Below are 57671 nucleotides of genomic sequence, written 5' to 3'. Positions count from 1 at the left end.
AGGGCTGGGTGCCGGGCGCAAATTTGCGGTAACTGGCGCTGGAGCCGCAGGGCCCGCCCGAGGACTGAAACTCCTCCAGCGGCACGGATGGTGCAGGCTGCTGGGGCATAGCCTGCTGCGGCGGCAGTGGTGGCATTTGCGATCCCTGTGCCGGCGCAACGTAAGAGGGAGCACCGTAAGCGGGCTGGCCATAGGCAGGCAGGCCGTAAGCCGGAGCGCTGTATCCCGGAGCACTGTATCTCTGTGTCAGGCAGGTCCGGTAGGCGCTGTCGTAAAGCGCCTGCCAGACGCGCGGGTCCTGCGCCATGGTGCCGAGCACGCCAAGGGCTGCACCCGCATGGGCGCCGCGCTCTGCGCCGGAAGGACCAGCCCAGGCGCCACCCGCCACCGTGCCATTCATAGCGCCTTCCAGAATGCTGATGCCCATGTCCCGCCCGCCACCGGCATGGGCATTGGCAAAGTCCCGCGCCGAGGCATGGCACGCCATGTCCATCCCCTGAGCGGCTTCAGGCAGCAGGGCTCCCGCCGCCGTAAGGCCGGCGGCGAGACAGAAGACAGGAAACAAGGCACGGGCAGCCGGCATCGGGGAACTCCTTGGCCTCATCCTAGCACGATCCAGACCCTGGCGCCCACCATGGCCGGATTTTCACCCGGCCACCTGATGCGTCATTGCCCCCGTCACGTCCTTCAGGGCGGCCACCGTGCGGGTGAAGGAGGCCTTGCGGGCAGCGGGGTCGTGGATGTTGCCGTTGAACATGATTTCATCCGGCTGGTAGCGCTCGATCAGGCTGGCAAGCTGGCTGCGGATGGTCTGCGGCCCGCCGGTGACGCTGCATGAAAGAGCCATCTCCACCATGGCCAGCATTTGCGGATCGAGCACGGCGCGGATGTCCTCAACGGGGCGGGGCAGGGGGCCGGGCCGCCCGCTGCGCAGGTTGGCGAAGGCCTGCTGCATGGAAGAGCGCAGATAGGCGCCTTCCGAGTCATCCTCCCCGGCAAAGGCATTCACCGCCAGCATGAAATGCGGGCGCTCAAGATGACGGGACGGCTGGAAGCGGCTGCGGTAGATGGTGACCGCCTGATCCAGCGCCTGCGGCGCGAAATGCGAGGCAAAGGCATAGGGCAGCCCGAAATGGGCTGCCAGCTGCGCACCATAGAGGCTTGAGCCGAGGATCCAGACCGGAACTTCAGTGCCCTCTCCGGGGATGGCCCGCACCTGCGCACCGGGCTGGGCCGGGGAGAGGTAGCCGATCAGCTCTTCAACATCGGCCGGAAAGTCGTCCGAAGCCTGCAGCGTGCGGCGCAGGGCGCGGGCGGTGCCCATGTCGGTGCCGGGTGCACGGCCAAGACCCAGGTCGATGCGGCCGGGAAAGAAGGTCGCCAGCGTGCCGAACTGCTCGGCCACCACCAGTGGGGCATGGTTCGGCAGCATGATGCCGCCCGCACCGACGCGGATGCGCTTCGTCGCATTGGCCACCTGTCCGATGACGATCGCCGTGGCCGCGCTGGCGATGCCGGGCATGTTGTGGTGCTCGGCCAGCCAGTAGCGGGTGAAGCCGAGGTCTTCCGCATGGCGGGCAAGATCCAGCGTGCTGGCCAGCGCATCACGCGCGTCCGAGCCTTCGGGAATGGGGGAAAGATCCAGCATGCTGTAGGGCAGCATATGCGCCTCCGTGCTGTTTGCGGTGCAAAGGGTGGACAGGCGGAGATGGCCTGTTCTGTTCCCCCTTGAATTACGGACTGAGTAGTCCATATTCAAGGCCATGACGAAAAAGACTGCCGAACCACGCCTCTCTGCTGCCGGTGCAACTGCCGGTCCGGGCCGCCCGCGTTCCTATGACGAGGGTGAGGTTCTGCGCGCGGCGCTGGAGCTGTTCCGCCGTCAGGGCTTCGAGGCGACTTCGCTGGATGACCTGACACAGGCGATGGGCATCAGCCGTTCGTCACTTTATGCCGCCTTTGGCTCCAAGCAGGATGTGCTGCTCGCTGCGCTGCGCCGCTATTCGGCAACGGCGCTTGAGGCGCTGAAATCCATCGGCGATGCGCCGCATGCACACAGGGCAGAGGCGGTGGCCGCCATGCTGCGGGCGCTGGCGGACCCATCCGGCGGCAAGCATGGCTGCCTCCTGGTCAACTGCATCACCGAACTTGCGCCCCAGAACGAGGAGGTGGCCGCGCTTGGCCGCCATCATCTGGAGCGGATCGAGGCGATCATTGCCGAGGCACTGGATGAAAACGGGCCGGAGCCCCTGCGGGCCCGGGCAAGGGCGCTGGCAGCACTCGCCATCGGCACGCTGACCCTGCGCAAGTCCGGCCTGGACGAGGCCTATATTACCTCGGCGCTGGACGAAGGGCTCGCCCGGCTTCTGGCGCCCCCGCAAGCCGTCCCCGCCTAGCCCCCCCTCACGCATAACCGGATCTCAAATTCCGCCAAATTATGGACTGATTGATCCAGAAAGGGCGGAAAGCAACTCTGAAGAAGGAAGACATCATGACGGAAGCAAAGCTTTTCTCTCCCGTTCAGGCCGGCCGCATGAAGCTGTCGAACCGCATTGCCATGGCGCCGCTGACCCGCAACCGCGCACGCGCCGAAGATGACACGCCCTATGACATCCACGTGGAGTATTACGCCCAGCGTGCCAGCGCCGGCCTGATCATCACCGAAGCCTCGCAGATCAGCCCGCAGGGCAAGGGCTATGCCTGGACACCGGGCATCTATTCCGAGGCGCAGGTGGAAGGCTGGAAGAAGGTGACGGATGCTGTTCACGCCAAGGGTGGCAAGATCGTGATCCAGCTCTGGCACGTCGGCCGTATTTCGCACAATGTGCTGCAGCCGGGCGGCGCGGCGCCGGTCGCCCCCTCCGCCATCGCTGCCCAGTCCAAGGTCTATGACGGTACCGGTTTTGTCGATACGCCGCAGCCGCGCGCGCTGGAGACGTCCGAGATCGCCGGCATCGTCGCCGACTATGTGAAGGCTTCCCGCAATGCGATTGCCGCCGGGTTCGACGGGGTCGAGATCCACGCAGCCAACGGCTATCTCATCGACCAGTTCCTGCGCACCGGCTCCAACACCCGCACGGATGCCTATGGCGGCAGCCTGGAAAACCGCACCCGTTTCCTTAAGGAAGTCATGGACGCGGTGGTGGATGCCATCGGCGCGGACCGGGTGGGTGTGCGCCTCAGCCCCTTCTCCAATGCCAATGGCATTCATGATGACAACCCGGTCGAGACCTTCTCCCGCGCCGTGGACATTCTCAACGGCTACGGCCTTGCCTATCTGCACATGGTGGAAGGCCAGACCGGCGGCACGCGCGAGCTGAAGCCCGGCGAGGACATCGGCGCCCTGCGCGCCCGCTTCAACGGCATCTATATCGCCAACAACGGCTATGACCGGGCCAGCGCCATCGAGGCGGTGGAAAGCGGCCGCGCGGACATGGTTGCCTTTGGCCGGCCCTTCATTGCCAACCCGGATCTGGTTGAACGGCTGCGCCGGGACGCTCCACTCAACGAGCTGGACCGCGACACTCTCTATGGCGGTGGCACCAAGGGCTACACTGACTACCCGTTCCTTGCAGATAGTGCGGCTGCCTGAGGGCTGACGGCCTTCACTCGCCGGAGAACGGCATGAAGCTGCGCTCCGGTACGGTTCTTTGATAAGGAACCGTACCGGAGCGTACTCTTTTTGGGTTTTCCGCCCTTTCGCTCTCCCGAAAAACCTGCCAAACCCTACATCTGAAGCACGCAGCAAGCGTGAGGCGGACAAAGAGGCCGCCAATAGGACAATCCCAGGGAGTTCCAGATGCCCGCCTATCGTTCCAGAACCTCCACCCATGGCCGCAACATGGCCGGTGCGCGCGGCCTGTGGCGCGCCACGGGCATGAAGGACGGCGATTTCGGCAAGCCGATCATCGCCATTGCCAACTCCTTCACCCAGTTCGTTCCGGGCCATGTGCACCTGAAGGACCTTGGCCAGCTTGTCGCCCGTGAAGTCGAGAAGGCTGGCGGTGTAGCCAAGGAATTCAATACCATCGCGGTGGATGACGGCATCGCCATGGGCCATGACGGCATGCTCTATTCGCTCCCCTCGCGCGAGATCATCGCCGATGCGGTCGAGTACATGGTCAATGCCCATTGCGCCGATGCGCTGGTCTGCATTTCCAACTGCGACAAGATCACGCCGGGCATGCTGATGGCGGCCATGCGCCTGAATATCCCGGTGGTCTTCGTCTCTGGCGGCCCGATGGAAGCGGGCAAGGCGGTGCTGGCTGACGGCACCACCAAGGCGCTGGATCTGGTGGATGCCATGGTGGCAGCAGCCGATGACCGCGTGTCCGAAGAGGACGTGAAGGTGATCGAGCGCTCCGCATGCCCCACCTGTGGCTCCTGCTCGGGCATGTTCACCGCTAATTCGATGAACTGCCTCACCGAAGCGCTGGGCCTTGCCCTGCCGGGCAATGGCTCGACGCTGGCCACCCACGCCGACCGCAAGCGCCTGTTCGTGGAAGCCGGCCACCTGATCGTCGATCTCGCCCGCCGCTACTACGAGCAGGACGACGAAAGCGTGCTGCCGCGTAGCATCGCCTCGTTCAAGGCCTTCGAGAACGCCATGACGCTGGACATCGCCATGGGCGGGTCCACCAACACGGTTCTGCATCTTCTCGCCGCCGCCTATGAGGGCGAGGTGAATTTCACCATGGCCGATATCGACCGGCTGTCGCGCCGCGTGCCGGTGCTCTGCAAGGTCGCGCCTTCCGTGCCGGATGTGCACATGGAAGACGTGCACCGCGCTGGCGGCATCATGGGCATTCTGGGCGAGCTGGACCGCGCCGGTCTCATCGACACCTCGCTGCCGGTCGTTCATGCTCCCAGCCTGAAGGACGCGCTGGACCGCTGGGACGTTGTGCGCACCAAGAGCGAAGCCGTTCACACCTTCTACTCGGCAGCCCCTGGCGGCGTGCCGACGCAGGAAGCCTTCTCCCAGTCGCGCCGCTATAGCGAAGGCGTCGATACCGACCGCAAGAACGGCGTCATCCGCTCGGCGGAGCATGCTTTCTCCAAGGACGGCGGCCTCGCCGTGCTCTTCGGCAACATCGCGCTGGATGGCTGCATCGTAAAAACGGCGGGCGTGGACGAGAGCATCCTGAAGTTCTCTGGCCCGGCCTATATCTGCGAAAGCCAGGATCAGGCGGTGAGCGACATTCTCACCGGTAAGGTCAAGGCAGGCGATGTGGTGGTCATCCGCTATGAAGGCCCGAAGGGCGGCCCCGGCATGCAGGAAATGCTCTATCCGACAAGCTACCTGAAGTCCAAGGGCCTCGGCAAGGCCTGTGCGCTTGTCACCGATGGCCGCTTCTCCGGCGGCACCTCGGGCCTGTCCATCGGCCACGCTTCCCCGGAAGCGGCTGAAGGTGGCGCCATCGGTCTGGTGGAGCATGGCGACCCCATCGTCATCGACATCCCGAACCGCATCATCCGTGTGGATGTGAGCGACGAGGTGCTGGCCGAACGCCGCGCGAAGATGGAAGCCAAAGGCGCTGACGCCTGGAAGCCGGAAAAGCCGCGTACCCGCAAGGTTTCGGCAGCTCTCAAGGCCTATGCCGCCCTCACGACCTCCGCCGCCCGCGGCGCCGTGCGTGACGTGGACCAGCTGACACGCAAGTAACCTTTTCGGAAGGTGCAAAATCAAAGAGCCGCCGGTTCTGCCGGCGGCTTTTTCTTTTGGCCAGTTCAAGGCGCCGGCCTTCAGTTCCGGCGGCTGTGCGCCTCGCGCCCCCGCGCCTTGCGGCCGTAAAGCCAATCGCCAAAAACGCCGAGGCTCACCGTCACAAGCATGCCGAACAGAAGGCTCCAGCCGAAAATGTAAGAAATAACGATGCCGCCGAAGAAGCCGGCGATCATGCTCATCAATTCAATAATCACGTTGCGTTGCATGCGGGCTTCCGCCGGCTCCTGCAGGACTGGTAAACACCTATGTCTCTGATACGCAACTTTGGTATGTCATAGGCTGCACTCTTGTCACGTAAAAATCTTTGAGAGAGAAGGAAATATCGTTTTTTGAATTGTATTACTAAGGGTGATCAATGTTTGAATTGCCTAATGCGAAATGATGTTCACCTCATGAGAAGTTTGTTTCTTGAATTTGAAATTTTATCTGAAAAATATCGCGCCCAGGTTGATCGCAAGGTGTAGCAACGGGCGTGATACGGATGCCGATCCGATTCAGTGCTGACCGGATCTGACTCCCTTGTCCCGTTGCATGATAGTTCCCGCGCTGGATCCGTCAGCCAGAGGAACTGGCGCGCAGGACCATGCCGAACAGATCCCGCGGATCATCCGGGTCCGCCAGAAGATCGAGCATTTCGCAATAAGGCAGATCCTTCAAAAGCCCGCGCAGATAACGCAGGGCAGAGAAATCCTCCACCGCAAAGCCGACGGAATCGAACAGCGTCGTTTCCAGCGCCGACCGGCGGCCCGGCGCGTCTCCGGCAATCACCTGCCACAGTTCCGTGACCGGATGATCTGCCGCAAGCTGCTGGATCTCGCCCTCGATGCGGGTCTGGGGCGTGTATTCGACAAAGATGGACGAGCGCAGCAGGATATCCCGGTGGAGTTCCGTCTTGCCGGGGCAGTCGCCGCCCACCGCGTTGATGTGCTGGCCGCTGGCCACCATGTTGTCAGTGAGGATGGTCGCCCGCTGCTTGTCCGCCGTCACCGTGGTGATGATGGCAACACCTTCAACTGCTTCTTCGGCGCTGGAGCAGACGGTGATGTCGAAGCCGAAACCTTCAAGATTGCGGGCGCAGCGGCGGCTGGCCGCCGGGTCGATATCATAGAGCCGCAAGCGGTCCAAACCCAGAAGCTTGCGGAAGGCGAGAGCCTGAAACTCCGACTGTGCGCCATTGCCGATGATCGCCATGGACCGGGCATCCGCCGGGGCCAGATATTTTGCCGCCAGTGCCGACATGGCGGCGGTGCGCAGGGCGGTGAGGATCGTCATCTCCGACAGAAGCACCGGATAGCCTGTCTCCACCTCTGCCAGCACGCCAAAGGCCGTCACCGTCTGGCGGCCGGTGCGGGTGTTCTTCGGATGTCCGTTCACATATTTGAAGCCATAGGCAACGCCGTCCGACGCAGGCATCAGCTCGATGACGCCTTCCCTCGAATGGGAGGCGACGCGCGGCGTCTTGTCGAACAGCGTCCAGCGGCGGAAATCCTCCTCGATCACAGCCGCAAGCCCCTCGATGAAGGCCTCGACGCCAACTGCATTCAGAATGCGCATCATGTTACCGACGCTGACGAAGGGTACCAGTGCGAGAGGCGAGGGGGCATCCTGTGCCGGATGGCTGGCGGTGGTGGTCATTTTCTGGCTCCCGTTCAGTAGCTGCGGGTCGGGCGGTCCATGACGCGCCGTCCAAAGAGGCTCGCGGTCAGGTCCACCATCAGCCGGGCGGTGCGGCCCCGGTCATCGAGAAAGGGGTTCAGTTCCACCAGGTCCAGCGAGGTGACGAGGCCGCTGTCATGCAGCATCTCCATCACCAGATGCGCTTCGCGGAAGGTGACTCCCCCCGGCACGGTGGTGCCGACCGCCGGAGCGATGTCCGGGTCGATGAAATCCACATCAAGGCTCACATGCAGGAAGCCGTTGGCGCGGGCGCAGCGCTCCAGAAACGGCTCCAGCAGGCGGGCGATGCCGTTCTCGTCAATGGCGCGCATGTCATGGGCGGTGATGCCGAGTTCCCGGATCAGCGCCCGCTCCGGCGGATCGACCGAGCGCAGACCCAGCAGGCAGAGGTTGCCCGGCGATATAGGCGTGTCCAGCTTCTCACCCAGCAGCACGTCAAAGCCCGGCAGGCCGCAGGCAAAGGCAACAGGCGTGCCGTGCAGATTGCCGCTGACCGTGCTTTCGAAGGTGTTGATGTCGGAATGGGCGTCGAGCCACAGCACGAATTGCGGCCGCCCGGCACCGGCCGCATGGGCTGCGTGCCCGGCGAGGGTGCCAAGAGCCAGCGCATGGTCGCCGCCCATGTAGATGGGCATCTGCGGCCCCGCCGCCAGAGACCGGGCCTTGCGGTAAAGCGCCCGCGTCCAGCCGGCAACGGCGCGCAGGTTCTTCAGCTTCGGGTCCGTGTCCGGAACGTCGAGCGCCTGATCCGGCGCAACGTCGCCGTGGTCCTCTACAACAAGGCCAAGCGCTTCCAGTTCCTGCTGAAGACCGGCGGTGCGATAGGCGGCCGGTCCCATCAGACAGCCCCTGCGCCCTGCGCCTGCTTCCACCGGTGCTCCCACAAGCGCAATCTGCGTCATCCCTCGGCCTCCTTCACTGCGGATCTGCATCTCTTCCAGAGTGCAGCCATCAGATGGCAGCCTGAAGACAAAAAATTGCGCACTCTGGGCAGCAGACTATCCAGAGTGATAAGCTGAACTTCCCAAACTGGAAGGATGCCGCATGCTGGACGATACGGATCTTGCGCTGATTGCTGCGCTCAGGGCTGATGGACGCCGCTCGATCTCGGATCTGGCGCTGGACCTGAAGCTTTCCCGCGCCACCGTGCGGGCACGCCTGTCGCGGCTGGTGGAAAGCGGCGAGATCCAGGGCTTCACCGCCGTTCTGCGCAATGAGGGGCAGGACCTGCCGATCCGCGCCATGATGATGCTGGCCATCGAGGGCAAGCGGGCCGATACGGTGATCCGCCGCCTCAGCGGCATGCCGGAAGCCCGCTCGATCCACACCACCAATGGCCGCTGGGATCTGGTGATCGAGCTCGCCACCCCGGATCTCGCCTCCTTCGACGCCGCCCTCCACCGCATCCGCCTCATAGAAGGCGTCTCCGCCACCGAAACCAGCCTGATGCTGTCAGCGGTGAAGACCTGGCGGCGGTGAGGACCGCCGGAATGCAAGAGGGCCCGGCAGGGTGGTGCCTGCCGGGCTTGTTTCCTGTTGCTGTAGCGCCTTACGCCCGGCGCGTCTTCACCAGGCGGGTCACCACGTTCTCGATGATGCGGTGGCCGGCGTCCTGATCGAGGGACATGATGCTTTCCGGGTGGAACTGGACGGCGGCGATCGGCTCGCTGGTGTGCTCGATGGCCATGATCACCCCGTCTTCCGTCTCCGCCGTGATGCGGAAATCAGCGGGCAGCTTGTCCTTCTTCGCAAACAGCGAGTGGTAGCGGCCGACCGTGACCGGCGAACTCAAGCCCTCGAACAGAACCGAATTGCCGGTGAGGCTGATGGGCGAGGGCTTGCCGTGCATCGGCACGTCCAGCTGGCCAAGTTCTCCGCCCAGCCCTTCGGCCAGAGCCTGAAGGCCGAGGCAGACGCCGAATAGCGGCAGTCCGCGCGCGCGCGCGCGGCCGATGGTGGCGGCGCAGTCGAAGTCCTTCGGGCTGCCGGGACCGGGGGAGAGCACCACCAGATCCGGGTTCACGTCATGGAACACGTGGTCTGCAACAGGCGTGCGGTAGGTGACCACATCGGCCCCTGTCTGGCGGAAGTAGTTGGCCAGCGTATGGACGAAACTGTCCTCATGGTCTACCAGCAGGATCTTGAGGCCCGCACCTGGCTTCTTCTCGCGCACGGTTTCCGTGGCCTTCACGGCCAGCCCCGCCTCGCGCACGGCGGCGCGCATGGCTTCGGCCTTCAGCTCGGTCTCGGCCTCTTCCTCTTCCGGAATGCTGTCATAGAGCAGCGTGGCACCGGCGCGGATCTGCGCGACACCATCCTTGATGCGCACGGTGCGCAGGGTGAGGCCGGTGTTCATGTCGCCGTTGAACAGCACGGCGCCGATGGCCCCGCCATACCAGGCGCGGGAGCTTTTTTCGTTGTTCTCGATGAATTCCATCGCCCAGCGCTTCGGCGCACCGGTGACGGTGACGGCCCAGGCATGGGAAAGGAAGGCGTCGAGCGCGTCCATGTCCTCGCGCAGGATGCCTTCGATATGGTCCACCGTGTGGATCAGGCGGGAATACATCTCGATCTGGCGCCGGCCGATGACCTTGACCGAGCCGGGCACGCAGACGCGGCTCTTGTCGTTGCGGTCCACGTCCGAGCACATGGTCAGCTCCGCCTCATCCTTGGCGGAATTCAGCAGCTTGCGGATCTGCGCCTCATCCTCGATGGCATTCTTGCCGCGCCGGATGGTGCCGGAGATGGGGCAGGTTTCCACCCGCCGCCCGCCGGTGACGCGCACATACATCTCCGGCGAGGCGCCGACGAGATATTCCGCATTGCCGAGGTTGATGAAGAAGGAATAGGGCGAGGGGTTGATCTGCTGCAGGCGGCGGGAGACGGCCGAGGGCGGGTTGGCGCAGGGCTCGAAGAAGGTCTGACCCGGCACGGTCTCGAACAGGTCGCCCCGGCGGAAGTATTCCTTGGCCCGGTCCACGATCTTCGCATACTCCCCCGGCTCATGGTCGCCCCGGCCCGGATCTTCATTGGCCGGCTGATAGGGCCGCTTCTCTCCATCACGCGGCAGGCCATGGGTGCGCTTGCCATCGACCTCGAAGTCATATTCCAGCACATAGGCGCGGCGGCCATGGTGGTCGACGATGAGGATTTCGTCGGGCAGGAACAGCACCAGATCGCGCTGGTCCGCCGGGCGCTTCAGCTTCAGCTCGATCGGCTCGAACTGGAAGGCAAGGTCGTAGCCGAAGGCACCGTAAAGGCCGAGCTGATCGTCATCACAGGCAAACAGTTCCTTGATGGCACGCACGATGGAGAAGGTGGAGGCCTGACGTGAGCGGTCTTCCTCGCGGAAGGGGGCGGCGGGCTTGCGCACCGTCAGGGTCATGCGGCCTTCGGTGGCGGTAAAGTCTTCCACGTCCGGATGGGCGGCGAGCACCCCGGAAATGGCGGGCAGCAGGATAAGGCCACGGGCATTGAGGGCGCGGATTTCCACGTTGCGCCCTGCCGATTCCAGCACCAGCGGCGGATTGACCAGCGCCATGTCCCAGCGGGTGTAGCGGCCCGGATATTCATAGGAGGAGGAGAGGACCGCGCCGCGCTCTGCATCCAGCCTGTCGATCCAGCGGGAGGTTCCTTCCGCATAGTCTGCCGGGCGTGCGCCGCGCGTGACGGCAATGCCGCCCTTGGTCTTGAAAGTCTGCTCAGCCGGTACCGGCATTCGTCCATCCTCCAGTTCAGGTCCAGGCCTTCCTCCGGCCAGACCCCAGACAGACCAAAGGCCGCCTGCGGGTCTTGCCGCGGCGGCCTTTGGGTCAACTTCGATCACGTCAGAACATGAGAAATCGCAAGGCCGCCAATCAAGCGTCCTGCCACCACCAGCCCATGCGGATCATCTGCGTGTTCATGCCTGTTTGCCTAGCGCAGCCACAGGCGGCAGGCAACCGGGGAAATGGCGTAAAGACCACCCCAGCGCCACTTGCCTGACCCCTGTTGCAAAATAGACCAGTCGCTTCAAGCTTGAATTATTTGTGTCCTTACGGGACGGCTCTTTTCATCTTTCACAGCCCGAAAATCGCTCCCGTCCGGCAGTTGCGCACCTTGTCGGCGGTGGTGCCGTTCCAGTGGAAGTCGAAGTGATCGGCTTGCAGGGGAACGGGGATGAGGTCCGGCCAGAAGATGGCGGCACATTCTCCGCCTTCGCAGCGGACGCTGCGGTAGATGACGCCGTTGGAACCTGAGGCTCTGAGTTCCCGGCCCAGCGCCTGCGAGGGGGCATAGTCATCCGGGTGGTGATAGCGGATGTCCGGTCTTGCATCATGCAGCTCAAGATCGAGGCGGCAGGTGAGCATGCGGAACTGGGAGGTCCAGCCCGGCGCTTCCTGCGTGGCCCGCATGGTGCGGCCGTGATGATGGGCGACTTCCCGGATTGCCACTTCCTCGGCATTGCCCGCGCTGTAGACGCCATAGGTGCCATCGGTGAAGCGGCCCGGCCGGTCTGTGCTGACATGGACGAAAGGCGCCATCACATAGCTGGCGCCGGGGCCGCTCACCCGCCGGTGCGGCGGCACCAGATCCAGTTGCCCGAGATGCTCCCAGATACGCGGATTGGTTTTCGATTCGGCCGAGGCAAGCGCTTCCCAGTCCTGCGGGTCGGCAATGTCCTCGAACAGATCAACCGGCGGATGGATGGAACGGATGAGGCGGAAGGCGCTCTGCCACTCCACCCGTGTCAGGGGCAGGGCGCTCATCAGAAGCCGCCGCGCTCTGCATCGAGATAGGCGCGCACGCGGGCCAGCGAGAATATGTCGCCCTGCACCATCACCTCGGCCGGCGAACGCCCGCCGAACACCGGATTGGGTTTGCGCACCCAGGCATAACCGCGCTCCGCCTCGGTGAAGAGATAACGCAGGCCCTTGTGGATGCCCATCAGCAGGGAGAGGCGGGTGGCAAGGTCACGGTCGATACGCCCCGGCTCACCCGCCTTCCAGCGCGCATGGGTGCGGGCCGGGAGGCCGCCGAGGATCTCCCGCGCCTGCGCATCGGACAACTGCCAGCGTTCGAACAGCCGGATCACCGCCCGCGCCATCGCTGCCGCTTCTTCGGCGGTGATCTGCGGCACGTCCGGCACAGCCCGGGTGCGGGGGATTTCCTGCAGCATGATCAGCTCCTTTTGGCAAAAAATAAGATATTTAATGCCAAATGGCAAGGTGCCATGCTGAAACGGCTCCCGGATCCGCATATCGGCCTGCTCACTCCGCCCCTGAAGTTTCCTTTTGCACGCCAATATTTTAAGCTTGAAATAATTTTCAGCTGGTGGCAGGCTCATGCTCAACAAGACAAACGGAAGGGACTGCGGCAATGAAGATCCTGTGCCTGGGGGGCGGGCCTGCGGGGCTCTATTTTGCGATCTCGATGAAGCTGCGTGATGCGGCCCATGACATCACGGTGCTGGAGCGCAACAAGGCGAACGACACGTTCGGCTGGGGTGTGGTGTTGTCGGATGATGCACTGGGCAACATGGCCCGCAATGACCCCAAGAGCACGGAAGAGATCCGCGCCAACTTCTCCTACTGGGATGACATCGCCGTCGTGCACAACGGTGTGCGCACCGTCTCTGGCGGCCACGGCTTTGCCGGCATCGGCCGCAAGAAGCTGCTGATTATCCTGCAGGAGCGGGCGCGGGAGCTGGGTATCAAGCTCGAATTCCAGCAGGAGTTCAAGACCGCTGAAGATTACCGCAAGGATTATGACCTCGTGGTCGCCAGCGACGGCATCAACTCGCTGGTGCGGCGCGAATATGCCGATGTGTTCAAGCCCGATGTGGATCTGCGCCTGTGCAAGTTCATCTGGCTCGGCACGCACCAGAAGTTCGATGACGCCTTCACCTTCATCTTCGAGAAGACCGAGCACGGCTGGATGTGGGTGCATGCCTATCAGTTCGATGCCGACACGGCGACGGTGATCGTGGAATGCACGCAGGAGACCTGGGACCGCTTCGGGTTCGAGCACATGTCCAAGGAAGAGACCATCGAGACCTGCGAAAAGGTGTTCGCCGCACATCTCGGTGGCCACAAGCTCATGTCCAATGCGGCGCATCTGCGCGGCTCTGCCGTCTGGATGAACTTCCCGCGGGTGATCTGCGAGAAGTGGTATAACGGCAATGTGGTGCTGATGGGCGATGCAGCGGCGACTGGGCATTTCTCCATCGGCTCCGGCACGCGTCTGGCCTTTGACAGTGCCATTGCGCTGGCCACCTATCTCCACAGCGAAGACAATATGGAAGCGGCCTTCGAGCGCTATCAGGAAGAGCGCCGCATCGAGGTGCTGCGCCTGCAGTCTGCCGCCCGCAACTCGCTGGAATGGTTCGAGCAGGTGGAGCGCTATCTGGACCTTGATCCGGTGCAGTTCAACTATTCGCTGCTCACCCGCTCCCAGCGCATTTCCCACGAGAACCTGCGCCTGCGTGATCCGGAGTGGCTGCGCTCCGCTGAAGACTGGTTCCAGAAGCAGGCCGGCGGCCAGCCTGGCCGCACGCCGATGTTCGCTCCCTTCACGCTGCGCGGCATGCGGCTGGAGAACCGCATCGTCGTTTCGCCCATGGCCCAGTACAAGGCGGTGGACGGGGTGCCGGGCGACTGGCATCTGATCCATTATGCCGAGCGGGCCAAGGGCGGGGCAGGGCTTGTCTTCACCGAAATGACCTGCGTGTCGGCGGAAGGGCGCATCACTCCCGGCTGCCCCGGCCTCTATGCGCCGGAGCATGAGGCTGGCTGGAAGCGGCTGACGGATTTCGTCCATACGGAAACGGCAGCCAAGATCTGCTGCCAGATCGGCCATTCGGGCCGCAAGGGCTCGACGCAGGTTGGCTGGGAAGGGATGGACGCGCCGCTGCCGGACGGCAACTGGCCGCTGCTGTCCGCTTCCGCCATTGCCTGGTCCAAGGGCAATGCGGTGCCGAAGGCGATGGACCGGGCCGACATGGATCTGGTGCTCGGCCAGTTCGTCGAGGCGGCGAAGATGGCAGAGCGCGCCGGGTTCGACATGATCGAGCTGCATGCCGCCCACGGCTATCTCCTGTCCTCCTTCATCTCGCCGGTGTCGAACGTTCGGACCGATGAATATGGCGGCAGCCTTGAAAACCGCCTGCGCTATCCGCTGGAAGTCTTCCGCGCCATGCGTGGCGTCTGGCCGGAGCATAAGCCCATGTCCGTGCGCATCTCGGCCAATGACTGGGTGGGTGAGGCTGGTGTGACGCCGGACGAGGCGGTGGAAATCGCCCGGGCCTTCTCTGAAGCCGGTGCCGACATCATCGACGTCTCCGCCGGTCAGACGACGACGGACGCGCGCCCCATCTATGGCCGCATGTTCCAGACCCCGTTCTCCGACCGCATCCGCAACGAGGCAGGGCTGGCGACCATGGCGGTGGGCAATATCACAGAGGCCGATCAGGTGAACTCGATTCTGATGGCAGGCCGTGCCGATCTTGTCTGCCTTGCCCGTCCGCATCTGTCCGATCCCTACTGGACGCTGCATGCGGCGGTGGAGCAGGGCGACCGCAAGGCCAGCTGGCCGCTGCCGTATCTCGCCGGGCGTGACCAGGCCCTTCGCCTTGCCGAGCAGGCAAAAGCGAAGAAGGACGGCGCCAAGGCAGCAGGAGAGGTGATCCGGGCATGACGGTAGCAGGACGGCGTGTTCTCATCACGGGCGGTGGTACGGGCGCAGGGGCAGATCTGGCCCGCGGCTTCCATGCTGCCGGAGCGCAGGTCATCATCACCGGCCGGCGGGCAGAGCCGCTGCGGGCGGTGGCGGCTTCGCTGCCGGGCGTGCGGGCGCTGACGGCGGACGTGACAGATGAAGCTTCCGTGAAGGTGCTGTTCGAGGCTGCAGGCCCGGTGGATGTGGTGATTGCCAATGCGGGCGCTGCCGAAAGCGCCCCGTTTGGGCGCACGTCGCTGGATCAGTGGAATGCCATGCTGGCGGTGAACCTGACCGGCGTGTTCCTCACCTTCCGCGAGGGGCTCGCCCGGATGGACGGCTGGGGGCGGCTCATCGCCATTGCGTCCACCGCCGGGCTGAAAGGCTATCCCTATGTCGCGCCCTATGTGGCGGCCAAGCACGGGGTTGTCGGCCTTGTAAAGGCGCTGGCGCTGGAGGTGGCCCGCCGTCCGGTGACGGTCAACGCCATTTGCCCCGGCTTCCTCGACACGGAGATGACGGAACGCTCCGTGCAGAACATCATGGCCAAGACCGGCAAGAGCCGGGACGATGCCATGGCCGCCCTTGCGGACACCAATCCGCAGAAGCGCCTCATCACCCCGCAGGAGGTGACGGCCATGGCCCTTTATCTGTGCGCTGCCGGATCTGACGGGGTGAACGGGCAGGCAATGGCCATTTCGGGAGGCGAGGTATGAGCGCAGAGAAGGGAACCGCCTTGCAGGAAACGGAAGCAGCCTCCGTGCCGCTCTCCAAGCGCCGGCTGAAGACCTGGATCCGTATTCTCGGTGTCACCCGCATGGCGGAAGCGCATCTGCGTGAATTTCTGCGGGTGGAGCATGACACGACACTGCCGCGCTTCGATGTGATGGCCGCGCTCTACCGCCGCCGCGTGCCGCTGAGCATGAGCGAACTGTCGCGCCTGCTGCTCGTCTCCAACGGCAATGCCACCACGGTGGTGGACCGGCTGGAAAAGGACGGCCTCGTCCGCCGTGTGCCCTTCGAGGCGGACCGGCGCACGGTGCATGTGTCGCTGACGGACGAGGGGCTGGCGCAGTTCGAAAAGCTGGCCGCCGATCACGAGCGGGAGGTGGATCAGCTCTTCGCCAGGCTGACGGACGCGGACCTGGACGCGCTCAAGGACATATTGAAGAAACTCGGGAAGGACGCGCAATGACCGCTCTGGCTGATCTGAAGCCCCGGCACTTTCTCTGGCAGGTGAAGGACCGCATCGCCCGCGTCAGCCTCAACCGTCCCGACCGCAAGAACCCGCTGACCTTCGACAGCTATGCCGAGCTGCGCGACACCTTCCGCGCCCTCGTCTATGCCGAGGACGTGGATGTGGTGGTCTTCACCTCCAATGGGGGCAACTTCTGCTCCGGCGGGGATGTGCATGATATCATCGGCCCGCTGGTCGGGCTCGACATGAAGGGCCTGCTCGCCTTCACCCGCATGACCGGTGATCTGGTGAAGGCCATGATAGGCTGCGGCAAGCCCATCATCGCGGCGGTGGATGGTGTGTGCGTTGGGGCCGGGGCGATCATTGCCATGGCCAGCGACCTGCGGCTGGCAACGCTGGAGGCCAAGACAGCTTTCCTCTTCACCCGCGTTGGCCTTGCGGGCTGCGACATGGGCGCCTGCGCCATGCTGCCGCGCATCATCGGACAGGGCCGGGCGGCGGAACTGCTCTACACCGGCCGCACCATGAGCGCAGCCGAGGGCGAGCGCTGGGGCTTCTTCAATGCCTTGCACGAGGCGGACAAGCTGGAAGAGGAAGCCATGGCGCTGGCAGCAAGGCTTGCCTCCGGGCCTGTGTTTGCCCATGGCATCACCAAGACCCAGCTGAACCAGGAATGGAACATGGGGCTGGAACAGGCCATCGAGGCGGAAGCGCAGGCACAGGCGATCTGCATGCAGACGCAGGATTTCGCCCGCGCCTACCATGCCTTCGTCGCCAAGCAGAAGCCGGTTTTCGAGGGCAACTGAGATGGCCGACCGCTCTTTCCTCTCCTGGCCCTTTTTTGAGACCCGCCACCGCGAGCTGGCCGAGGCGCTGGATGCCTGGTGCGCCGCCCATCTGCATGTGGACCATGCCGACACGGACGAGGCCTGCCGCACGCTGGTGCGCGATCTGGGGCAGGCCGGCTGGCTGCGCCACTCAGGGGCAGGCGAGGGCGAGACGCTGGATGTGCGCAGCCTCTGCCTCATCCGCGAAACGCTGGCCCGGCATGATGGCCTGGCCGATTTTGCCTTTGCGATGCAGGGGCTGGGCATGGGGGCAGTGTCCCTGTTCGGCACGGCGGAGCAGCGCAAGTGGCTGGAGCGTACCCGTGCCGGCACTGTGATCAGCGCCTTTGCCCTGACGGAGCCGGGCTCCGGTTCGGATGTGGCCAACAGCACCGCAGCGGCAGAGGCCGTTCCGGGCGGCTTCATCCTGACCGGCGAGAAGACCTACATCTCCAACGGCGGCATTGCCGATCTCTACGTCGTGTTTGCCCGCACCGGCGAAGCGCCGGGGGCCAAGGGGCTTTCCGCCTTCCTGCTGCCTGCGGACACGCCGGGGCTGGAGATCGTCGAGCGCATCGCGGTGATGGCCCCCCATCCGCTGGCGCATCTGCGTTTCAACAGCATCCGCCTGCCGGAGACGGCACTGATCGGCAAGCGCGGGGACGGCTTCAAGATCGCCATGTCGGTGCTGGACGTGTTCCGCTCCACTGTCGGTGCAGCGGCGCTGGGCTTTGCCCGCCGTGCACTGGAAGAGGCTTTGGCGCGCGTGCGCCAGCGCCAGCTTTTCGGCGCGCCTCTGTCCGAACTGCAGATGGTGCAAGGGCATATCGCCGATATGGCTCTGGATGTGGATGCCTCGGCGCTGCTGGTCTACCGCGCTGCCTGGACCAAGGACATGGGCGCAGCCCGCGTCAGCCGCGAGGCGGCGATGGCCAAGCTGCATGCGACGGAAGCGGCCCAGCGCGTCATCGACACGGCCCTGCAGCTGCATGGCGGCGACGGCGTGCGCAAGGGCTTTGCCGTGGAAAGCCTTTACCGCGAGATCCGCGCCCTGCGCATCTATGAGGGCGCCAGCGACGTGCAGAAGATCGTCATCGCCCGCGCCGCGCTGGGCGAGGCGCGCTGAGCGAACCGGAATTGGAATGCAATCGGCGGGGCGGATGGCCCCGCAGGAAGACGGGAAGGCCACATGACACAGACAACGGCAGATGCCTCCACCGGCGAAAGTCCGCACGCGTTCTTGAACCCGCGCAACTGGAAGCCCGCCAAGGGCTATTCCAACGGCGTCGCCGCGAGCGGCCGCATTCTTTTCCTTGGCGGGCTCATCGGCTGGAACGGCCAGCAGGAATTCGAGGCGAAGGACTTCACCGGACAGGTGGAACAGACGCTGAAGAACATCGTCGAGGTGCTGCGCGAGGGCGGGGCCGGGCCGGAGCATCTGGTGCGGATGACCTGGTACGTCACCGACAAGCAGCTTTATCTCGCCAGCCTGCGCGATGTGGGCGCCGTCTACCGCAAGGTGCTCGGCAAGCACTTTCCGGCCATGGCGCTGGTGCAGGTGGCCGGCCTCGTGGAAGACGAGGCGCTGGTGGAGATCGAGGCAACCGCCGTGGTGCCGGAGTGATCCGCATGCGCGGATCGTGAAATTCGGGAAGACGACGCTCAGGAACAAGACAAGGCGGCTCAAGGGAAAACCCGCTTCCGCAAAAAGGAAGAGCCGCAGGTCCGCGACAGCGGGCAACCATCCAGGGGATTGATGATGACAGCTGTGCTGAAACTGGGCCCGAGTGCCCATGTGGATACATTCACCCGGGACAACCTGCCGCCCGTGGAACTGTGGCCGGAGCTGAAGCTTGAGGGCTTCGACTACCCGGACTACCTCAACGCGGGCGTCGAGCTGACCGACCGCATGGTGGAAAAGGGCTTCGGCGACCATGTGGCGCTGATCGGCAATGGCCGCCAGCGCACCTACAAGGAACTGGCCGACTGGACGAGCCGCATCGCCCATGCGCTGGTCGAGGATTATGGCGTGAAGCCGGGCAACCGGGTGCTGATCCGCTCGGCCAACAATCCGGCCATGGTGGCCTGCTGGCTGGCGGCGACCAAGGCCGGTGCCGTGGTGGTCAACACCATGCCGATGCTGCGGGCGGGGGAACTGGCCAAGATTGTCGACAAGGCTGAGATCACGGTGGCCCTGTGCGACACGCGGCTGATGGACGAGATGGCCGCCTGCGCCAAGGATTCTGCCTACCTCAAGACCGTGATCGGCTTTGACGGCACCGCCAATCATGATGCGGAGCTGGACCGGGCCGCGCTGGGCAAGCCGGTGCGCTTTGAAGCCGTGAAGACGGGCCGCGATGACGTGGCGCTGCTGGGTTTCACCTCGGGAACCACGGGTGATCCCAAGGCGACCATGCACTTCCACCGGGACATCCTGATCATCGCGGACGGCTATGCCCGCGAGGTTCTGGGCGTGACGCCGGACGACGTGTTCGTCGGCTCCCCGCCGCTCGCCTTCACCTTCGGCCTTGGCGGCCTTGCCGTGTTCCCGCTGCGCTTTGGGGCGGCTGCTGCGCTGCTGGAGACCGCCTCGCCGCCGAACCTCATCGAGATCATCCAGAAATACCGCGCCACGGTCTGCTTCACGGCACCCACCGCCTACCGGGTGATGCTGAAGGCGATGGACGAGGGCGCGGACCTCTCCAGCCTGCGTGCCGCCGTCTCGGCGGGCGAAACGCTGCCGGCACCAGTCTATGAGGAGTGGATGGCCAAGACCGGCAAGCCGATGCTGGACGGCATCGGCGCCACGGAAATGCTGCATATCTTCATTTCCAACCGCTTCGGCGACAGCCACCCGGCCTGCACCGGCCGCCCCGTCACCGGCTACGAGGCGCGGATCGTTGATGATCTGGGCTGTGAGATGCCGCGTGGCGAGGTGGGGCGTCTGGCTGTGCGCGGTCCGACCGGGTGCCGCTATCTCTCCGACAGCCGCCAGGCCGGCTACGTGCACGAGGGCTGGAATATCACCGGGGATGCCTTCTGGCAGGACGAGCAGGGCTACTTCCACTTTGCCGCCCGCAACGACGACATGATCATTTCCGCCGGTTACAACATCGCAGGTCCCGATGTGGAAGCGGCGCTTCTGTCCCATCCCGACGTGCTGGAATGCGCCGTCATCGGCGCACCGGACGAGGAGCGCGGGCAGATCGTTGAAGCCCATGTGGTGCTGAGCGCCGGCGTCGAGCCGGATGCAGCCACCGTCAAGCGCCTGCAGGACCACGTGAAGGCAACCATCGCGCCCTACAAATACCCCCGCCGGATCCTCTTCACCGATGCCCTGCCCAAGACGCAGACCGGCAAGATCCAGCGGTTCCGGCTGAAGGAGGCGAGCTGAAGGGAAGGGGCTGAGGCCAGCCCCTTATCCCGCCGCCAGACGTCTGAGGGCGCGGGTCAGGTGCTCGATGAAGGCCTGTGCGGCAGGGGTGGGCATGCGGTCGCGGGATTTCAGCAGCATGATCTCGCGGGTGATGACCGGCTCTTCCAGGGGCAGGGCGCGAATGCCGGGCCCGCGCACGGCGGCGCGCGCATAGGCGGGCAGGACGGCAACGCCAAGCCCTGCCTCCACCAGCGCCAGAGCGGTGGTGATCTGCGTTACCTCGAAGCTGATCCGGGGCTCGATCCGCACACTTTCATAGCCCACTTCCACCAGCAGGCGGATGCCGGAGTCCCGCGTCAGCGTCACCAGCGGCGCCTCGGCAAGGCCGGACCAGACCGCACTGTCCCTTGCGGCAAAAGCACTGTCCTCCCGGCAGAACAGCATCAGGCTGTCCCGCACCAGCGGCTGGCGCTCGATGTCATCGCCTGCCGGGGGAAACGTTCCGACGGCGCAGTCGGCCCTGCCGCTGCGCACGGCCTCCAGGATCTGCTCGGTGCCCACATCGGACAATTGCACGGCAATGCCGGGAGAGGATGCCTGAAAGCTGGCGATCACCTGCGGCAGCACGAAGCTGGCGAGAAGCGGTGGGGCCGCCACGCGCAGCTTGCCGCGCCGCCGGTCTGCCAGCATGTGCAGGCCCTCAACCGCATGTTCCAGATCTTCCAGCACCTTGGCGGACGAATGGCGGAACTCTTCGCCTGCGGCCGTCAGCTCCACCCGCCGGGTCGTGCGGTCGAACAGGCGCACGCCAAGATCGGCCTCCAGATCCTTGACGGACTGAGACAATGCCGGCTGGGCGGTGTTGAGGCGCTTGGCGGCGAGAGAGAAGCTGCCAGCCTCCGCCACGGCGAGAAAGCTCTGGATCTGCTTCAGGGTGATTTTCATGGAGGCACTCCGCCACCGGTCTGATTGATATGAAATCCAGTATAAATTTATCAGATAAATCTGTCTTGATGATAATTCAGCTTTCGCCGATCCTGCCTTCAACACGCTTTGCCCTTTGGCCTCACGGTCTGTGGGCGAGGGCGAAAGAGCCAAGGAACAGAAGGCCCCATCATGCAAGACTATCCGGACCTCCAGCTCTATATCGGCGGCGCATGGCGCAAGACCGGCGAGACCTTGCGCGTGATCAACCCGGCAACCGGACAAGAGACCGGCAGGCTGCCCGTTGCGGCCACGGCAGATCTGGATGACGCGCTGGAGGCGGCAGCAAAAGGCTTTGCCGTGTGGCGGCGCACCGCGCCGATGGAGCGGGCGCGGATCATCCGCACGGCGGCCGCTCTGCTGCGCGAGCGGATCGGGACAATCGCTGCCGATATCACCCGCGAACATGGCAAGCCGTTGCAGCAGGCGAAGCTGGAAGTGATCCGCGGCGCGGAGTTCTTCGAGTGGGATGCCGGCGAGGCCGAACGGCTCTATGGCCGGGTTATCCCAAGTGAGCCGGGCATCCGCTATATCGTCCACCACCAGCCCATCGGCACGGTGGCGGCCTTCTCGCCCTGGAATTTTCCGCTCAGCCAGCCTGCACGCAAAGTGGCAGGTGCGCTCGCTTCCGGCTGCTCCATCATCCTGAAGGCGGCAGAGGAAACGCCCGCCGGTGCCTGGCACATCGCCCGCGCCTTCCACGATGCGGGCCTGCCTGCGGGTGTGCTGAATCTTGTATTCGGCGTTCCGGCGCAGATTTCCGAGTATCTCATTCCCAAGCCGCAGGTGCGCCTTGTCGCCTTCACCGGCTCCACGGTGGTGGGCAAGCATCTGACGGGCATCGCCGCCCGCCACGCCAAGCCGGTGCTGATGGAACTGGGCGGCCATGCGCCGGTGATCGTCTGCGAGGATGCGGATGCGCAGAAGGCGGGCACCGTTTCCGCCATCCGCAAGGCCCGCAATGCCGGTCAGGTCTGCACCTCGCCCACCCGTTTCTTTGCGCATGAAAGTGTATTTGGCGCCTATCGCGACGCCTTCGTTGCCCGCGCCAGGGCGGTGAAGATGGGCAATGGCCTTGCTCCGGAGACGGAAATGGGCCCAACCGCCAATCACCGCCGGGTAGAGGCGATGGAAATGCTGGTGGCCGATGCGCTGGCCAAGGGGGCGAAGCTTCTGTGCGGCGGAGAGCGGCCCAAGGGGCCAGGTTACTTCTATCCGGTCACGGTCCTTTCGGAAGTGCCCGATGATGCCCGTGTCATGCAGGAAGAGCCTTTCGGCCCGCTGGCGGTGATCAATCCCGTCCGCTCGCTGGATGAGGCGATTGCCCGGGCAAACAGCGTGCCCTACGGCCTTGCCGCCTATGCCTTCACCCACTCCGCCGCCAACGTGGACCGCATCACCGATGAGGTGGAGGCGGGCAATGTGTCCATCAACACGCTGGAAGCCTCGGTGGCTGCGACGCCCTTCGGCGGGGTCAAGGAAAGCGGCTTTGGCCGTGAGGGCGGGGCGGAAGGCATCCTGCATTACACGGTGGTGAAGACCGTTTCCCACCGCATGGAGATCTGACGGCCAAAGCAGCCGTCCTTCGCAACTTTGCCCCTCGGCGGGCATCTGCCCGAAAGGCAATGAGGATGAAATACACACGCAAGGACGCCAAGGCGCATGCTTTTGCCACCATGCGCGGCATCTGGGCAGCGGCCCTGATGCCGTTCCGGGAAGATCTGTCCATCGATGAGGACGGCTTCCGCGCCAACATGAACCACTGGATCGATGACCTTGGCATCGATGGCTTCTTCATCGCCGGAAAGCAGGGCGAGTTCTTCTCCATGTCCGTGGACGAGCGCAAGCGCTGCTTTGATCTGGCGGTCGAGGCGGCAGGCGGGCGGGCGCAGACGATCATGTCCTGCTCGGACCAGAACATGGACGTGGTGATTGATCTTGCCCGCCATGCGCAGGCCTGCGGCGCGGACTATATCGTCGTCCACGCGCCCATCCTGCATTTCTTCAAGGCGCAGGACGAGACGCTGCTGCGCTATTACGAAACCATCGCCTCGAAGGTGGATATCGGCATCGCGCTCTGGTCCCACCCGGACAGCGGCTATCTGATGAGCCCGGAACTGTGCAACCGGCTGGCGGATATCGAGACGGTGGTGGCGATCAAATATTCCGTGCCGCGCGAGATGTACAAAAAACTGAACGCGCTCGCCGGAGACCGCATTCTCGTCTCCACCGCCTCGGAGGAGGAGTGGCTCGACAACATTCTGGAGCTGAACTGGCAGCTCTATCTGTGCTCGTCGCCGCCCTACCTGCTGCAGACAGCCGCCGACAGGCGGATGCGCGCCTACACGGATCTTGCCTTTGCAGGCAAGGCGGAAGAGGCGCGGGCGCTGCGCGATTCCCTTGAGCCGGTCCGCCGGGCGCTCAAGGACACGCGTCCTGCCGAAAAGCCCCATGCCCACCAGAAATACTGGCAGGACCTGCTGGGCCAGACCGGCGGACGGGTGCGCCCGCCCATGCTGGAACTGACCGAAGACGAGAAGGCCCGCACACGGGCAGCATTTGACGCCTGCGGGCTCAGGCTGGATGATGGCGCCGCAAGTCCTCCTGATCCCGCGTCCCGCTACCCCAAAATGACAAGAGCGGTCTGAAGACCCTGAGGAGAAAGGCAATGGCCAGATTGAAAGCCTTCAATTTCCAGAAGTGGATCGACGAGCACAAGCACCTGCTGAAGCCGCCGGTCGGCAACCAGATGGTGTTCAAGGACGCGGACCTGATGGTCACTGTCGTCGGCGGGCCGAACAAGCGCACCGACTATCACGATGATCCGGTTGAGGAATTCTTCTATCAGCTGAAGGGCGACATGCTGCTGAAGCTCTATGACGGGGAAGAGTTCTACGACGTGCCGATCCGGGAAGGGGATGTGTTCCTGCTGCCGCCGCATGTGCGCCACTCGCCCCAGCGCCCGCAGGAAGGCTCCATCGGCCTCGTCATCGAACCGGCCCGCCCGGAAGGGGCGCTGGATGCGGTGGAGTGGTACTGTTTCGAGTGCAAGGCGCTGGTGCACCGGGCCGAGGTGGATCTGGAGTCGATCGTTGACGACCTGCCGCCGATCTACAAGGCCTTCTATGCGGATGAGGCCAAGCGCACCTGCCCGAAATGCGGCACCATCCACCCCGGCAAGGAGCCGCCTGCAGGTTGGGTCAATCTGTAAATGTTTTAGGCTTGAAATATTTCTGGACCCTGTGCAAGCTGGGTCCCGGAAAAAAGATCAAGACTGGAGCTGACCAAAGATGGCAGCATCCGGCTGGCTGCCGCAAGGCGACAACAGAGGGTGAAGACATGAAGAAGAGACTGTTTCTGGCCGCAGCGGGCATCGCTGCGCTGATGAGCGGCACTGCCCTGGCGCAGGATCCGTTGAAGATCGGCATGATCACGACCCTGTCCGGCCCCGGCGGCTATCTCGGTCAGGACATCCGCGACGGCATGCTACTGGCCATCGAAATGGAAGGCGGCAAGCTGGGAGGCGTTCCGGTCGAGCTGGTTGTCGAGGATGATGGCCTGAAGCCGGGTAACGGCCGCCAGATCGCCGAAAAGTTCATGAACGACGACGGCATGAAGCTGCTCACCGGCATTGTCTTCTCCAACGTCGCCGGCGCCACCGTGCCCGATATCGTCAACAATGACGCGATTTATATTTCCCCGAACGCCGGCCCGTCCAACCTTGCCGGTGCTGAGTGCCACGAGAACTATTTCGTCGTGTCCTGGCAGAATGATGCCCTGCACGAGGCAGCCGGTGCCGCAGCCAAGAAGCTCGGTTTCAACAAGGCTTTCGTGCTGGCGCCGAACTATCAGGCGGGCAAGGACGCCATCAACGGCTTCAAGCGCACCTTCGGCGGTGAGATCGTTGGCGAGGTCTACACCCAGCTCGACCAGACCGATTTCGCCTCGGAAATGGCCCAGATCCGCGCGGCCGATCCGGAAGTGGTGTTCCAGTTCCATCCGGGCGGCCTCGGCATCGCCTTCCTGAAGCAGTATGCGCAGGCTGGCCTGAACGGCCAGATCCCGATGGTTCTGTCCGAGCCTTCCACCGACGCGGTGGTGCTGAACGCGGTGGGCGACGCTGCCATTGGCATCTTTGCGACGGCCCACTGGAACCGTGACTTCACCAACGACGCAAACCTTGAGTTCGTTGAGGCCTGGGATAAGAAATATAACCGTCCCATCACCTATTACGCCTCTCAGGGGTATGACACGGCCAAGCTGATTTCCTCCGCTTTGGCCAAGACCGGCGGCCTGGACGATATCGGCAAGTTCCGCGAAGCTGTCCGCGCTGCGGACTTCAAGAGCGTGCGCGGCGAGTTCAAGTTCGGCCCGAACCAGCATCCGGTGCATGACTGGTATCTGCTGGACATCGTTGCCGGTCCGGATGGCAAGCCAGTGGCCGTCACCAAGGACAAGCTCCTTGAAGACTATGGCGACGCCTACGCTGATCAGTGCAAGATGTAAGCTGACAGGTTGGGCGCGGCGGGGGGCTCCGCCGCGCCGGATCTGTTTCACGGCGCAAGCGCGCATCCGGTTCCTGGCCTGACCCTCAGGCCTGCCGGGTGCAGCCAGCCGGACGTCCGCCATGGGCGCCGGAGTGCACCTCTGTGCCTTGCCAGTCATAGTTCTGACAATCACCGGACGGGCGGATGATCCTAGTACTCGAGCAATTGTTGAACGGCCTTCAGTACGGCGTCATGCTGTTTCTGCTGGCGGCCGGGCTGACGCTGATTTTTGGCATCATGGGGGTGATCAACCTCGCCCATGGGTCGCTCTACATGGTGGGCGCCTATGCGGGCACCTGGGTCGCGGGGGAGACGGGCAGCTTCTGGCTCGGCATTCCCGCAGCCCTTGGCGCCGCTGCCCTCACCGGCCTTGCCATCGAGGCGCTGGTGATCCGCAAGCTCTACAGCCGCGATCATCTGGACCAGGTGCTGGCGACCTTCGCGCTCATTCTGATGTTCAACCAGATCATCGTCATGCTGTTCGGCCGCTCGCCGGTCTTCACGCTGCTTCCCTCCGGCTTCGATGGATCGGTGGAACTGCTGCCGGGGCTTTACTATCCACCGTACCGGCTGCTGATCATCGGCACGGGGCTTCTGGTGGCGGTGGGGCTCTATTTCCTCATCAACCGCACCCGCATCGGCATGCTGGTCCGGGCTGGCTCGACAAACCGCGAGATGGTGCGGGCGCTCGGCGTTGATATCCGCCTGCTCTACACGGTGGTCTTCGGCCTCGGTGCGCTGCTGGCGGGGCTCGCCGGCTATATGGCCGGGCCGATCCTGGCCGTTCAGGTGGGCATGGGCGAGCAGATCCTGCTGGCGACCTTTGTTGTGGTCGTCATCGGCGGGGTCGGATCGATCCGGGGCGCATTCGTGGCGGGCATCAGTCTTGGTGTTATCGACACCTGCCTGCGCGCCTTCCTGCCGGGCCTTCTGCGCAATTTCATGGCCGGGCCGGAAGCCGATGCGCTCGGCACCGGCATCTCGTCGATGGGGATCTACCTGCTGATGGCCCTTGTCCTTCTTGTCCGGCCCAAGGGCCTGTTTGCAGCGGGGTCGTGATGCGCAAGCCTATCCTTGCCCTTCTGCTCATCGTCTTTCTTGCTGCCATTCCCACGCTCACGGCCGAATTCGGCCAGGCCTCGCTGCTGGCGCTGGCAACACGCATTCTCATCTATGGCATGGCCGCTGCCAGCCTCAACTTCGTGCTCGGCTATGGTGGCATGGTCAGTTTCGGACACGCCGCCTTCTTCGGCATCGGCGCCTATGTGGTGGGCATTCTCGCCACCCACCATTCCAGCGGCGAGCCGCTGTTCGGCTTCATTCCCGGCACAGACCAGATGCTGATCACCCTGCCTCTGGCGGTTCTGGTGGCCGGGCTCTTCGCGGCGGTCATCGGCTCGCTGTCGCTGCGTACCGGCGGCGTGCAGTTCATCATGATCACGCTCGCCTTTGCGCAGATGCTGTTCTTCCTGTTCGTTTCGCTGAAGGCCTATGGCGGCGAGGACGGCATCATCATCCGCCGCAGCAACGAGCTGCCGGGGCTCAACATGCGCGACAGGGCCACCTTCTATTACGTGGTGCTGGCCATAACCGTCCTGTTCTTCTTCGGCCTGCGCCGCCTGACGCAGTCGAGCTTCGGTGCGGTGATCTCCGGCATCCGCCAGAACGAGCGGCGCATGGCTGCCCTCGGTATTCCGGCCTACCGTTACAAGCTCTACGCCTTCGTGCTGTCGGGCATGGGTGCGGGGCTTGCCGGGGCGCTGATGGCCAATTTCCTGCGCTTTGCCTCGCCGGACATGATGCACTGGACCAAATCGGGCGAGCTGATGATCATGGTCATCCTCGGCGGCACCGGCACCCTGTTCGGCCCCTTCCTCGGTGCAGGCGCCTTCCTGGTGCTGGAAACATTCCTCGCGCAATGGTCCGAGCATTGGCCTCTGGCGCTCGGCCTGATCCTTCTGCTGCTGGTGCTGGGCACGCGCGGCGGCCTGCAGGCCCTCATCGCCCGCGTGTCACGTCTTGTCCGGGGAGGCGGCCAATGAGCGTCATCCTGTCCATCGATGGGCTGGTGAAAACCTTCGGCGGCCTGATTGCCACCGATCACGTCAGCCTTGATGTGCGCGAGGGCGAGATCCACGCCCTCATCGGCCCGAACGGGGCGGGCAAGTCCACCCTGATCAACCAGCTCTGCGGCGAACTTGTCTCCGATGAGGGCTCCATCAGGCTGGCGGGGCAGGAAATTTCTGGTCTCAAGGTGCCGGAGCGCGTGGCTCTCGGCCTTGGCCGCACCTTCCAGATCACCAGCCTGCTCGACGAGATGACCGTGCTCGAGAACATCGGCATGGCGGTCCAGGTGCGCGAGGGCCACAATTTCCGCATCTTCGATCTCGTCCGCGGCCGCCGTTCCGTCTGGGCCGAAGCGGAGGAGCGGGTGGCATCCAGCGGCCTTGCCGGGCGGGGCAGGGTGCGCGTGTCGGACCTCTCCCATGGCGAGAAGAAGCAGCTGGAACTGCTGGTGGCCCTTGCCATGAAGCCGCGCCTCTTGCTCTTGGACGAACCTATGGCTGGTCTCGGCCATGTGGAAAGTCAGGCCATGATCGGCATGCTGAACGAGACCCGCAAGAGCGCTGCGATGCTGCTGGTTGAGCATGACATGGAGGCGGTCTTTGCGCTTGCCGACCGTATCTCTGTGCTCGTCTATGGCCGCATCATCGCCAGCGGCACGGTGGACGGGATCCGCAACAATCCGGCCGTGCGTGAGGCCTATCTCGGAGCGGAGGACGAACTGTGCTGAGCGTCTCCAACCTTCAGGCCGCCTATGGCAAGAGCCAGGTTCTGTTCGACATCAACCTTGAGATCCGCGAGGGCGAGGTGGTGACGCTCATGGGCCGCAACGGCATGGGCAAGACCACCACCGTCCGCTGCATCATGGGGCTTCTGGCCCCGCGCGGCGGCGCCATCCAGTTCGAGGGCGTGGCCACCGCAGGCCTTGCACCGGAGCGCATTGCCCGGCTGGGGGCAGGCCTGGTGCCGGAAGGGCGCCAGATCTTCCCCACGCTGAATGTGCGCGAGAACCTTGTCGCCACCGCCTCCAACCGGCTGAAGCGCAAGGACCCGTGGACGCTGGAGCGGGTCTATGACCTGTTTCCCCGCCTCAGGGAACGGGCGCATCAGATGGCAGCCACCCTGTCCGGTGGCGAGCAGCAGATGCTGGCCGTGGGCCGCGCGCTGATGACCAATCCGCGCCTTCTGATCCTTGACGAGGCGACCGAAGGGCTTGCTCCGGTCATCCGCACGGAAATCTGGCACTGCATCGAGCACCTGAAGCGCGAGGGGCAGTCGATCCTGCTGATCGACAAGAACCTGTCGGTTCTCAAGCGCCTTGCCGACCGGCACTATGTGGTCGAGAAAGGCCGTACGGTCTGGAGCGGGACGGGAGAGGACATGGACCGGGACGCAGAACAGGTGCAGGCCTATGCAGGGCTCTGAGCTCGCCGTTGCCCTCATCGGCTGGGGCGCCATCGCCCGCCGGGTGGCGGCGGTTCTGGCTGAGCGCAAGGCGCCAGTCCGCATTGTTGCGGTTGCGACCCGTGATGCCGCTGCAGATCTTGCGGGGCTGCCGGACGGATGCCGCCACATCAGTTCCCCGGAAGAACTGGCGGACAGGGCAGGGCAGAGGCCGGGCCTCGTGCTGGAAGCCGCAGGGCGGGAGAGTGTCGCCCCGTTTGGCCGCGCTGCCCTTGCTGCCGGAATGGACTTTGCCGTGTCCTCGACATCGGCCTTCGTGGAGGGGGCTCTGCTGGACGAACTGCTGGCGCTGGCCGCAGGCACCGGTGCCCAGGTCCTCGTGCCCCCCGGCGCACTCGGCGGCATTGATGCGCTGGCCGCAGCTTCCCGGCTGGGACTGGATCATGTGCGCCACGAGATCATCAAGCCCCCGGCCGCCTGGCAGGGCACGTCCGCCGTGGCGGTCTGTGATCTCAATAACCTCACCTCGGCCCACACCTTCTTCACCGGCACCGCCCGGCAAGCGGCTGCCGCCTACCCGCAAAATGCCAATGTTGCCGTCATCTCCGCCATGGCCGGGCTCGGCCTCGACCGGACGGAAGTGGCGCTGGTGGCAGACCCGGCGGCTGCCGGCAATGCTCACCGCCTCACGGCCAGCGGTGCCTTCGGCAGCATGGAGCTGATGCTGACCAACAAGCCGCTCGCCTCCAATCCGAAATCCTCCGAAATGACCGCCCTGTCGCTGGTGCGCCTGATCGAGAACCGCGCGGGCGCGCTGGTGCTCTGACGCGAGCGGTGCCGCAGCTTCTGCTTGAAGGAGTTGAGCCATGTCCGACGTTCCTGCTACTGCCACGACTTTGATTGCCGAAGGCGCCTGGCCGCGCGACCGGCTGGACGCGGATTACACCGCGAAAAACTGCGTCACACCCGAGCGGTTTGCGCAGATCATCGCGGAGTACGGCAACCGCTCCCGCCCGGCCAAGGCCATGGCTGGGGCAAGGCTCGATCTGGTCTATGACGGGCAGAGCGGGGAAAAGCTCGATCTTTACGGCACCCGTGCGGGTGAACTGCGGCCTCTGCTGATCTTCATCCATGGCGGCTACTGGCGGGCACTGTCGAAGGACCAGTCGGCCTTCATGGCACCGTTGCTGGCCGGCCTTGGCATTGCCACCGCCGTGCCGGATTACACACTCGCTCCCGCCGTTTCGCTCACCGAAATCACCCGCCAGATGCGCGCGGCCCTTGCCTGGCTCTGGCATCAGGCGGAAAGCCTCGGCATCGACCGCAACCGCATTGTGGTCACCGGCAGCTCCGCCGGCGGGCATCTGGCCGGAACCCTGATGATGAACGGCTGGCAGCAGGATTTTGATCTGCCGGGGCAGGTGCTGAAAGGCGCGCTGCCGCTCAGCGGCCTGTTCGAGCTGGCGCCCATTGCCGGAAGCCATGTGCAGGACTGGATGAGCCTGACGCCGCAGGAGGTTGAAGCCCTCAGCCCCTTGCGCGCACCGGCAGGCGCGCCTGCCTCGGTGATTGCGGTGGCAGAGCACGAGGTTTCCGGTTTCCACCGCCAGACCCGCGCCTATGCCACGGCGCTCGGTGCTCCGGAACTGGTGGTGCAGGGCCGCAATCATTTCGACATCGTCTTTGATCTGTGCGATCCGGCGAGCGGCCTTTCCGCCGCAATGATGCGCCTGTTGCGGTAGCCTCTACTTCTTTTGGCCAATTTGCACCGCAGCATCTCACGAAGCCGCCACAAATCCGCTACAGTTTGCAATTGCAGGTGATGCGGGCAGGTGATTTGCGGCACGGCGCAGGGTGGGGGCATCCGGCGTCAGGCGAGGAGAATGACGGTGCGGCTGAGTCAGGTTCTGGCGGGTGGGTTTCTGAAAAGCGGATTTCTGGCAGGGACGGGGCGTGCGGCCTGCGGCGCCGTTGCGGCTGCGATGCTCGGCGGCTTTGCCGGCATGGGCGAAGCCCGCGCGCTCGGCAGCTGTCTGGAGCGGCTGAAGAGTGATGCAGTGGCAGCCGGTGTGCGCCCCGAGATCGCCTCCCGCATGCTCGACGGAGCCAAGACGGACGAGCGCGTCCTGCGCTTCTCCACCAGCCAGCCGGAATATGAAACGCCGATCTGGGACTATATGGCGACCCTGGTGGATGAAGAGCGCATCCGTGACGGCAAGGCCCTGCTGCAGCAGCATAAGACAGTGCTGGCTGCCGTTGAAAAGGCCTATGGCGTCGAGGCGCATGTGGTCGTCGCCGTCTGGGGCATCGAGAGCGACTTCGGCAAGTCCATGGGCGATTTCTACACGCCTCACGCCTTGGCGAACCTTGCCTGTGCCGGCAGCCGCCGCTCCAAATATTTCCGCGACGAGCTGATCAAGACGCTGCAGATTGCCAGCCGGGGCGATGTGCCGCCGGAGAAGTTCATCGGCTCCTGGGCCGGGGCCTTCGGCCAGACCCAGTTCATGCCCACCACCTATATCCGCCTTGCCGTGGATTTTGACGGCGATGGCCGCAAGGATCTGGTTGGCACGACCGCCGATGCGCTGGCGTCCACTGCCAATTTCCTCAAGGATGCGGGCTGGCAGCAGGGACGGCCCTGGGGCTATGAGGTGCGCCTGCCGAAGGACTACAAGGGACCCGTTGGCCGCCAGGAAAAGGCGAGCCTCGACAACTGGGCCCGGCGCGGCATCCGCCGCCTCGATGGCAAGCCCCTGTCCGGCAGCACAGAGGCGGGGCTGATCCGGCCCGCAGGTGCCAATGGCCCGGCCTTCCTCGTCACCCGTAATTTCGATGCGCTGTTCTCCTACAACGCCTCGCAATCCTATGGCCTTGCGATTGCGCTTTTGTCGCAGCTGATCTCGGGCGGAGAGCCCTTCATGGCAGCCTGGCCAACGGATGATCCGGGTCTCTCACGGGCCAAGCGATTGGAATTGCAGAAGCTTCTTGCGCGCGGCGGGTTCTATGACGGCGAAGTTGACGGCCGCGTTGGCCCGGCAACCCGTGAGAGTATCAAGAAGGCGGAACAAAACTTTGGCTTGCCTGTGACGGGCAGACCGGGTTACCGCATCTATCAGGCGCTTGGCGGCCAGTAGGTTGCCGTAGATTGCTTGTGCGGGGGCAGGAATGACCGGACATATTCTGACAGTCGCCCAGCAGAAGGGTGGATCGGGCAAGACCACCCTGACCGCGCATGTGGCATCCGGGTTCCTGAACGGCATCGTCACGGGACTGCCCAAGGGGCTGAGGGTCGCCATTCTGGATGTGGACCCGCAGGGCTCGCTCGGCACCTGGTATGAAGCGCGTGAGCGCAAGCTGGGTGAGGAGACGACCGGCATCACCCTGCGCACCGCCAGCGGCTGGGGCGCGCGGCGTGAGGCCAAGGCGCTCGCCCGCGACCATGATTTCGTCATCATCGACACGCCGCCGAAGACGGATGTGGACGCAAGGCCGGCCATTGATGCGGCCGAACTGGTGCTTGTGCCGGTGCAGCCGACCCCGGTGGACCTTTGGGCCACGGGCCAGACCTTTCAGATGGCAAAGCGCGAGGATACACCGGCCTTCCTGATCCTCAACCGGGTGCCGCCGCGTGCGGCCCTGACGGTGGATGTGGAAGAGGCGATCCGGGCGCAGGGGCTGGAGCGGCTGGCGCCGATGCTCGGCAACCGCACCGGTTTTGCTGCTTCCATGGGCGAGGGGCTGACCGTGTTCGAGACCGATCCGCGCGGCAAGGCGGCCGCGGAAGCTGCCAGCCTGATGCAGGCCATCGCTGCGCTGCTTGGTCCGAAGGCCGACTAACGGACGGACCCGTTCAGCCGCGCTCTTCGAGTGTCTCACATCAGCCATGCCATCGCCCAAAATGTGATCTGCATCGCTTGACGTGGAGGGCGTCCTGCCGCGATGCTCCCGATGGATTTTTTGAGGTCATTTTGCCCCGCCTGGGGCGTCTGAGGTTTTGCTGTGCCGGCAGGTTTTGGCCGGCAGGCAATGTTGCGGCGGTTCGAACGGCCTGAAACCGTCAGAAACCGCCCGGGAGGCACTATCATGCGGATTTTGAAGCGGATGTTCACGCCGGAGGGATGGACCGCGGCTCCGGTTCCGGCCTTCGTTCGGCACGGCTTCGCAGCCCTTCTGGCGGCATCGGTGATTCTGCCGCTGGCCGGAGTGGCCCCGTCGGCAGCCCAGCAGAAGCGTATCGTGCAGGTGCCCAATGCCGATTACTTCGGCGGCGACTACCGCACGGTCAAGGATGTGGACATCGCCACCTGCGAAAGTGCCTGCCTTGATGACCGCCAGTGCAAGGTCTTCACCTACAACACCTCAGCCCGCTGGTGCTTCCTGAAGAATGTGCAGGGCGAGCTTCAGGCCTTCAACGGTGCCATTGCCGGCCGTGTGGTCGAGGTCCGGGCCTCTTCCAAGGCCACCATTGCCGAGCGGCGGGCCGAGCTGAGCTTCGTTTCCAACTACTACATGGAAGAAGCCCAGCGTTATGCCTCGCAGGTGACGCGGACCAGCACACCGGCCAGCACCCCTGCCGAGACCCAGTTGCAGCAGGCCGAACAGGACCTGTTGATGAGTTCCTATACCCAGGCGCAGGCGGCCTTCAGCTCGCTTCTGGCCGTGGATACGGCCAACAGTGCCGCATGGACCGGTCTGTCTCTGGCGCAGGTCAACCAGCAGCCGGACGACTGGGAGCAGCGCATGGCCCTGCGCCGCAACAGCATTTCGGCGGCGGTAAATGGTTACCTCAACGCCGCTGACAGCGCCCAGCAGGGTGCTGCGCTTGACGCGCTGTCAAAAGCCTTTGCCCTGTCGCAGGAGTGGAAGCCGGCGATCCGCAGCCTGCGCAAGGCGCGCGATCTCAATCCGTCCGATCCGTCCCTGACTCAGCGCTATGAAAAGATGGTCGCGGACCACGGCTTCCGCATTCTCGATCACCGGGTGGACGCGGATGCGGCCGAACCGCGTATCTGCGTCATTTTCTCCGATGAGCTGGAAAAGAACAGGGATTTCTCTGATTTCGTGAAAGTGCAGGGCGGCAACGGTACGGCGGTCACCTCCGAAGGCTCGCAGCTTTGCGTCACCGGTGTGCGCCATGGCCAGCGCTATGACATGCAACTGCGCGCCGGTGTGCCCGCCAATGATGGCGAAAAGCTGGAGAAGACCGCCAATCTGACGCTTTACATCCGCGACCGCGCGCCGTCCGTCCACTTCCTCGGCCGGGCCTATGTGCTGCCGAAGGGCAAGGACGCGACGATCCCGGTTGTTTCCGTCAACAGCAAGGAAGTGGCGCTGGAAATCTTCCGCGTCGGCGACCGCGGCCTTGTGGACGTGGTGCGCGACGAGCGTTTCATGCGCCAGCTGTCTTACTATGACAGCAACCAGCTTGAAGACGAGCTGGGCGAAAAGGTCTGGTCCGGCGTCGTTGAGACGGCAAGCCCGCTGAACGAGGACGTGACGACGGCGATCCCGCTGGAGGACATGGGCCTTGAGCTGAAGCCGGGCGTGTATGCCATGTCGGCCAAGTCGAAGCTCGACAAGACCGACGAGTGGAGCAGCAAGGCCACCCAGTGGTTCATCGTCTCCGAAATCGGCCTCAGCTCCTACTCGGGCACGGAAGGGGTGATTGCCTCCCTGCGCTCGCTCTCCGATGCCAAGCCGATGGCAGGCGTGAAAGTCCGCCTCGTTGCCGTCAACAATGAGGTGCTGGGCGAGACCCTCTCCGATGCCAACGGCCTTGCCAGTTTTGCGGCCGGCCTGTCGCGAGGCCGTGGCGGCCGGGCTCCGGCGCTGGTCGTTGCTGAAACAGAGCAGGGCGACTACTCCTTCCTTGACCTGCGCAAGCCGGCCTTCGATCTGTCCGACCGTGGCGTCGAGGGCCGTCCGGCTCCCGGGCCGCTGGATGTGTTCAGCTGGACCGACAAGGGCATCTACCGCTCGGGTGAGACGGTGCACGCCCAGGCGCTGCTGCGCACGGCCAAGGCCGACGCCCAGACGGATCTGCCGCTGACCTTCATCTTCATCCGTCCCGATGGCGTCGAATATTCCCGTACCGTGATCAATGATGGCGGTCTGGGCGGCTATCTTCAGGACCTGTCCCTGCCGGCCGGCGTGCAGCAGGGCTCCTGGACGCTGCGTGTCCATCTGGACCCCAAAGGCAACGCGCTGGCCGAAAAGACCTTCCTCGTGGAGGACTATCAGCCGGAACGCGTTGATTACACGCTGAAGGCATCGGCCGATGCGCTGAGCCTTGCCCGTCCGGTGGACGTGACGGTGGAGGGGCGGTTCCTCTATGGCGCCCCGGCGGCCAATCAGACGCTTGAGGGCGAGATCATCGCTGCCCCGGTGCGCAACCTTTCGGGCTTCCCCGGCTATGTCTTCGGCCTTGCGGACGAGGGTATCTATCCGGAACGCGCCAGCCTGCCCGAGGGCCTTGCGACCGACGAAAATGGTGTGGTGACGTTCCCGCTCTCCCTGCCGCAGCTGCAACCCACGTCGGGGCTTTACACCTCGACGCTGATCACCCGTCTGGTGGAAGCCGGCGGACGCTATGTGGAGCGCAGCCTTGATCTGCCGGTTCTGCCCGGCGGTCCGCGTATCGGCGTGAAGCCGCTGTTCTCCGGCGGTGTCGATGAAGGCGGCCCGGCGGATTACGAGATCGTGCTCGTCAATGAAAACGGCAAGCAGATTGCAGGCAAGGGCATCACCTGGACCCTGTCGCGCATCGACCGCCGCTATCAGTGGTACCGCAGCGACGGCCAGTGGAACTTCGAACCGGTGACCTCCAGCGAACGGGTGTCCTCCGGCAAGATCGACATTCCCTCCGATGGTCCGGCACGGCTCTCCCTGCCTGTGAACTGGGGTGAGTACAAGCTGGAAGTCTCGCTCGGCGGCAGTCAGCCGGCGGAAACCAGCGACACCTTCTCGGCCGGCTGGTACTCGGCAGGCGGCTCTTCCGATACGCCTGACCGCCTGGAAGTGGGCCTCGACAAGTCCGCCTACCGCCCCGGCGAAACGGCCATCCTGCGCCTGAAGCCGAAGACGGAAGGCGTGGCCGTGATCAATGTCTTTGGCGAGGGCCTGCTGGAAACCAAAACCGTCGAAGTGGATGGTTCGGAAACCGAAGTCAGCCTGACGGTGACGGATGACTGGGGGGCAGGGGCCTATGTGACTGCCACCCTGCTGCGCCCGATGGACATCGATGCCAAGCGCATGCCCGCCCGCAGCATCGGCCTTGCCTGGGGCAAGGTGGAGCCGGGCGAGCGCAAGCTGGCGGTGGAAATCACCGCGCCGGACACCATGCGCCCGCGTCAGGAACTGACCGCAACCCTGAAGCTTGCCAACCTGCCTGCTGGCGACAAGGCCTATGTGACGCTGGCTGCCGTGGATGTGGGCATCCTCAACCTCACGGGCTACAAGGCACCGGAGCCCAGCTCCTGGTACTTCGGCCAGCGCCGCCTCGGCATCGAGATCCGTGACCTTTACGGCCAGCTGATTGACCGCACGGCCGGCACACGCGGCACGGTACGCTCCGGTGGTGACGGCGGCTCCGGCCTCAAGGCCCCGCCGCCCGACGAGGAGCCGGTGGCGCTGTTCTCCGGCATCGTTGAAGTCAGCGATGACGGCACGGCGGCTGTGACCTTCAACGTGCCGGACTTCAACGGAACCCTGAAGCTGATGGCCGTTGCCTGGTCCGCCAGTGGCGTGGGCGAAGCCAGCCGTGACGTGCAGGTGCGCGATCCGGTCGTGATGAGCACCAGCCTGCCGGCCTTCATGGCGCCGGGCGATACGTCGCGCATCCTGATCGAGATCGGCAATGTGGATGGTCCTGCCGGCTCCTACGAGCTGGTGACCAGCATCGACGGGCCGGTGGAGCTGGAAGACGGCCAGGCCACCCGTGTGGTGGAGCTCGCCAAGGGCGGCAAGCTGGAACTGCGCCTGCCGGTGAAGGCCGTGGAGGCAGTGGGTGATGCCGCCATTGATCTGGCCATGTCCGGACCGGAAGGCACCACGGCATCCAAGTCCCTGAAGCTTGGCGTGCGCGATACCCAGCCCTATTCCACCCAGACGGAGACGATCGAACTTGGGGCCGGCGAGGAACTGGTGTTGGACAGCTCCACCCTCGAGGGGTTCCATGCAGACACCGCGTCTGTCAGCCTTGCCATTGGCGGTAAGGCAAATATTGACGTGACCGGGCTGCTCGACGCGCTGGACCGCTATCCCTATGGCTGCACCGAACAGACGACAAGCCGCGCCCTGCCGCTGCTGTATCTGAACGAAGTGGCAGAGGATGCGGGGCTTGGCACGGATCCCGAACTGCGTGAACGGGTCGTCAATGCCATCGCCCGGGTGCTGGCGAACCAGAACTCTTCCGGTTCCTTCGGCATGTGGAACAGCTATGGCGAAAGCGACACCTGGCTCGACGCCTATGTAACGGACTTCCTCGTGCGTGCCCGTGAAAAGGGCTATGACGTGCCGGACGTGGCCTATGCGGCGGCGCTGGACAGCCTGCAGAACCGCGTTTCCTACGCCAATGACTTCTCGTCGGGCGGGGAGGGCATTGCCTATGCGCTCTATGTCCTGTCCCGGACGGGCCGCGCCTCCATCGGTGACCTGCGCTACTACATGGATGTGAAGTTCGAGGATTTCTCGACCCCGCTGGCCAAGGCACAGGTCTCCGCCGCTCTCGCCCTCTACGGCGAACAGCAGCGTTCGGCCCGTGGCTTCGAAAAGGCTGCCGATGGCCTGCCGCTGGAGCGGACCGGCATCTTCCGCGAGGACTACGGCTCGCCGGTGCGTGATGCTGCGGGCATTCTGACCTATATGTCGGAAGCCGGGCAGAGCAAGGCCAGCAGCACGGTGGCTGACTTCATCGCCGCCAAGCAGGATGTCAGCGCCTATAACTCCACACAGGAAATGGCCTGGATGCTGATGGCCGCCCGTCAGGCAAATGAAGATGCCCGCAAGTCCACCTTCTCCGTGGACGGGCAGGAACAGACGGGCCGTCTGGGCTGGCGTTTCACCGGCGAGGACGTCTCGGACGAAGCGGTGACCTTTGCCAACACCAGCGGCAGGCCGCAGCGCGTCATGCTGACCGTGACCGGCCAGACGACCGAGCCGCTGCCGGAAGGCGGCGAGGGCTTTGCCATCTCCCGCAAGATCTATGATCTGGACGGGGCTGAGGTTGATCCTGCCGCTGTGCCCTACAACAGCCGCCTGGTGGTGGTGATCGAGGTGGAGCCTCTGACGGAAAACAACGGCCGGCTGATCGTGGTGGACCGTCTGCCCGGCGGCCTTGTCATCGACAACCCGCGCCTCGTCCGCTCCGGCGATCTGGGGGCACTGTCCTGGCTGAACACCATCGACATGCCCGACCATGTGGAGTTCCGTCAGGACCGCTTCGTGGTGTCCGTGGACCAGCGCCGCTTCGGCGATCCGGTGCTGACCTTCGCCTATCTGGCGCGGGCGGTGACGCCGGGCTCCTATGCCCATCCGCCTGCAACGGTGGAGGACATGTATGTCACCAGCCGTTACGGCGTGACGGCCACAGGCCGGTTCGAGATCCTCGGGCCGGTACGCTGAGCGGGGGAGGGGAGGCCTCTCTTCCCTGCTGAAACGGCACTGTTCACTTTGGACGCACGGAGAAGGATTGGGCCTTCCTTTTGCCGCAGCACCCCTCTCCCCCCTTGAGGGGGAGATGTCAGCGCAAGCTGACAGAGGGGGGTAGCTGCGCCTCAATACGGCAGGCCCCCTCTTGCAACCGGACAGGCTGCATACCCCCCTCTGCCCCCTGCCGGGGGCATCTCCCCCTCAAGGGGGGAGAGGAGCTGGAGCCTGACTGGCAGTCTGTTGTAAACACTGCCTGCTGAAACGGGATGAGCCAGTCATGACCGATGGCGAAGACAAGCTGGTTCAATCATCTGAACTGTCCGGGCGGGAGGCCTCCTGCCCGGACAGCAAACCGCCGCGCATGCGCATCAGGCGCCGCCGCTTTTGGCTAATGGGCTGTGTTGCCGGGCTGGTTCTTGCCGCTGCCGGGGCTGGGGCCTTGCAGGTTGCGCTCGATGTGGCGGCGGTGCCGTCCGCCCGCAAATATGATGATCTGTCCGTTTCCCGGACTGTGCTCGACCGCAATGGCGATCTGCTGCGCGCCTTCACCGCCTCTGACGAGCGCTGGCGCCTGCCGGTGGACGTCACCGCCGTCGATCCTCTCTATATAAGGATGCTCATCGCCTTCGAGGACAGGCGCTTCCGGGACCATGGCGGCGTGGATCCTCTGGCGCTGGCCCGCTCTCTTGGCCAGATGCTGATGGCGGGGCGCATCATCTCCGGTGGTTCCACCCTCACCATGCAGACCGCGCGTCTTGCCCGCGAGGCGGACACGCGCAGCCTTTCCGGCAAATATCAGCAGATGGTGGCCGCACTGGCCATGGAGCGGGATCTGTCCAAGGACGAGATTCTCCGGCTCTATCTTCTGCGTGCGCCCTTCGGCGGTAATCTGGAAGGCGTGCGGGCGGCAAGCCTCGTCTGGTTCGGCAAGGAGCCGGGCCGTCTGACGCCGGCAGAGGCTGCTCTGCTCGTCGCCCTGCCGCAGGCGCCGGAAGCTCGCAGGCCTGACCGCTCGCCGGATGCTGCCCGTGTGGCGCGGGACCGGGTGCTGGACAGGGCCGTAGAGGCCGGTGTTCTGGATGAAGAAGAAGCAGCCGCCGCCAAGGGCGAATCTGTTCCTTCCGTTCGCCGCGCCATGCCGATGATCGCCCCGCACCTGACCCGCCAGGTGGTGAGCGCCAATCCTCAGGCCCTGGAGCAGCGCCTGACCCTTGACCGCAATCTGCAGCAGTCGCTCGAAGCCCTGCTGGCCTCGAAAGTGCGGGGCGGCAATTCCCGCCTTTCCGCTGCGGCCCTTGTGGCCGACCACACCACGGGCGAGATTCTGGCCTGGGTCGGCTCGCCCGGCCTTGAGGAAGAAAGCCGTCAGGGGCACGTGGACATGGTCACCGCCGTGCGTTCCCCCGGCTCGGCGCTGAAGCCCTTCATCTATGGGCTGGCCTTCGAGGAGGGCATCGCCCACCCGGAAAGCTACATCGAGGACCGGCCCGTTCGCATTGGCGGCTACACGCCGACAAACTTCGACATGTCCTTTCAGGGCACTGTGACCGTACGCGAAGCCTTGCAGCTTTCGCTCAACATTCCCGCTGTCCGGCTGCTGGATGCTGTGGGGCCTGCCCAGCTGACGGCTCGCATGCGCCGCGCGGGCGTCGAGCCGGTTCTGCCCTCAGGCATTGCGCCGGGGCTGGCCATCGGCCTTGGCGGCGTTGGCCTCAGCCTCAAGGACCTCGCAACGCTTTATGCGGACCTTGCCAACGGCGGCAAGGCGATGCCGCTGCGCTTTGACATGAAGGCAAGCGCCCGGCCGTCTTCCCTGCCGCTGTTGGAGCCTGCGGCGGCCTGGTATGTCGGCGATGTCCTTCTCGGCGTGCCGCGCCCCGATTCGAGCGGTGAGGGCGAAATCGCCTTCAAGACCGGCACGGCCTATGGCTACCGGGATGCGGTGGCGGCCGGATTCGACGGCCGCCACGTGGTCGCCGTCTGGACCGGGCGGCCGGATGGCACGCCGGTGCCGGGCATGACCGGCATCAATTCTGCCGCACCGATTCTGTTTGAGGCGTTCCAGCGGCTCGGGGCCAAGCGCATTCCCCTGCCGCAGCCGCCTGCCGGTGTGCTGCAGAGCGCCAATGCCGGATTGCCTCTGCCGCTGAAGGAAGCACGTGTCCGTTCGCTCGACAGCGGAGGACCAGTAGCAACGCATTCTGCTGGAACACAGCCCGCCCAGAAGAGTGCAGCACTGCGAATCGCCTATCCGCCCGATGGTGCAGAGGTCGAACTTGGCCTTGCATCGGACCGGAATGCGGCGCTGGTGGTGAAACTTCAGGGCGGCCGCGGGCCTTATGCCTGGTTTGCCAACGGGCGTCCCGTCGGAACCGGCCAGTTCATGACCAGCCTGGCCTGGGCGCCCGACGGTCCGGGCGATTCTGTCATCACAGTCGTGGATGCGGATGGCCGCAGCGACCGGATCAGTGTCCGCCTGCACTGAACCCGGCTGATCTTCAGCGCTTGCCTTGCAGCCACGGACGGCGGAAACCGCCCGCTGTTGCCGCTGTGCCGCGCCGAATCCGCTCTGCGAGACAATCTTTCAACAGGGACGCAGCTGCAGATTAACCAGGGAAGAAACGGATTCGTAAGGGTTTTTCCGCCCAGATCCGGCCTCACTGGTTACGAGAACCTTAAGATCGCCCCCAAAGTCGTGACTTTCGTGCAACACCGCATTTTGAAAGCGGCCCCGAGCCGGGGGGAGAGGGTGTTTCGAGGTTGAACGAAAAACGCGGATGGGTATGGTCACTGTGCGAGCGGCCTCCGGGTCGCACTGGATTGCCGTCCAAGGATCATACCTCCGGCCGGTGGCAATATCAGAACAATTCGCGGGGATCGGTGGAATTCGATTGTAGCCCAAGAGGGCGGCGGCGATGAACACCATTGATTGACTGATTTGGAGGTCAGAAAATGAACCTTAAGAGCATTCTGCTCGGCGCGGCTGCTGCCGCTGCTGCTGCCACCACCGCACAGGCCGCTGATCTGCCGGTCGCTCCGGAGCCGGTTGACTACGTTCGCGTTTGCGACGCTTTCGGCACGGGCTTCTTCTACATCCCGGGCACCGAGACCTGCCTCCGCGTTGGCGGCCGCGTCCGCGCTGACTTCTACTTCAACGACTTCGGCGACAGCAACGCTTCCGGTTCCAACGCTTGGGACGAGCGCACCGATGCCGGCACCTCGACCCGTGCTCGTGGCTACATCCGTCTGGATGCACGCACCAACACCGAGTACGGCCTGGTTCGCGCCTACATCGACACCTACTTCACTGCCAACTCTGGCGTTGGTGACACTTCCTCGACGGGCACCACGCTCGACAAGGCGTTCATCCAGTTCGGCAGCTTCACCTTCGGCCGTACCACGTCCTTCTTCGACTACTTCACCGGTGGCGCCTTCAACGGCCCGATCGGTCACGTCTGGTCTGATAAGGGCTCGACCTGGGTTGCTGCTTACACCGCTGCTTTCGGCAACGGCATCAGCGCCACTCTCTCGGTTGAAGATGGCACCTACCGCCAGATCGGTACCACTGGTCACCGCGCTCCGGACCTCGTCGCAAACCTGCGCGTCGACCAGGGTTGGGGTTCGGCTCAGATCATGGGTGCTCTGCACGAAGCACGCCTTGCTCAGACCGCTTCCAAGACCAAGGTTGGCTACGCAATCGGCGCTGGCGTGACCTTCAAGCTGCCGATGATCGCAGCCAAGGACTCCATCTCCTTCCAGGCTCAGTATGCTGACGGCGCTACCTCCTACGTTGGTGCTCCGAGCATCACCGGCCTGCAGGACGCATACTTCTTCGGCGGCACGACCAAGACCACCAAGGCTTGGTCCGTCAGCGGCGGTCTGACCCACTACTGGACCTCGCAGTGGTCGACGAACATCGACGCTTCCTACGCGAAGATCGATCTGCCGTTCGGCTTCAACGATGCGACCCAGTGGGGCGTTTCGGGTAACCTGGTTTGGGAGCCGGTCTCCGGTCTCATCTTCGGTGGCGAGCTCGAGTACCGCAACCGTTCGATCAAGAACGCTGCTGACAAGGACTCCATCGCTGGCATGTTCCGCGTTCAGCGCACGTTCTAATCAGATCCTCTGGATTTGATGGAAACCCCGCAGCGAAAGCTGCGGGGTTTTTCTTTGTTCAAGATGCTGTGCGATTACAGCGGTCGTTTTGTCGTGGTCTCGTCCAGTCTCTGCCTGTGGCTGTGGCATGACTAAGACCAACTCTCGATGAGCTTAACTCATCGAGAGTTGGTCAAGCCCGTGCGGCACCTGAGCACTTTCAAGGCGTGATGCGTCAGCATCTCAGCGCCTTGGTATAAGCTCTGCCGGTCTTTGGTGGAGGCGGGCTTCAAGCGGAAGACTTCCTGCCGGGAGCGGCCCGATCAACCGTCCACCCTTGCCCGCAGAAAGTCCTCTATCGCCCTCTGGCTGAGGCTGTCCCACAGGAGCGGCGCGTGGCCTTCGTCCGGGATGGTCAGGCTTGAGAGGTCCGGATGTGTGGCGGCCATCTCCTGCAGGGTCTCCTGCGTCAGCAAACGGGAATTGGCGCCGCGCAGCACGAGTACCGGCCTGTCCAGCAACGGGGCGAACAGGGGCCAGAGTTCGGGCCAGGGCGTATCAGCGGTGATGGCTTCCATCGGCTTGTCCAGCGCGGGGTCGTGGTCAAAGATGACGCCTTCTTGGGTTGCCCTTCCGGCCTGTCTGGCGAATTTCAGCCAGCCGGCATCGTCGATCTTCAGAAAATCACGGGCGAGGGCGCTCTTCAGTGTGGCTGCCACGTCCTCGAAGCTGGCATAGACCCGGCGCGCGGCAAAGCTGTCACGGATCTCGAGGAGCGCGCCGAGCTCGATTCGCGGCCCCACATCGTTCAGGATCGCCGCGCAGAAGATCTCACGCGGGATTTGCGCTGCCATCATCATGGCATGCAGCCCGCCGCGGGAGGTGCCCAGCACCGCAAAGCGGGGCAGGGCGGCCTGAGCCAGAAACAGCGCAATGTCAGAGGCTTCTACGGGCAGGCTGTAGTTGGTCCAGTTCTGATCCCATCCGCTTCGCCCGCGCCCGCGATAGTCGAGCGCATAGACCTTGCGGCCATTGGCGGCGAGAGCCTGCCCCACATCCGCAAAATCCCGGGTGTTGCGGCTGAGGCCCGGAAGGCAGATCAGCGGCACGGCACCGGGCACCTCAACGGGCGGATGCCAGACGCATCCGGCAAGCCTGAGCCCGTCGGCGGCCGTCCAGTGAAAGTCTTCTGCCGTAATGCTCATGATCTCTCCCCGGCTGCCCGGCTCTTGCTGCCGGTTTGCAGCCACCATTTCCGGATGCCGCAGGAGCAGCCATGCTACCTTGCTGCAACAGGTGTGCAAGGCCTGTCCGCAAGCGCAATCTGATGCCGTCTAAGCCATTGCCGCAGGGCCGCTTGCACATTATTGTGCCGGACCATTCCCGCCTGAAATCTGCGGGAAAACAAAGTCGAACAAGGAATTCTGAAAATGTTCAAGGGATCGATACCAGCGCTGATCACTCCGTTCCGGAATGGCGCGGTCGATGAGAAACGCTTTCAGGATTTTGTGGACTGGCAGATCAAAGAGGGCAGCTCCGGCCTCGTTCCGGTGGGCACCACGGGCGAAAGCCCGACGCTGACTCACGACGAGCACAAGCGCGTGATCGAACTCTGCATCGAGGTGACGGCTGGCCGCGTGCCGGTGATTGCCGGTGCCGGTTCCAACAACACCACTGAGGCGATCGATTTCGCCCGCCATGCGGAAAAGGCTGGCGCAGATGCGCTGCTGGTGGTGACGCCTTACTACAACAAGCCGAACCAGGCGGGCCTCAAGGCGCATTTCCGGGCGATTGATGATGCTGTGGGCATCCCCATCATCATGTATAATATTCCGGGCCGCTCGGTCATCGACATGACGCCGGAGACCATGGCAGAGCTGTTCAGCACCTGCCGCAACATCAAGGGTGTCAAGGACGCGACCGCGAACATGGCGCGCGTCACCATGCAGCGCAAGGCCTGCGGCCCGGACTTCCTCCAGCTCTCGGGCGAGGATATCACGGCGCTCGGCTTCAACGCCCACGGCGGGCAGGGCTGCATTTCGGTGACGGCCAACGTGGCACCGAAGCTCTGCGCCGAGTTCCAGGCGGCAACGCTGCGCGGTGACTATGCCGCCGCGCTCGCCATTCAGGACCGGCTGGGCCCGCTCCACAACGCGCTCTTCATCGAGCCGAACCCGACCGGCGTGAAATATGCCCTGTCGCTCCTCGGCAAGATCGGGAACGAAGTCCGTCTGCCGCTGGTGCCGGTTTCGCCGGAAACGCAGGCCCAGATCCGCGATGCCATGGTGCACGCGGGCCTGATCAACTGAAATAGCGTGACCGGAAGGGCCTGGACCGCCCCTTCGGTCTGATTTATGGCAAAACCTCTCTAGTCATCCCGGACGCAGCGAAGCGGAGATCCGGGACCGGTGAGCCAAGGCGCACCGGTTATGGCTCTGGAGAAAACAACTTGCCCTCCGGCTCACCGGTCCCGGCTTGCGCTGCGCTTGGCCGGATGACGAAAGAGGGGTAGGTTGTGTTGACAAACTGACCGGAAGGGCCGGGATGTGGCCCTTCCGCGTCCATGCAGGGAAGATGTGACCATGGCGCCCAAGTCTGGCGGCCCCGCCCGGACGGTTGTTTCGGACAACAGGAAGGCGCGGTTCAACTACGAGATCGAGGACGTTCTGGAAGTCGGCATTGAGCTGCGCGGCACGGAAGTTAAAGCCCTGCGCGGCGGCAAGGCCAACATTCAGGAATCCTACGCGGCGGAGAAAGACGGTCAGATCTGGCTCTATAATTCCTATCTGCCGGAATACCTTCAGGCCAACCGCTTCAACCACGAGCCGCGCCGCCCGCGCCGCCTGCTGCTGCACAAGCGCCAGATCGCCAAGCTGGCAGCAGCCGTGGCCAAGGAAGGCAAGACGCTGGTGCCGCTGAAGATCTATTTCAACGAGCAGGGCCGCGCCAAGCTGGAGCTCGCCCTTGCCCGCGGCAAGAAACTGCATGACAAGCGCGAAACCGAGAAGGCCCGCGACTGGGCCCGCGAAAAGGGCCGTCTGCTGAAGTCCGGCGGCTGACTTGCCAGACGTGTTGAAACCTTCCGGAAAACCCTGTGCCCAAGTCTGTTGACAGCTTGTGAAAGAGCTGTTGGCAGGCTGTGTATATATTGTGGGTAAAGCTCATATGCGGCACGTTCAAGAGCATGGGCAAGACGCCGCCACCTGTGACGGACCACACCGTATTCGTCATCCCATGACTTGATCATGGGATCCATGCCGTTCCGTTTCAGCTTGCACCTTGTGCCATTCCAGTGCGATGCGGAAGGTCTTTATCCGTTGACGGCAATGGAATGAATGCCATGATCAAGTCATGGCATGACGGAGTGTGTGGTTATGATGCTGGGGAGCTCTAATGCATCAGGGAGAAGCCTTGCAGCTTCTCCCTGTGCCGTTTCACACCAAGGCTTTCGATGCTGACGCATCACGCCTTGAAACTGCTCATGCTATCAAAGCTTGCCCGTGCCGAACTTGTTGGTGCGGGGGAAGCCGGTGGGGGGCAGGCGGCCTGCCTGGCCCCGGTCGCCGCGCCAGTCGGCGAGATCGTCCATGGAGCGGTTGAAGCTGCGGCCCGAGCTGTCAACCCAGACAAGACCGGCTTCGCCTGAGAAGACCACCGCATCGGCGACGCTGCCATCCCGGTAGCGCTGCAGGCGCACGCCGCGTCCGCGGCCCATTTCCGGCACCTGCGCCAGCGGGAAGACCAGCAGCTTGCGGTTCTGGCCGATGATGGCGACCTGATCGCCTTCCACCGGAATGCAGAGCACGGCCTCATTCGGCGCGGTGACGTTCAGCACCTGCTTGCCCTTGCGGGTGTTGGCGATGACATCGGCCTCCGGCACGATGAAGCCGCGTGCCTCGTCGCTGATCACCATCAGTTTGCGGCCCGGCTTGTGGATGAAGGCGCAGACGATGTCCTGGCCCTCGTCCATGTCCACCATCAGGCGCACCGGCTCGCCATGCCCGCGCCCGCCCGGCAGGGTGGCGGCGGAAAGGGTGAAGAACTTGCCGGCTGTGGTCAGCAGCAGAATCTTGTCCGTTGTCTCGCCATGGAACGAAAACTTCAGCTTGTCGCCCTGCTTGAAGGCGACCGTCGAAAGATCCTGCTGATGGCCCTTGAGCGCACGGATCCAGCCCTTCTCCGAGATGATGACCGTGACAGGCTCCTTCTCGATCATCGCCTGCTGGATGTCGCCGATGTCATGGTCCGGCGCTTCGGCCACATCGGTGCGGCGCTTGCCGAGTTCGGTCTCCGGGCCATAGGCCTTGGCGATTTCCGCCGTTTCCTTGGCCAGATGCGCCCACTGCTTGGCGTCAGAGACCAGCAGTGCATTGATAGCGTCACGCTCGGCGCTGAGCTTCTCGTGCTCCTTGCGGATTTCCATTTCCTCAAGCTTGCGCAGCGAACGCAGGCGCATGTTGAGAATGGCTTCGGCCTGCACGTCGGAGAGGCTGAAAGCGCGCATCAGCTCCACCTTCGGCTCATCCTCCTCACGGATGATGCGGATTACCTCGTCGAGGTTGAGATAGGCGATCAGATAGCCTTCCAGCACCTCAAGCCGGTGCAGGATCTGCGCCAGACGGTGCTGCGAGCGGCGCACCAGCACTTCCTTGCGGTGGTCCAGCCACTCGCGCAGAACCTGCTTCAGGCCCATCACCATGGGCACCTTGCCCATGGACAAGACGTTGAGGTTCAGCGGGAAGCGGGTTTCAAGCTCACTGAGCTTGAACAGGGATTCCATCAGAAGGGCAGGGTCGACGTTGCGCGAGCGCGGCACCAGAACAACGCGCACGTCTTCGGCGGATTCGTCACGCACATCGTCCAGCAGCGGCAGCTTGCGGGCGGTCAGCAGCTCGGCGATCTTCTCGATCAGGCGCGACTTCTGCACCTGATAGGGGATCTCGGTGACGACGACGACCCACTGGCCGCGCCCCAGATCCTCCACGGCCCAGCGGGCGCGGACGCGGAAGCTGCCCCGGCCGGTCTCATAGGCCTCCAGCAGCCCCTTGGGATCATCCACGAGAATACCGCCGGTGGGGAAGTCCGGGCCCTTGAGATAGGCCAGCAGATCCCGCGTCTCGGCTTCCGGGTGCTTGATCAGGTGCTGGGCGGCAAGGCACAGCTCATGGGCATTGTGCGGCGGGATGGACGTCGCCATGCCCACGGCAATACCGGAAGAGCCGTTGGCGAGCAGATTCGGGAAGCCGCCTGGCAGAACCAGCGGTTCGCGCTCTTCGCCGTCATAGGTCTCGCGGAAATCGACTGCGTCCTCGTCGAGCCCGTCGAGCAGACGCTTGGCCGTGTCGGTCAGGCGCGCTTCGGTGTAACGCATCGCCGCCGCATTATCGCCGTCGATGTTGCCGAAGTTGCCCTGGCCCTCGATCAGCGGATAGCGCTGCGCGAAGTCCTGAGCGAGGCGCACAAGGGCGTCATAGACCGCCTGATCGCCATGCGGGTGATACTTACCGATCACGTCGCCGACCACGCGGGCGCATTTCTTGAAGCCGGCACCGGGGTCCAGCTTCAGGAGGCGCATGGCGTAGAGCAGGCGCCGGTGAACCGGCTTCAGGCCGTCGCGCACATCGGGCAGCGCCCGGTGCATGATGGTGGAGAGGGCATAGGCAAGGTACCGTTCTTCCAGCGCTTCGCGCAGGTTGACGCCTTCAATGCCGCTTGGTGGAATCAGCTCGTTTCCCATGAGGCGAGCCATAGCCCGGATTGGCCCATTCACACAATTCTGCGGGGGTGGAAATGGCAGAATTCTGCAGGTTTTTCCCCGGTCTTGAGCGGTCTATCCGCCAAACCCCATCAGCCCTGCCTGCTCGTAGGCCTTGGCGAAGGCCGCCGTCATGCCGGTCCGGGTGGTGGAGAGGTCAAGGCCGGCGGGGCCGGTGACGTGCCGGTCGAGGAAGAAGGCAGTGAGCGTGAAGCCGCCGGAGAGGTCGGCGAAGTTGATTTCCGTGCCCGGCTGGCGCTCGCCCTCGACCAGAAAGGCAGGCAGGGGCAGCAGTTTGTCCCGGTAGGGGGCTCCGGCATCGCGGCTGACGGCACGCGCGCTTTTCGGCGACACATAGGCCAGATCCCATGCCTGGCCGGTAGCTGCGCAGCGGCTGAGGTCAAGGCCGTAGCCGAGTTCTGTCAGCAGCGCCAGTTCATAGCGCACAATCAGGGGGCCCGCGATCAGCGGCTCATGCAGGTGGTCCAGCACCACGGTGAGGGCCTGAAACAGCCCCTCATGTGCGGCGCGCTCCGGCAGCAGGCGGGTGAGGGCGGCCAGATGCTGCACGCCATAAAGAGCGCATGCTTCCTGCATCAGGAAACCGGCGCGTAATGACAGGCCCTCAACGGAGAAAAGGCCGAGCTGGCCGGGCAGCCGGGCGCGCCAGGTAAGGCGCAGCGTGTTGCCGGGCTGCAACAGCGGCGTCATGCGGGAGGAGCGGGCGGAGCGGACAAGGCCGAGATACCGGCCCTGATGGCGGGTCATCACCTCGGCGACAGCCGCGCTTTCCCCTTGCGGGCGGCAGGAAAGGAGAACGCCGTCATCTGTCCATTCCATCGGCGTGCCACACGGTTTCCCTGTTCTGTGTCCCGCGCCGGATCAGCGCGGGAATTCCAGCCCCATTTCGCGGTAGCGCTCCGGATCATCGGCCCAGTTCTCGCGCACCTTGACGAAGAGGAACAGATGCACGGGCCGTTCCACGATTTCCGTCAGTTCGGTGCGGGCGGCCTGCGAGATGATCTTGATGGTCTGGCCCTTCTTGCCCAGCACGATGGCCTTCTGGCTGTCACGCTCCACATAGATCGTCTGCTCGATGCGCACGGAGCCATCCTTGCGCTCTTCCCACAGTTCGGTCTCGACGGTGGAGACGTAGGGGATTTCCTCGTGCAGGCGCTCGAACAGCTTCTCGCGGGTGATTTCCGCCGCCAGCATGCGCATGGGGGCATCGGAAACCTGATCCTCCGGATAAAGCCAGGGTCCGGGGCGCACTTCTCCGGCGAAATAGGTGAGAATGTCCGAAACGCCATCGCCGGTCAGGGCCGAGACCATGAAGGTGCGCTCGAAAGCAACGGTTTCGTTCGCGGTGGAAGCGACTTTCAGCAGCTTCTCACGGTTGGCCACGTCTGTCTTGTTGAGGATCAGCACTTTCTTGCCGGGCATGTCAGCAAGCCGGCCAAGAATGGCTTCCACTTCTTCCGTCAGGCCCTTGCGGGCGTCGATCAGCAGGGCGGTCACATCCGCGTCGCGTGCGCCGCCCCAGGCGGTGTCGACCATCGCCCGGTCCAGCCGGCGCTTGGGTTTGAAGATGCCGGGGGTGTCCACGAAGATGATCTGCGACGCGCCATGCATGGCGATGCCGCGCACGATGGCGCGTGTCGTCTGGACCTTGTGCGTGACGATGGAAACCTTGGTGCCGACGAGCTGGTTGATCAGCGTCGATTTGCCGGCGTTCGGCGCGCCGATGAGGGCAACGAAGCCCGCACGGGTGCCGTCTGCGGTATGAAGGGCGTCCATGTCGGTCCCGGCGGTGCCGGGCAGGTCCTGATCGGTCAAATCTGTCGTCTTTCAAGGTGTCAACCGGTGTGGCGGACAGCGGTCCGGCCCCGGCGGGTCAATCATAGCGGGTTTGTTGGATGAGGCGAAGCATCCCGTGCATGGGCCCCGGGCGTCAGTCGCTCCAGACGCCTTCCCGCCGCAGCATGGTTTCGGCGGCAGCCTGTTCGGCCACGCGCTTGGAGTTGCCGCGCCCTTCGGCGCTGGGGAATTTTTCCACCTGCACGGCAACGATGAATTCCGGCGCATGGTCTGGGCCGGTGCGGTCCACCACCTTGTAGACCGGGGCCGGCAGGCTCTTGGCCTGCACCCACTCCTGCAGGGTGGTCTTGGCATCGCGCAAGGGGCCGGAGAAGGTCAGCATGCGTGGCTCCCACAGGCGGCGCACGAAATCTTCCGCCGTCTCGAAGCCTGCGTCCAGATAGATGGCGGCAATTACAGCCTCGCAGATATCGGCCAGCAGCGCCGTTTTCTGGCGCCCGCCGGTTTGCGCCTCGCTCTGGCTGATGCGCATGTCATCGCCCAGCTTCAGCTCGATGGCGATCTCGGCGCAGGTCTCGCGCTTGACCATGTGGTTCAGACGCCGCGCCATTTCGCCTTCATCGGCACGCGGATAGTGCCGGTGCAGCATGCTGGCAACAGCAAGCCCGAGCACCCGGTCGCCGAGGAACTCAAGCCGCTGGTAGCTGCCGCCGGACGTATCGGCCCCGGACAGGGCGCTGGCATGGGTCAGCGCCTGCTGCAGCAGGCTGCGGTCGGTAAACTTGTGGCCGATGCGCGCCTCGACGGCGGCAAGCATGTCTGTCTTGCGGGAAATGGTCATGCCGTCTCCTGCCTCAGATCGACTGGAACAGCCGGTCCCAGCGTATGGACCAGGGCCAGTACCAGAACTGCCAGGCAGGGTGACCGCCATCCACCGAAAAGAAGATCACTTCGGCGCGGCCGACAAAGTTGTCGAGCGGCACATAACCGACACCGCCCAGTTCCACCGGCACGCGGCTGTCGGTGGAATTGTCACGGTTGTCGCCCATCATGAAGTAATGGCCGGCCGGCACCTTGAACGGGCGGGTGTTGTCGGACTGTCCGCGCGGGGTCAGGTCCAGCGTGTCGTAGCTGACGCCATTGGGCAGGGTTTCACGGTAGCGGGCGACACGGCGTTCGTTACCGAAGCTGTCCTTGTCGATGAAGTCCTCGATGCGCTCACGCGGGACGGCCTCGCCGTTGATATGCAGCACTCCATCGATCATCTGGATCTCATCGCCCGGCAGGCCGATGACCCGCTTGATGTAGTCGGTGGAATTATCGTGCGGCGTCTTGAACACGGCCACGTCCCCACGCTGCGGATCCGAGCTCAGCAAGCGGCCGGAGAAGGGCGGCATGCCGAAGGGGAAGGAGTAGCGCGAATAGCCGTAGCTGTATTTCGACACAAACAGGTAATCGCCGATCAGCAGCGTGTTCATCATGGACCCTGAGGGGATGTTGAACGGCTGAAACAGGAACGTGCGCACGACCAGCGCGATCAGCAGGGCTTGAACGATCACCTTGACCGTTTCGCCAAGGCTGCCTTCCTTGGCTTTTTTCTTGTCCGTCACGCTCATGTCGTCCTTCATTCGTGCCGTGAGGCGCCATCGGCCTCAGTCTGTTGCTGCGACTTTTAGCCGTTCATGCCGGGGCTGGCAACGCAAGGCTTGGCGCAAGGTCTGCGGCAAGGCATGCAAACGTGGCTTTATGGCCGTTTGAGAAAGCCTCAGGCCTGCTCGCGCACGGGCAGGGCAGGGGGCTCCGGCCAGTCCTGCGGCCAGGCGGAAATCACCACGAAGGCCTGCGCCAGCGGGTAGTCATCGGTAATGGTCAGGTCAATGCGGGCCTTGAAGCCTTCGGGCGTCAGCCGGGCAAGCCGCCCGGCGGCGCTGCCTGTGAGTTCCAGTGTCGGACGGCCGCTGGGCAGGTTCACCACCCCCATCTCCCGCCAGGCAACGCCCATACGGATGCCGGTGCCAAGTGCCTTGGAACAGGCCTCCTTTGCGGCAAAGCGTTTGGCATAGGAGGCTGCCCGCTCGGCGCGCCGGTCGGAGCGCTGGCGCTCCCTTTCGGTGAAGACGCGGTTGGTGAAGCGCTCGCCGAACCGTTCCAGTGTCTGCTCGATGCGGCGTATGTCGATCAGATCGCTGCCGATGCCAAGAATCATGGCTGCCTTTCCCGGGCCCGTCAGAACGCGCAAGACATGCAATTAGGATGCCGGACAGGCATCTTCAAGCTATTCGGCCTTGCGGCTTGCGTCCCGCCGCTTTTCAAGGCGCAGGCGCTTGGCTTCCTGATAGGTGCGCACGCTCTGAAAAACAATGACATAGCACAGTGCACCGCAGACCAGGCCAAGGGGAATGCCGCCGATCAGCATGGGCTTGATCACCGGCCAGAGCGTATCTAAAGACTGCTCCATCAGGTTGAAGCCATAGCGGGTGGCGCCTTCGCGGCGGGCAATCTCATGCTGGCTCGACCCGAGGATCAGGTGACCCAGTTTGTAGGTCGCGGCCCAGATGAAGGGAAAAGTCAGCGGATTGCCGACAGCGGTGCCAAGAGCCGAAGCAATTATGTTGCCCCGGATCGCGAAGGCGCAGGCGGCCGCCAGCAGGAAATGAAAGCCCATAAAGGGGGTAAAGGAGGCGAAGGCGCCTGCCGCGAAACCTCTGGCGACGGCATCGGGACTGGCGGTCAGGCGCAGGACACGCTTGCCATAATAGCGGAACGACCGGGACCAGCTCGCCCGCGGCCACACGGCGACGCGCATCTTTTGAAGCCGGGTTGGCGGTGTTCTGCGCTGAAACAGCATGCGGTCCTGTCTCCCTTTCCCGTTTTGCCCGCTCAGGCGAGGTTGCGGCTTCCCGGCTTCACGGCTGGCAGCGCCGCCAGTTCCGGCGGCAGCTTGTCCGGCTCATAGGCCGGCACCTTGTACTGTGTCAGCGATACAAGTGGCACGGTTGTGTCCGCCTCTCCGGCAGAGCGGTCAATCAGGCAGGCCACGGCCAGAACGTCTGCGCCGATGGCCCGCAGGGCCTCCACCGTCTCGCGGCTGGACAGGCCCGTGGTGACGATATCTTCAACGATGACGACGCGCGCGCCCTTTTCCATCTCGAAGCGGCGCAGGCGGAACTCGCCTCCCTCACGCTCCACCCACATGGCCGGAACGCCGAGGTGGCGGGCCGTTTCATAACCGGGGATCAGGCCACCAAGGGCAGGAGAGACGACGGCATCGATCTTGCCAAGGCCGGCTGCCTCGATCTTCCGCGCTAGCGCCTTGCACAGGCGTTCGGTCTTCTCCGGATACATGAAGACGCGGGCCTTCTGCAGGAAGACCGGGCTGCGCAGCCCGGAGGAAAGAATGAAATGCCCTTCCAGAATGGCCCCCGCCTCGCGGAAAACGGCCAGGACTTCGTCCTGCGTCATCGTCCAAAGTCTCCGTCTTGTGCCGGGTCAGCCGTTGACACGTGTCACGCTCGACACGTTCGGCTTGGCCCGCAGCTGGTTGATGATACGATTCAGGTGTTTCAGATCCCATACCTCGAGATCGATGATCATCTGATGGAAATCGGCCACCTTGCGGACCATCTTCAGATTGTCGATGTTGCCGCCATTGTCGCCGATCACCTGGGCGATGGCGGCGAGTGAGCCGGGCTCATTCAGCGCTGACACGTTGATGCGCGCCGGGAAGCGCTCCGGGTTGTCCACGTCGATGTCCCAGCGCACGTCGATCCAGCGGTCGCTCTGGTCGTCGAATTCCTTCAGTGCCGGCGACTGGATCGGATAGATCGTCAGCCCTTCCGAAGGCGTCAGGATGCCGACGATCCGGTCTCCGGGCACGGCGCCGCCATTGGGGGCAAAGCTCACCGGAATGTCACCGGTCAGGCCGCGGATCGGCAGCGCCATGCCATCGGTACCCTGCGCGGCATCGGGAATGCGGAACTTCAGGCCCTGGCCTTTCTCAAGATCGAACCAGCCTTCACCAGGCTCCGGCTTCAGATGAGCCGTGCGCTCGTCCTGATAGTCCGGGTGGACTGCCTTGACCACCTGTTGCGCGCTCAACTCGCCGCGCCCGACGCTGGCCAGCAGATCGGCAACGGTTTCCTGATTGAGCAGGCCGAGCACGCCGTCCAGCAGGCCTTCCGAATAAGGCTTGCCCGCACGGTTGAAGGCGCGCTGCAGCACGTGCTCGCCAAGGGCGCCGTACTGCTTGCGGATGGATTCGCGCGTGGCCCGGCGGATCGCGGCCTTGGCCTTGCCGGTCACGGCAATTGATTCCCAGGCGGGCGGCGGCGTCTGTGCCTGCGAACGGATGACTTCCACCTCGTCGCCGTTCCGCAGTTCGGTCACCAGCGGCATGATCTTGCCGTTGATCTTGCAGCCGACGCAGGTGTTGCCGATGCCCGTATGCACCGCATAGGCAAAGTCGATGGGTGTCGCCCCGCGCGGCAGGGCGATCAGGCGGCCCTTGGGGGTGAAGCAGAACACCTGATCGTGGAACAGTTCCAGCTTTGTGTTTTCAAGGAATTCTTCCGGCGTGTCGCCCTGCGACAAGAGGTCGATGGTGCGCCGCAGCCATTCATAGGCGCGGCTTTCATCCGTGTGCCGGGCAATGTTGCGCCCGCCCGTCTGCCCGTCCTTGTAGAGGGCGTGCGCGGCAATACCGTATTCGGCCACCCGGTCCATCGCCTCGGTGCGGATCTGCAGTTCCACGCGCTGGCGGCTGGGGCCGACGATCGTGGTGTGGATCGAGCGGTAGTCGTTCTGCTTCGGCGTCGAGATGTAATCCTTGAACCGCCCCGGGACGGTCGGCCAGGTGGTGTGGATGATGCCCAGAACCCGGTAGCAGGCCTCGGTGGTGCCGACGATGACGCGGAAGCCGTAAATGTCGGAAAGCTGCTCGAAGCCCAGCGACTTCTGCTGCATCTTGCGGAAGATGGAGTAGGGGCGCTTCTCACGGCCCTTGACCCGGGCAGCGATGCCGCGCTCGGCGATCTGGGCGGTCAGCAGGCTTTCGATCTCGCCGATCAGCCCGCCGTTGCGCTCGCGCAGGCCCGTGAGCCGCTCGGCAATCGTGGCATAGGCTTCCGGATTGAGCACCTGGAAGGACAGGTCCTCCAGCTCCTCGCGCATGTCCTGCATGCCCATGCGCCCGGCGAGCGGGGCATAGATCTCCATCGTCTCTTCGGCGATGCGGCCGCGCTTGTGCTCCGGCATGTGATGGAGCGTGCGCATATTGTGAAGCCGGTCCGCCAGCTTCACCAGCAGTACACGCACATCATCGGCGATGGCGAGCAGCAGCTTGCGGAAATTCTCCGCCTGCTTGGTCTTCTGGGAGACGAGGTCGAGGCGCTTGATCTTGGTCAGGCCTTCGACAAGCTTGCCGATTTCCTCGCCGAAGACCGTGTCGATCTCCGCGCGGGTGGCATCCGTGTCCTCGATGGTGTCATGCAGCAGCGCGACGGCAACGGTCGCGTCATCCAGCCTGAGATCGGTCAGGATAGCAGCCACTTCGAGCGGATGGGAAAAATAAGGATCGCCGGAAGCGCGGGTCTGGGACCCGTGCTTCTTCATGGCATAGACATAGGCCTTGTTCAAAAGGCCTTCATCGGCATTCGGATTATAGCGGGTAACCCGTTCGACAAGCTCGTATTGGCGCATCATGGCCGCAGCAGACACCCTTGGACACAGATTGCAGCACCAGGGCTTGCCAACTCAGATGACCCGCCTCATGCCGGAAATCAGATGTCGTCCGAACGCTCCGGCGGCACAAGGCCTTCCAGACCGCGCAGCAGATCTTCTTCCGACATGCGGTCGAACTCAACGTTCGAATCGTCTACCGCATTGACCTGGGTGCCGCCAGAATTGCTGGACGGAACGAGCGGTACGGCTTCCGCCTCCGGCTCATCCACTTCCACATATTTCTGCAGAGAATGAATGAGGTCTTCCTTAAGATCTTCCGGGCTCACAGTCTCATCTGCGATTTCTCGCAGGGCGACGACCGGATTCTTGTCGTTGTCGCGATCGATGGTCAGCGGCGAACCGCTTGAGATCATCCGGGCGCGATGTGCTGCCAGCAGCACCAGCTCGAACCGGTTATTAACCTTGTCGATGCAATCCTCGACGGTCACGCGCGCCATAGGACTTCTCCATATGTTCTGAAATTCAAGTGGTGAGCATATATTCGCAACTGCACCTTAGCGCAACCCTCGCTGTTTCGTGATCGATCTTGAGGTGCCAGATCGGCGAAAAAATGGCTTGAGAACCTTTCACACGTCCAAATGGTGGCCATATTTACGATTGCGTATGGCTGCGCCAATGTAGTACCCCAACTGTTGCGTCCATGAAAAGACGTCCAAATAATGGCGTTCAGTTAAAAGTTTAGCTTTTGCTGACTTGGAGGCAACGCAAGCGAGCGAGTGATTGTTTATACAAGTCAAACAATTGCGCCCTGACAGGTTGAGTGCTGCACCTGATCCACCCCCATTGAACGGGTCCACCTTGAAGTATGGTTTTGACCCTGAAGGAGGACCACAATGGCAAACAAGCGACACAAGCCCGACGAGATCGTCACGAAGCTTCGGCAGGTTGAGGTTTTGCGCGGCCAAGGCATGGCGATGGCGGATGCCGTTCGCCAGATCGGCGTTTCCGAGCTGACGTTCTACCGGTGGCGTAAGCAATATGGCGGCATGAGCCGTGACCAGCTTCGGCAGTTGAAGGATCTCCAGAAGGAGAACGAACGGCTTCGCAAGGCGGTGGCGGATCTGACGCTGGACAAGCTGATCCTGACGGAGGCTGCGCGGGGAAACTTCTGAGCCCCTC

Annotated in this window: 48 protein-coding genes and 1 pseudogene (1 of these 49 running past the window's edge); 29 read left to right on the top strand and 20 right to left on the bottom strand. The window is 64.0% G+C overall.

Annotation, left to right across the window (positions count from 1 at the left end; genetic code table 11):
• Together ASC48_RS09765 and ASC48_RS09760 are read right to left on the bottom strand one after the other, a co-directional pair.
• On the bottom strand, window positions 1–487 hold the 5' portion of the coding sequence (locus ASC48_RS09765; RefSeq protein WP_167345129.1) for a hypothetical protein. It extends 38 nt beyond the left edge of the window; only the first 487 of its 525 coding nucleotides appear in the window; it begins with the start codon at window positions 485–487; its stop codon lies off the left edge, out of view.
• A 159-nt stretch (window positions 488–646) separates the two neighbouring features.
• Window positions 647–1663: an LLM class flavin-dependent oxidoreductase gene (locus tag ASC48_RS09760; RefSeq protein ID WP_055455574.1), complete on the bottom strand. Its 1017-nt coding sequence runs from the start codon at window positions 1661–1663 to the stop codon at window positions 647–649.
• A gap of 100 nt (window positions 1664–1763) precedes the next feature.
• Here ASC48_RS09760 and ASC48_RS09755 point away from each other — a divergent pair, with 100 nt between their 5' ends.
• From ASC48_RS09755 to ilvD, 3 genes are all read left to right on the top strand, one after another.
• Complete coding sequence (locus ASC48_RS09755) at window positions 1764–2396, top strand: TetR/AcrR family transcriptional regulator (RefSeq protein WP_055455573.1); 633 nt, start codon at window positions 1764–1766, stop codon at window positions 2394–2396.
• 95 nt (window positions 2397–2491) lie between these two features.
• Window positions 2492–3592, top strand: a complete 1101-nt coding sequence (locus ASC48_RS09750; protein WP_055455695.1) for an alkene reductase — start codon at window positions 2492–2494, stop codon at window positions 3590–3592.
• A 207-nt stretch (window positions 3593–3799) separates the two neighbouring features.
• Window positions 3800–5662: a dihydroxy-acid dehydratase gene (gene ilvD / locus ASC48_RS09745; protein WP_055455572.1), complete on the top strand. Its 1863-nt coding sequence runs from the start codon at window positions 3800–3802 to the stop codon at window positions 5660–5662.
• Window positions 5663–5742: 80 nt separating this feature from the next.
• Here the strand turns inward: ilvD and ASC48_RS09740 are convergent, their stop codons facing one another.
• From ASC48_RS09740 to rocF, 3 genes are all read right to left on the bottom strand, one after another.
• Entirely contained in the window at window positions 5743–5931 is a 189-nt protein-coding gene (locus tag ASC48_RS09740; RefSeq protein ID WP_055455571.1) for a hypothetical protein, read from the bottom strand.
• A 349-nt stretch (window positions 5932–6280) separates the two neighbouring features.
• On the bottom strand, window positions 6281–7360 hold the full coding sequence (locus ASC48_RS09735; protein ID WP_055455570.1) for an ornithine cyclodeaminase: 1080 nt from the start codon (window positions 7358–7360) through the stop codon (window positions 6281–6283).
• 14 nt (window positions 7361–7374) lie between these two features.
• Entirely contained in the window at window positions 7375–8304 is a 930-nt protein-coding gene (gene rocF, locus ASC48_RS09730; RefSeq protein WP_055455569.1) for an arginase, read from the bottom strand.
• A 145-nt stretch (window positions 8305–8449) separates the two neighbouring features.
• Between rocF and ASC48_RS09725 the strand changes: the two genes are divergently transcribed.
• Complete coding sequence (locus tag ASC48_RS09725) at window positions 8450–8881, top strand: Lrp/AsnC family transcriptional regulator (RefSeq protein ID WP_055455694.1); 432 nt, start codon at window positions 8450–8452, stop codon at window positions 8879–8881.
• A 70-nt stretch (window positions 8882–8951) separates the two neighbouring features.
• Here ASC48_RS09725 and ASC48_RS09720 read toward each other — a convergent pair whose 3' ends face one another.
• The 3 genes from ASC48_RS09720 to ASC48_RS09710 all read right to left on the bottom strand — a co-directional run bounded on the left by ASC48_RS09720 (window position 8952) and on the right by ASC48_RS09710 (window position 12560).
• The gene (locus ASC48_RS09720) at window positions 8952–11120 is read right to left on the bottom strand and encodes an anthranilate synthase component I (protein ID WP_055455568.1); all 2169 of its coding nucleotides are present in this window, start codon (window positions 11118–11120) and stop codon (window positions 8952–8954) included.
• Between the two features lie 340 nt (window positions 11121–11460).
• On the bottom strand, window positions 11461–12150 hold the full coding sequence (locus ASC48_RS09715) for an RES family NAD+ phosphorylase (protein ID WP_082440066.1): 690 nt from the start codon (window positions 12148–12150) through the stop codon (window positions 11461–11463).
• Window positions 12150–12560: an MbcA/ParS/Xre antitoxin family protein gene (locus ASC48_RS09710; protein WP_055455693.1), complete on the bottom strand. Its 411-nt coding sequence runs from the start codon at window positions 12558–12560 to the stop codon at window positions 12150–12152. The genes ASC48_RS09715 and ASC48_RS09710 overlap by 1 nt, the downstream gene beginning before the upstream one ends.
• 200 nt (window positions 12561–12760) lie before the next feature.
• On the opposite strand from ASC48_RS09710, the gene ASC48_RS09705 reads away from it, so the two are divergent.
• The 7 genes from ASC48_RS09705 (at window position 12761) to ASC48_RS09675 (ending at window position 20516) form a co-directional block, all read left to right on the top strand.
• Complete coding sequence (locus ASC48_RS09705) at window positions 12761–15076, top strand: bifunctional salicylyl-CoA 5-hydroxylase/oxidoreductase (RefSeq protein WP_055455566.1); 2316 nt, start codon at window positions 12761–12763, stop codon at window positions 15074–15076.
• Entirely contained in the window at window positions 15073–15813 is a 741-nt protein-coding gene (locus tag ASC48_RS09700) for an SDR family NAD(P)-dependent oxidoreductase (RefSeq protein ID WP_055455565.1), read from the top strand. The genes ASC48_RS09705 and ASC48_RS09700 overlap by 4 nt, the downstream gene beginning before the upstream one ends.
• The gene (locus ASC48_RS09695) at window positions 15810–16292 is read left to right on the top strand and encodes a MarR family winged helix-turn-helix transcriptional regulator (RefSeq protein WP_055455564.1); all 483 of its coding nucleotides are present in this window, start codon (window positions 15810–15812) and stop codon (window positions 16290–16292) included. Before ASC48_RS09700 ends, ASC48_RS09695 begins: the two co-directional genes overlap by 4 nt.
• Window positions 16289–17101 (top strand): enoyl-CoA hydratase family protein, encoded by an 813-nt coding sequence (locus ASC48_RS09690; protein WP_055455563.1) that lies wholly within the window; start codon window positions 16289–16291, stop codon window positions 17099–17101. The genes ASC48_RS09695 and ASC48_RS09690 overlap by 4 nt, the downstream gene beginning before the upstream one ends.
• A gap of 1 nt (window position 17102) precedes the next feature.
• On the top strand, window positions 17103–18248 hold the full coding sequence (locus tag ASC48_RS09685) for an acyl-CoA dehydrogenase family protein (protein WP_055455562.1): 1146 nt from the start codon (window positions 17103–17105) through the stop codon (window positions 18246–18248).
• Window positions 18249–18311: 63 nt separating this feature from the next.
• Window positions 18312–18746 (top strand): RidA family protein, encoded by a 435-nt coding sequence (locus tag ASC48_RS09680; protein ID WP_055455561.1) that lies wholly within the window; start codon window positions 18312–18314, stop codon window positions 18744–18746.
• Between the two features lie 135 nt (window positions 18747–18881).
• Entirely contained in the window at window positions 18882–20516 is a 1635-nt protein-coding gene (locus tag ASC48_RS09675; protein WP_055455692.1) for an AMP-binding protein, read from the top strand.
• Window positions 20517–20540: 24 nt separating this feature from the next.
• Here the strand turns inward: ASC48_RS09675 and ASC48_RS09670 are convergent, their stop codons facing one another.
• Complete coding sequence (locus tag ASC48_RS09670) at window positions 20541–21443, bottom strand: LysR family transcriptional regulator (protein ID WP_055455560.1); 903 nt, start codon at window positions 21441–21443, stop codon at window positions 20541–20543.
• 171 nt (window positions 21444–21614) lie between these two features.
• Here ASC48_RS09670 and ASC48_RS09665 point away from each other — a divergent pair, with 171 nt between their 5' ends.
• From ASC48_RS09665 to ASC48_RS09595, 15 genes are all read left to right on the top strand, one after another.
• Window positions 21615–23048, top strand: a complete 1434-nt coding sequence (locus ASC48_RS09665; protein WP_055455559.1) for an NAD-dependent succinate-semialdehyde dehydrogenase — start codon at window positions 21615–21617, stop codon at window positions 23046–23048.
• A gap of 65 nt (window positions 23049–23113) precedes the next feature.
• Window positions 23114–24130, top strand: a complete 1017-nt coding sequence (locus ASC48_RS09660) for a dihydrodipicolinate synthase family protein (RefSeq protein ID WP_055455558.1) — start codon at window positions 23114–23116, stop codon at window positions 24128–24130.
• Window positions 24131–24150: 20 nt separating this feature from the next.
• A complete protein-coding gene (locus tag ASC48_RS09655; RefSeq protein WP_019962580.1) occupies window positions 24151–24693 on the top strand; it encodes a 3-hydroxyanthranilate 3,4-dioxygenase in 543 nt (180 codons plus the stop codon).
• A 128-nt stretch (window positions 24694–24821) separates the two neighbouring features.
• Window positions 24822–25988: an ABC transporter substrate-binding protein gene (locus ASC48_RS09650; RefSeq protein ID WP_055455557.1), complete on the top strand. Its 1167-nt coding sequence runs from the start codon at window positions 24822–24824 to the stop codon at window positions 25986–25988.
• A gap of 185 nt (window positions 25989–26173) precedes the next feature.
• Window positions 26174–27088 (top strand): branched-chain amino acid ABC transporter permease, encoded by a 915-nt coding sequence (locus ASC48_RS09645; RefSeq protein ID WP_055455556.1) that lies wholly within the window; start codon window positions 26174–26176, stop codon window positions 27086–27088.
• On the top strand, window positions 27088–28071 hold the full coding sequence (locus tag ASC48_RS09640) for a branched-chain amino acid ABC transporter permease (RefSeq protein ID WP_055455555.1): 984 nt from the start codon (window positions 27088–27090) through the stop codon (window positions 28069–28071). Before ASC48_RS09645 ends, ASC48_RS09640 begins: the two co-directional genes overlap by 1 nt.
• A complete protein-coding gene (locus ASC48_RS09635) occupies window positions 28068–28823 on the top strand; it encodes an ABC transporter ATP-binding protein (RefSeq protein WP_055455554.1) in 756 nt (251 codons plus the stop codon). Before ASC48_RS09640 ends, ASC48_RS09635 begins: the two co-directional genes overlap by 4 nt.
• Window positions 28817–29518: an ABC transporter ATP-binding protein gene (locus ASC48_RS09630; RefSeq protein WP_019962575.1), complete on the top strand. Its 702-nt coding sequence runs from the start codon at window positions 28817–28819 to the stop codon at window positions 29516–29518. Before ASC48_RS09635 ends, ASC48_RS09630 begins: the two co-directional genes overlap by 7 nt.
• Window positions 29505–30323: an aspartate dehydrogenase gene (locus ASC48_RS09625; protein WP_055455553.1), complete on the top strand. Its 819-nt coding sequence runs from the start codon at window positions 29505–29507 to the stop codon at window positions 30321–30323. The genes ASC48_RS09630 and ASC48_RS09625 overlap by 14 nt, the downstream gene beginning before the upstream one ends.
• 40 nt (window positions 30324–30363) lie before the next feature.
• Window positions 30364–31239: an alpha/beta hydrolase gene (locus ASC48_RS09620; RefSeq protein WP_055455552.1), complete on the top strand. Its 876-nt coding sequence runs from the start codon at window positions 30364–30366 to the stop codon at window positions 31237–31239.
• Window positions 31240–31380: 141 nt separating this feature from the next.
• Window positions 31381–32631: a lytic murein transglycosylase gene (locus tag ASC48_RS09615; RefSeq protein ID WP_244270037.1), complete on the top strand. Its 1251-nt coding sequence runs from the start codon at window positions 31381–31383 to the stop codon at window positions 32629–32631.
• Between the two features lie 31 nt (window positions 32632–32662).
• Window positions 32663–33334 carry a ParA family partition ATPase gene (gene parA / locus ASC48_RS09610; protein WP_055455551.1) on the top strand — a complete coding sequence of 224 codons (672 nt, stop codon included), beginning with the start codon at window positions 32663–32665 and terminating at the stop codon, window positions 33332–33334.
• Window positions 33335–33580: 246 nt separating this feature from the next.
• On the top strand, window positions 33581–39118 hold the full coding sequence (locus tag ASC48_RS09605) for an alpha-2-macroglobulin family protein (RefSeq protein ID WP_208975642.1): 5538 nt from the start codon (window positions 33581–33583) through the stop codon (window positions 39116–39118).
• Window positions 39119–39422: 304 nt separating this feature from the next.
• Window positions 39423–41630 carry a penicillin-binding protein 1C gene (gene pbpC, locus ASC48_RS09600; RefSeq protein WP_082440065.1) on the top strand — a complete coding sequence of 736 codons (2208 nt, stop codon included), beginning with the start codon at window positions 39423–39425 and terminating at the stop codon, window positions 41628–41630.
• A 467-nt stretch (window positions 41631–42097) separates the two neighbouring features.
• Complete coding sequence (locus tag ASC48_RS09595) at window positions 42098–43261, top strand: porin (RefSeq protein ID WP_055455549.1); 1164 nt, start codon at window positions 42098–42100, stop codon at window positions 43259–43261.
• 302 nt (window positions 43262–43563) lie between these two features.
• Here the strand turns inward: ASC48_RS09595 and ASC48_RS09590 are convergent, their stop codons facing one another.
• On the bottom strand, window positions 43564–44445 hold the full coding sequence (locus ASC48_RS09590; protein WP_072242583.1) for an alpha/beta fold hydrolase: 882 nt from the start codon (window positions 44443–44445) through the stop codon (window positions 43564–43566).
• A 225-nt stretch (window positions 44446–44670) separates the two neighbouring features.
• On the opposite strand from ASC48_RS09590, the gene dapA reads away from it, so the two are divergent.
• A complete protein-coding gene (gene dapA, locus ASC48_RS09585; RefSeq protein ID WP_055455547.1) occupies window positions 44671–45549 on the top strand; it encodes a 4-hydroxy-tetrahydrodipicolinate synthase in 879 nt (292 codons plus the stop codon).
• Window positions 45550–45822: 273 nt separating this feature from the next.
• Window positions 45823–46299: an SsrA-binding protein SmpB gene (smpB, locus tag ASC48_RS09580; protein ID WP_055455546.1), complete on the top strand. Its 477-nt coding sequence runs from the start codon at window positions 45823–45825 to the stop codon at window positions 46297–46299.
• Between the two features lie 428 nt (window positions 46300–46727).
• Here the strand turns inward: smpB and parC are convergent, their stop codons facing one another.
• The 10 genes from parC to rpoZ all read right to left on the bottom strand — a co-directional run bounded on the left by parC (window position 46728) and on the right by rpoZ (window position 56989).
• Window positions 46728–48977, bottom strand: a complete 2250-nt coding sequence (gene parC / locus ASC48_RS09575) for a DNA topoisomerase IV subunit A (RefSeq protein ID WP_055455545.1) — start codon at window positions 48975–48977, stop codon at window positions 46728–46730.
• A 93-nt stretch (window positions 48978–49070) separates the two neighbouring features.
• Complete coding sequence (recO, locus tag ASC48_RS09570) at window positions 49071–49835, bottom strand: DNA repair protein RecO (protein WP_055455544.1); 765 nt, start codon at window positions 49833–49835, stop codon at window positions 49071–49073.
• Window positions 49836–49877: 42 nt separating this feature from the next.
• Window positions 49878–50792: a GTPase Era gene (gene era, locus ASC48_RS09565; RefSeq protein ID WP_055455689.1), complete on the bottom strand. Its 915-nt coding sequence runs from the start codon at window positions 50790–50792 to the stop codon at window positions 49878–49880.
• Between the two features lie 154 nt (window positions 50793–50946).
• Entirely contained in the window at window positions 50947–51654 is a 708-nt protein-coding gene (rnc, locus tag ASC48_RS09560; RefSeq protein WP_055455543.1) for a ribonuclease III, read from the bottom strand.
• Window positions 51655–51667: 13 nt separating this feature from the next.
• Window positions 51668–52429, bottom strand: a complete 762-nt coding sequence (gene lepB, locus ASC48_RS09555; protein WP_055455688.1) for a signal peptidase I — start codon at window positions 52427–52429, stop codon at window positions 51668–51670.
• 149 nt (window positions 52430–52578) lie between these two features.
• The gene (gene acpS / locus ASC48_RS09550; RefSeq protein ID WP_055455687.1) at window positions 52579–53019 is read right to left on the bottom strand and encodes a holo-ACP synthase; all 441 of its coding nucleotides are present in this window, start codon (window positions 53017–53019) and stop codon (window positions 52579–52581) included.
• A 69-nt stretch (window positions 53020–53088) separates the two neighbouring features.
• Window positions 53089–53661 (bottom strand): DUF2062 domain-containing protein, encoded by a 573-nt coding sequence (locus ASC48_RS09545; RefSeq protein WP_055455542.1) that lies wholly within the window; start codon window positions 53659–53661, stop codon window positions 53089–53091.
• 32 nt (window positions 53662–53693) lie between these two features.
• Window positions 53694–54275, bottom strand: a complete 582-nt coding sequence (gene pyrE, locus ASC48_RS09540; RefSeq protein WP_050471292.1) for an orotate phosphoribosyltransferase — start codon at window positions 54273–54275, stop codon at window positions 53694–53696.
• A 27-nt stretch (window positions 54276–54302) separates the two neighbouring features.
• Entirely contained in the window at window positions 54303–56513 is a 2211-nt protein-coding gene (locus ASC48_RS09535; RefSeq protein ID WP_055455541.1) for a RelA/SpoT family protein, read from the bottom strand.
• A gap of 77 nt (window positions 56514–56590) precedes the next feature.
• Entirely contained in the window at window positions 56591–56989 is a 399-nt protein-coding gene (gene rpoZ, locus ASC48_RS09530) for a DNA-directed RNA polymerase subunit omega (RefSeq protein WP_055455540.1), read from the bottom strand.
• 396 nt (window positions 56990–57385) lie between these two features.
• On the opposite strand from rpoZ, the pseudogene ASC48_RS09525 reads away from it, so the two are divergent.
• Window positions 57386–57655: pseudogene (locus ASC48_RS09525) on the top strand (transposase); the annotation flags it as partial.
• Window positions 57656–57671: the final 16 nt, after the last annotated feature.

This window comes from Pannonibacter indicus (assembly GCF_001418225.1).
In the GTDB taxonomy this organism is placed as follows: Bacteria; Pseudomonadota; Alphaproteobacteria; order Rhizobiales; family Stappiaceae; genus Pannonibacter; species Pannonibacter indicus.
This window is presented reverse-complemented; position numbering and strand designations above follow the sequence as displayed.

What these genes read in the sequence shown, in the direction of transcription:
- ASC48_RS09650 (WP_055455557.1), top strand. Translation starts at nt 24,822, where the DNA reads ATGAAGAAGAGACTGTTTCTGGCCGCAGCGGGCATCGCTGCGCTGATG.
- ASC48_RS09760 (WP_055455574.1), bottom strand. Translation starts at nt 1,663, where the DNA reads ATGCTGCCCTACAGCATGCTGGATCTTTCCCCCATTCCCGAAGGCTCG.
- ASC48_RS09735 (WP_055455570.1), bottom strand. Translation starts at nt 7,360, where the DNA reads ATGACCACCACCGCCAGCCATCCGGCACAGGATGCCCCCTCGCCTCTC.
- ASC48_RS09535 (WP_055455541.1), bottom strand. Translation starts at nt 56,513, where the DNA reads ATGATGCGCCAATACGAGCTTGTCGAACGGGTTACCCGCTATAATCCG.
- ASC48_RS09635 (WP_055455554.1), top strand. Translation starts at nt 28,068, where the DNA reads ATGAGCGTCATCCTGTCCATCGATGGGCTGGTGAAAACCTTCGGCGGC.
- ASC48_RS09660 (WP_055455558.1), top strand. Translation starts at nt 23,114, where the DNA reads ATGAAATACACACGCAAGGACGCCAAGGCGCATGCTTTTGCCACCATG.
- ASC48_RS09625 (WP_055455553.1), top strand. Translation starts at nt 29,505, where the DNA reads ATGCAGGGCTCTGAGCTCGCCGTTGCCCTCATCGGCTGGGGCGCCATC.
- pbpC (WP_082440065.1), top strand. Translation starts at nt 39,423, where the DNA reads ATGACCGATGGCGAAGACAAGCTGGTTCAATCATCTGAACTGTCCGGG.
- era (WP_055455689.1), bottom strand. Translation starts at nt 50,792, where the DNA reads ATGGACGCCCTTCATACCGCAGACGGCACCCGTGCGGGCTTCGTTGCC.
- parA (WP_055455551.1), top strand. Translation starts at nt 32,663, where the DNA reads ATGACCGGACATATTCTGACAGTCGCCCAGCAGAAGGGTGGATCGGGC.
- rnc (WP_055455543.1), bottom strand. Translation starts at nt 51,654, where the DNA reads ATGACCATTTCCCGCAAGACAGACATGCTTGCCGCCGTCGAGGCGCGC.
- ASC48_RS09750 (WP_055455695.1), top strand. Translation starts at nt 2,492, where the DNA reads ATGACGGAAGCAAAGCTTTTCTCTCCCGTTCAGGCCGGCCGCATGAAG.
- ASC48_RS09670 (WP_055455560.1), bottom strand. Translation starts at nt 21,443, where the DNA reads ATGAAAATCACCCTGAAGCAGATCCAGAGCTTTCTCGCCGTGGCGGAG.
- ASC48_RS09605 (WP_208975642.1), top strand. Translation starts at nt 33,581, where the DNA reads ATGCGGATTTTGAAGCGGATGTTCACGCCGGAGGGATGGACCGCGGCT.
- ASC48_RS09545 (WP_055455542.1), bottom strand. Translation starts at nt 53,661, where the DNA reads ATGCTGTTTCAGCGCAGAACACCGCCAACCCGGCTTCAAAAGATGCGC.
- ASC48_RS09615 (WP_244270037.1), top strand. Translation starts at nt 31,381, where the DNA reads ATGACGGTGCGGCTGAGTCAGGTTCTGGCGGGTGGGTTTCTGAAAAGC.
- ASC48_RS09755 (WP_055455573.1), top strand. Translation starts at nt 1,764, where the DNA reads ATGACGAAAAAGACTGCCGAACCACGCCTCTCTGCTGCCGGTGCAACT.
- dapA (WP_055455547.1), top strand. Translation starts at nt 44,671, where the DNA reads ATGTTCAAGGGATCGATACCAGCGCTGATCACTCCGTTCCGGAATGGC.
- ASC48_RS09655 (WP_019962580.1), top strand. Translation starts at nt 24,151, where the DNA reads ATGGCCAGATTGAAAGCCTTCAATTTCCAGAAGTGGATCGACGAGCAC.
- ASC48_RS09710 (WP_055455693.1), bottom strand. Translation starts at nt 12,560, where the DNA reads ATGCTGCAGGAAATCCCCCGCACCCGGGCTGTGCCGGACGTGCCGCAG.
- ASC48_RS09685 (WP_055455562.1), top strand. Translation starts at nt 17,103, where the DNA reads ATGGCCGACCGCTCTTTCCTCTCCTGGCCCTTTTTTGAGACCCGCCAC.
- ASC48_RS09720 (WP_055455568.1), bottom strand. Translation starts at nt 11,120, where the DNA reads ATGCCGGTACCGGCTGAGCAGACTTTCAAGACCAAGGGCGGCATTGCC.
- rpoZ (WP_055455540.1), bottom strand. Translation starts at nt 56,989, where the DNA reads ATGGCGCGCGTGACCGTCGAGGATTGCATCGACAAGGTTAATAACCGG.
- ASC48_RS09680 (WP_055455561.1), top strand. Translation starts at nt 18,312, where the DNA reads ATGACACAGACAACGGCAGATGCCTCCACCGGCGAAAGTCCGCACGCG.
- smpB (WP_055455546.1), top strand. Translation starts at nt 45,823, where the DNA reads ATGGCGCCCAAGTCTGGCGGCCCCGCCCGGACGGTTGTTTCGGACAAC.
- ASC48_RS09665 (WP_055455559.1), top strand. Translation starts at nt 21,615, where the DNA reads ATGCAAGACTATCCGGACCTCCAGCTCTATATCGGCGGCGCATGGCGC.
- pyrE (WP_050471292.1), bottom strand. Translation starts at nt 54,275, where the DNA reads ATGACGCAGGACGAAGTCCTGGCCGTTTTCCGCGAGGCGGGGGCCATT.
- ASC48_RS09620 (WP_055455552.1), top strand. Translation starts at nt 30,364, where the DNA reads ATGTCCGACGTTCCTGCTACTGCCACGACTTTGATTGCCGAAGGCGCC.
- ASC48_RS09590 (WP_072242583.1), bottom strand. Translation starts at nt 44,445, where the DNA reads ATGAGCATTACGGCAGAAGACTTTCACTGGACGGCCGCCGACGGGCTC.
- ASC48_RS09705 (WP_055455566.1), top strand. Translation starts at nt 12,761, where the DNA reads ATGAAGATCCTGTGCCTGGGGGGCGGGCCTGCGGGGCTCTATTTTGCG.
- recO (WP_055455544.1), bottom strand. Translation starts at nt 49,835, where the DNA reads ATGGAATGGACAGATGACGGCGTTCTCCTTTCCTGCCGCCCGCAAGGG.
- ASC48_RS09690 (WP_055455563.1), top strand. Translation starts at nt 16,289, where the DNA reads ATGACCGCTCTGGCTGATCTGAAGCCCCGGCACTTTCTCTGGCAGGTG.
- lepB (WP_055455688.1), bottom strand. Translation starts at nt 52,429, where the DNA reads ATGAGCGTGACGGACAAGAAAAAAGCCAAGGAAGGCAGCCTTGGCGAA.
- ASC48_RS09715 (WP_082440066.1), bottom strand. Translation starts at nt 12,150, where the DNA reads ATGAGCGCCCTGCCCCTGACACGGGTGGAGTGGCAGAGCGCCTTCCGC.
- ASC48_RS09645 (WP_055455556.1), top strand. Translation starts at nt 26,174, where the DNA reads ATGATCCTAGTACTCGAGCAATTGTTGAACGGCCTTCAGTACGGCGTC.
- rocF (WP_055455569.1), bottom strand. Translation starts at nt 8,304, where the DNA reads ATGACGCAGATTGCGCTTGTGGGAGCACCGGTGGAAGCAGGCGCAGGG.
- ilvD (WP_055455572.1), top strand. Translation starts at nt 3,800, where the DNA reads ATGCCCGCCTATCGTTCCAGAACCTCCACCCATGGCCGCAACATGGCC.
- acpS (WP_055455687.1), bottom strand. Translation starts at nt 53,019, where the DNA reads ATGATTCTTGGCATCGGCAGCGATCTGATCGACATACGCCGCATCGAG.
- ASC48_RS09595 (WP_055455549.1), top strand. Translation starts at nt 42,098, where the DNA reads ATGAACCTTAAGAGCATTCTGCTCGGCGCGGCTGCTGCCGCTGCTGCT.
- ASC48_RS09675 (WP_055455692.1), top strand. Translation starts at nt 18,882, where the DNA reads ATGACAGCTGTGCTGAAACTGGGCCCGAGTGCCCATGTGGATACATTC.
- ASC48_RS09700 (WP_055455565.1), top strand. Translation starts at nt 15,073, where the DNA reads ATGACGGTAGCAGGACGGCGTGTTCTCATCACGGGCGGTGGTACGGGC.
- ASC48_RS09695 (WP_055455564.1), top strand. Translation starts at nt 15,810, where the DNA reads ATGAGCGCAGAGAAGGGAACCGCCTTGCAGGAAACGGAAGCAGCCTCC.
- parC (WP_055455545.1), bottom strand. Translation starts at nt 48,977, where the DNA reads ATGGGAAACGAGCTGATTCCACCAAGCGGCATTGAAGGCGTCAACCTG.
- ASC48_RS09740 (WP_055455571.1), bottom strand. Translation starts at nt 5,931, where the DNA reads ATGCAACGCAACGTGATTATTGAATTGATGAGCATGATCGCCGGCTTC.
- ASC48_RS09640 (WP_055455555.1), top strand. Translation starts at nt 27,088, where the DNA reads ATGCGCAAGCCTATCCTTGCCCTTCTGCTCATCGTCTTTCTTGCTGCC.